Raw genomic sequence first — 48,234 nt, 5'->3', positions numbered from 1 at the left:
CCACGAGCACGTAGAGTGCTGTCAGGAGGGTGTCTAGTTCTTTGCTCACACATTGATCTTGGACACCCTCCTCTCACGTCCTGAACCGGGTCAGCTCACATGATCTTCACGGAATCAATCATCTAGGGGGTGTCGGGGCGGGACAGCAGCTCGCGCAACGTCGCCAGCAGCTCCCGGCGGTCCGACGCGCCCAGCTTCCCGCGGATCCGGGCCATGTGGTGCTCCACCGTCTTGCTCGAGATGAACAGCTTGCTGCCGGCCTGCTTGTACGTCAGGCCCTCGACCACCAGCCGCGCGACTTCCAGTTCGCGCTCGCTCAACGCCGCGAGCCCGGTGCCCGAGGACGTCGGTTCCGCCGCACCCGCCTCGCGGCGGACGCCCGTGCCCTGGAACTGGCGGGCCGCCTCCAGCAGCTGGACCATCGCCTTGCGGTCGGACGTGCGGATCGCCGCCTGGCCGGCCAGGCGCGACGCGTCCCAGCGCAGCCCGAGATCGTGCAGCTCCGCCGCGGCCGCCGAGATCTCATCCGGGGCGAACGTGCCGCTCAGGACCGCGAGCCAGCCGCGGGCCGCCGTGGCCAGTGCGCTCGGGTGGCGGCCGCAGTGGGCGTGGGACGTCAACGTCGCCAGGTGCGCCTTCGCCGCTTCCGCGTCCTCCAGCGTGATCGCCGCGTGGAGTTCGTGCCAGACCAGCGAAACCGTCCACAGTGGAGGTTCACCGAGGCGGGCCAGCAGGGTGTGGGCGCGTTCGAGCTGGCCGGCGAGCTTCGCGTGGGCGCCGGTGCGGGCCGCCGCGATCACCAGCTCGCCCAGCGGCAGCAGCGTGAACAGGTCCGTCTGCTGGCGCATCGACGCCTGGTAGGCGCGGTCCCACGACCGCTGCAGCCCGACCAGGTCGCTGGACCGCCGGGCCAGCCCGAGCTCCAACGTCGTGAAGAACATCTCGTCGCGGGCTTCCAGCGGCCGGCCGGCGACGGCGTCGCGGTGTCCCGCCGCCGTCGCGAGGTCGCCCGCGGTCATCGCCACCCAGCCCAGCAGCAGGCGGTGGCGCACCGCGAGGAGGTCGCCGCCGATCCGGCCGTCCAGGGCGCGAGTCAGCACGGACTCCGCCAGGGCCAGCTCGCCGGTGTGCACCGCGGCGAGCGCGGCCAGCGCCGCGGGGCTGTCGGGCAGCAACGTGCCGCCCAGCGCCGGTTCCAGCATCGCCGCCGCGCCGAGCAGGGTGGACAACGTCTCGGTCGCGCAGCCGGACACCGAGTCGGCGATGCCGCGGGCCATCCGCGTGGCCGCACCGGCGAACAACGTCGGCGCGACGCCGGGGGCGGGGGAGTCGAGCAGCCGGCGGGCGCTCTCGAGGTCGCCGGTGCCGACCAGGGCCATCACCGCGAAGGCGTCGGTGCCGCCCCGTCCCGCCGGGGAGCCGGGGCCGGTGCCGTGGCCCGCCGGGTTCGGATCGGCCGAGTGCCGGCCGTGGGTCTGCCCGCCGAGGGCGGCCCACTGGTACAGCTCCGCGCCGCGGGCCAGCTCTCCGCGATGGGCCAGCACGGTGGCCGCGATCTCCGCGCCCGCCACGCGGCTTTCGGCGTCCGGGGCGCCGAGCATGCCGTCGCCGAGGCGCAACGCCGTGTCCAGGTCGCCGGACAACGCCGCCGCGCGGGCCCAGCCCGCGGTGACCGACGCGGAACGGTCGCCCGCTTCGGCCGCGGCTTCGAAGAGCCTGGTCGCCAGGCGCGCGTCCGTCGGCAGGGCTTCGGCGGCCGCCGCGGCGAAGGCGGCCGCCGCGGAGGTGCCCGTGCTGCCCGTGCCGAGCAGCGAACGCGCCAGGTCGAGCACCGGGAGGCCGTTCGCCAGCTGCAGCTCGACGAGCCGCTGCACGGTGGTCAGCCGGCGCGCCGGCGGGCCGAAGTCGCGAATGGCGGCCGAGGCCAGCGGCAGCAGCGTGTCGTCCGGGGCGAGCAGGCCGGTCGCGCGGGCGCCGTCGACGATGCCCGGCAGCTGGTCCGGCGTGCGGTCCAGCAGCACGCACAGCAGGTCGAGGTTGCGGCCCGCGCCGGCTTCGGCCGCGATCAGGTAGCGCAGGACGTCGTCGTCGAGCTCGTCGAGCTCGGGCCGGAACTCCTCCAGCCGCCCGAGCAGCGCGCGCTCGGCCAGCCGGGGCACACCACCGCTCACCCGGTGCAGCTCGGCTGCCGCGGCCGGCTCGGCCGGGGTGCCCGTCAGCGCCTCGATCAGCCGCGCGACATCGTTGACGCCGAGCGGGGCGAGCTGCAGCAGCGTCCAGCCGGCCGCGACCGCGGCCGGGCGGTGCGCGACGACGATCGGGCCGTCGGCGCCCGCCAGCAGCTCTTCGAGCTGGTCGGCGTCGATCCGGTCGGCGTCGTCGACGAGCAGCGCGTCGGCGCCGGCGTCCCGGTAGGCGCGGGCGAGCGCGGCGAGCAGCACGCTCTTGCCGTAGCCGCCGGGGGCGACGACGGCGATCCGCAGCCGCGCGGCCGGGTCGGCGGCGACCTGGCGGAGCAGCTGCCGGGCCGCCGGGTGCACGGGGACGGGGTGGAGCGAGGCGGCCTGCGTGAGCAGAGTGTTCAACAGTGACCTTCACCGGAGGGGGCGCCGGGAGCGGCGCAGTGGCTCGGGGTGGACTGGCTCGGAGCCGGGGGCTGGTCGGGGCCGGCGGTGGCGTCGCGGGCGGTGATGGTGATCAGGACGGCCGAGACGGCCGCGGCGAGCACGAGGACCGCGGCAGCGAGGGGCCGCCGTCGCCGGAACAGGTCCATCGGGCCGGTGCGTTCGGGGAGCTCGAACGGCGTGATCTCGACCGGCGGCCGGGGTGGCCGCTCGCCGAGCTCACCGAGCGTGTCCATCTTGGGGAGCAGGGTGGTCTCGACGGCAGGGGGTTCCTGGGCGGTGCCCCGGCCCTCGGCGCGCAGCCCGGCGAGGGCGGCCGCGCCGAGCGCGGTGGTGGCCGGCGGAACCGGTCCCGCGAACATCGGGCACGGCGGCCGGGCGGGCAGCGCGTGCGGCGGGACGTCGCCGCAGAAGACCACGCCGGCGAGGCCCCGCGGGGACGTCGACGCGGAGCCGGCGAGCGCGAACAGCGTGCTCAACGCGGCCGCCGGGGACACGCCTTCGGCGCTCGCCCCGATCTGCCAGCCGTTCGCGCCGCTCGGGGTGGCCAGCGTGACGTTCACGCCGTCGGCACCGAACTCGCAGACCCCGGCGCCGGTCACCCCCGGGCCCGGGACGGGCAGGTGCGCGCCGAGCGCCGCGATCGAGCCGGGGACCAGCGTGACCGCGGTGAACCCGGCGTCGGCCAGCGCCCGCCGCAGCACGTCACGGCGGTAGCCGCCCCAGTCGCCGGGGTGCGTCATCACCAGGTGCTGTGGGGGCTCGCCGAACTGGTTCTCGGCGTGCTCGGCGATGCCTTCGACGAGCACGGTGGTCAGCGTCTCCGGCGGGAAGGACTCACCTTCGACGACCATCGGCACGTCGTCGCCGATGCGCCGGTGGAAACCGGTGAGCAGCCGGGAGGGGACCTGGGTACCCGCCTGCGCCGCCGCGTCGCCGGTGAGCAGGTACCCCTCGTCGTCCAGGAACAGCGCGGACGCCGCGGCCGGGGACCGTTCACCCAGCCACAGGGGTTCGGGAGCACCCCAGCCGGGGCCGTGGCGGTGGCTGATCGCGGCGTGGGTCCGCCCCTGGGCCACATCGATCCCGAGGACGTAGGGCAACGGCACTTCCTCCTCACCTCGCGGGGCCGAACGGGGGCGGCTAGTCCCCCTAGGGCTCGGGGCATCCTCACCCAAACGGGTTAGTCAGGCAAGGGTCTGGGGGGATTTAACCCAACTGCGAGCATCTCGGATGAGCCCCTAACTCCCTAACGATGACATATCGATCCCCTATCGGCTGAGCCGGATGCGACTCGGAGTGATCCCCGATGTGCGTGGGGGGACCGGCTCCCTAACTTGGCCATGGACACCGGTCCCAGCGGCCGATGCCGTCCCCCGAACCACCGGATCAGGAGAACCTCCATGGACTCCGTGCAGACGTTGCACGATTTCGCCCTCAACCTGCTCAACGACCCGACCGCCCTCGCGGCCTTTGGGACGGACCCGCAGCAGGCGCTCGCCCTCGCCGGCCTCGGCGACGTCAGTGCCGCCGACGTGCACGAGGTCATCCCGCTGGTGCTCGACTACGTCCCGGTCGACAGCCTCCCCGCCGTCGGCGGTCTCCCGGTGGTCGGCGACCTGACCTCCCTGGGCACCGACACCACGGGCATCCAGGGCGCGATCGACCAGCTCACCGCCCTGACCGCGGGCCTCGGCCTGCCGGCCACCTCGGTGCTGCCGGGTGTCGGCGACCTCGGTGTCGGCGGCGTCGGCGAGCTGCCCGTCGTCGGCGACCTCGGCCTGCCGACGAGTGCGGTCTTCGGCGGTCAGCAGCTGTCGAGCGTGACCGACGTCACCAACGCCGCGAACGTGACGGCCCTCGCGGGCAGTGTCACCAACTCCCTCGGCCTGGGCGGCGACCTCGCCCACGGCATCGACGCCGGTTCGCTCGGCCTGGGCAGTGCCGTCACCGGCGCCGTCGACGGCCACAACGGCGTCGGCCAGGTCGAGCAGGTCGTCACCGGCGTCACGGGCACCGTCGCGGCCCCGGTCCACGGCGGCGACCTGGCCGGTGCCGTCACCGGCGCCGTGAGCCCCGTCGGCGAAGTCACCAACCACATCGGCGACTTCACCGGCACGCTGAAGAACGTGGGCGACCTCGACGTCAAGCACGTCGGCGGCGACCTGACCAGCGCGGTGCAGAACAGCCTGGGCGACATCACCCACAACACCGTCACCACGGTGACCGGTGCCGTCGGCGGCGTCGACCACAACGCGGTCGGCGACATCGCGAGCAACAACGGTGTCGACGCGGTGCACGACGTGGTGTCGGGCGTCACCGACAACCTCAGCCACAACGCGCTGGGCAACATCCACGTCGGCGACCTCGGTCACAACGACATCCACCTGGGTCACTGATCCCCTCCGGTGCCCGTTCCGCGGTCAGGGTGCGACCGCGGAACGGGCACCCGGCTCGCGTCCATCACTCGTACGGGGGAGACTCCTTCGTCGTGACCGCCCCAGCTTGGCTCGAAGTGCTCAACGAGACCTTGGACGCGTGCCGCACCCACGGCCGCGCCGATCTCGCCGAGCTCCTGCGCAGACGTCGTGACGCCCCCGCCGAGCAGATCCGGCTGGGCGTCCTCGGCTTTCCCAAACAGGGCAAGGGCTACCTGCTCAACGCCGTCCTGAACGCGCCGGTGTGCGCGGTCGGCGACGCCGCCACCCCCGCCGTGCCGACCGAGATCGGGTACGCCGACGAACCCGCCGCCACCCTGGTCGGCCGGTCCCTCGAACGCATCCCCGTCGCGGTCGAACGGCTCACCGGCGAGCTCGGTGCCCGGCCCGCCGGCACGCTCAGCCGCGTCGAAGTCGGTGTGCCCCGCGAACTCCTCTCGGCCGGGCTCGTTCTGGTCGACACCCCGCCGGTCGGCGACCCGCGCTCGCCGCGCACCGCCGCCGCGCTCGACCTGCTCGCCGAAGCGGACGCGGTGATCCTCGTCTCCGACGCGACCGCGCCGCTGAGCCCCGCCGAGCTCGCGCTGGCCCGGCACGTGCGCACGTGGTGCCCGCACGTCGTGCTGGCGCTGACCAAGATCGACGCCTCCCCGGGCTGGCGCGCCGTCGCCGAACGCGACCGCGCGATGCTCGCCGAAGCGGGGATCGACGCGCTGGTGCTGCCGGTGTCCGCCGTCGTGCGCCAGGCCGCGGCGAAGGCGGGCGACGCCGACCTCAACGCCCGCTCGGGTTTCCCCGAGCTGCTGTCCTGGATCGCCGAGCAGGCCGCGCGGCCGCCGGAGCAGTCCCGCGCGCTGCTCGCCGCCGTGGGCGTGCGTGCCGCCGCCGCGGAACTCGTCGAATCCCTGCGCGACCGCGCCGACGCCGCGGGGCAGGACGCCGGGCTGGGTCAGGCGGCCCTGCTGCAGCGGGCGCAACGCCGGGCCGACGACCTGCGCCGGCAGAACACCCGCTGGCAGAACCTGCTGTCCGACGAGATCACCGACCTGCTGTCCGACGCCGAGTACGACCTGCGCGAGCGGACCCGCAAGATCGTGAACACCATCGACCAGACCTTCGACGACGGCGACCCGGCGAAGGTGTGGGACGAGTTCGCGCCGTGGCTGGACGGCGCGCTCGCCGAAGCCGTCGACACCAACTACACGTGGCTCGCCGACCGGGCCGAGTGGATCGCGCAGGCGACCGCGGCCTGCTTCGGTGCCCAGTACGAGGGCGCGCTGCCCGACCTGCGGCTCGACGGTCCGGGCATCGACGCCCTCGACGACGTCCGCCGCCCGAAGATCGACAAGTTCAAGGTCGGCCAGCAGGCCTTCACCGGCCTGCGCGGGTCGTACGGCGGCGTGCTGATGTTCGGCCTGGTGACCAGCCTCGCCGGGCTGCCGCTGATCAACCCGGTCTCGCTCGGCGCCGGTGCGGCGTTCGCCGCGAAGACGATCAAGGACGAGGGCGGGATGCGGCTGCAGCGCCGCCAGGCCGTCGCCAAGCAGGCCGCGCAACGGCACGTCGACGACGTCTTCCTGCGCTTCGGCAAGGAATGCCGTGACGCGATCCGCGTCGTGCAGCGACGCCTGCGCGACCACTTCACCGGCCTGGCCGAAGAGCTCGCGGACGAGCTGACGCACGAGCGCGAGACGATCCTGGCCGGCACGGCCGAGCGCGAGCGGCGGACCGTCCACATCAGACGCGAGATCGACCGGCTCGCCGGTCTGCACCAGCGCGCGGGCGAGCTCGGCACGATCGCCGGCCGGACGACGCGGCGGGAGCTTTCGGCGTGACCCAGGACGTCCGCGACCTGCTGGCCGCCGCGGCCGGGCTCTACCGCGACGACCCGCGCGCGTCGGCGCTGCTGCTCGACTGCCAGCACCGGCTGGAGCAACCGCTGCGCGTCGCGTTCGCCGGGGCGCCGTCGTCCGGGAAGACGACCCTGTCCGCCGCGCTGGGGGAGTGGCCGACGCGGGCGTTGCGTGACCTCTTGCTGCTCGACGACCCGGGCCCAGCCGACGACTTCCCCGACGCGACGGTCCGCCTGGTGCGCCACCTCGAGCCGGACGAGCTCACCGCGGCGCACCCGCCGGGCGGCTCGGCGTTCGCGCGGCAGAGCGCGGTCAACTCGGTGCTGGTGCTCTCGCGGGCCGACGAGGTCGGCGCGGGCCGGATCGACGCGCTGCTGACGGCGAAGCAGCTCGCGCGGCGGGCGTGGCGCGAAGACCCGCTGTGCACCGGGTTCCTGGGCGTGATCGCCGTCGCCGGGCAGCTGGCCTACGGCGGTCGTTCCCTGCGCGACGACGAGTTCGACCTCCTGGCCGCGTTCGCCGCGGTGCCGCGCGAGGAGCTGGAACGGCACGTGCTCTCGGTGGACTCGTTCACCGACCCGGCGTTCCCGGGCCCGATCCCGGTGGAGACGCGCCGGTCGCTGATCGTGCGGTTCGGCATGTTCGGCGTCCGGCTGGCGTTGACGCTGATCCGCACCGGCTGCGACGACCGCGTCAAGCTCTCGGCGGAGCTGGTCCGCCGCAGCGGTCTCGGCGAACTGCGCGACACGCTGGCCGGCTGTTTCGTCGCACGGGCCGAAGCGCTGAAGGCGCGCACGGCGGTGATCCGCTTGGAAGCACTGCTGGCGGCGCAACCCCGCGCGGGCGGCGACCGCCTGGTGTCGCGAGTGGAACGCTTCGCGGCGGCCGCCCACGACTTCCGCGAGCTGCGCTTGATCGCCGACATCCGCGGCGGCCGCACGGCGTTGTCCGGCGAGCCGGCCGAGGAAGCGGTGCGGTTGCTGGGAGCCCAGGGCACCGCCCCGGCCGACCGCCTCGGCCTGGACCCGGACGCGGACCCCGGCGAGATCTACGACTCGAGCCTGGACGCGCTGCGCCGCTGGCGCCACGAGGCCGAGCGCCCGGACCGCCCCCACGCGGAACGCACCGCGGCGCATGTGGTGGTCCGGTCGACCGAGGGGCTGCTGGCCCTGTTCGGCTGAGGTGGCAAGGAAAACACCGACCGGCGGAGCGGTTCGGCGGCCGTTGTCCGACCTTGACGGCCGCTCGGGCACGACGCACCATAGAGCGGTCTACGGTCCAGCGTCGGCCCGAAGGGAAACCCGCCATGCCCGATGACCACCGCCCCCGGGTCCGGCTGTTCGGCGAGCTTCTCGCGCACTGGGCGCGGGAACGCGCCACGGACACCGCGCTCATCTACGGCGACCGCGCGTGGACCTGGGCGGAGCTCGACGACCGCGTCCGGCGGCTGTCGGGTGCGCTGGCGGCGGCCGGGATCGGCCGCGGTGATCGCGTCGCGTTCGTCGACAAGAACCACCCCGCCTGCCTGGAGACGACCTTCGCGGCGGCCGGGATCGGCGCCGCGAACGCCGTGGTCAACTGGCGGCTCTCCGGCGACGAACTCGCCTACGTCCTCGCGGACGCCGGTGCCAAGGTGGTCTTCGTCGGCGCCGAACTCCTTTCTGTCGTCGAAGCGGTCCGGGACCGGTTGCCCGCCGTCGAGCGGGTGGTCGTCGTCGGCGGGGACGACGACCAGTACGAGCCGCTCCTGTCCGCGGAACCCGCTGCGCCGCGGGAACTCGACGAGCACGACGGCGTCCTGGTCATGTACACCAGCGGCACCACCGGCTTCCCCAAGGGCGCCGTGCTGACCCACCGCAGCATCCTCTCGCACGGCCTCGCCGCGGGCACCGCGTTCCCGATCGGGCCGGGCGACGTCAACCTCGTCGCGATGCCGCTGTTCCACGTCGGCGGCAGCTGCTACGCGGTTTCCGGTTTCCTGTACGGCGAACCGTCCTACCTGACGCGCGAGCCGGACGCGGCCTCGTTGTTCGCCGCGCTGGCGGCCGGGATCACGCACGCCTTCCTGGTGCCCGCCGTCGTCGCCGGGATCGCGCAGGCCGGCGACCAGGCGATGCAGGCGTTCGCGAAGCTGCGGTACCTCTGCTACGGCGCTTCGCCGATGCCTCTTCCGTTGCTGCGCAAGGCGTTGGCGGCCTGGCCCGACGTCAAGTTCGCGCAGGTCTACGGCATGACCGAGCTGTCCGGCGCGGTCACCGCGCTCGACCCCGAGGCGCACCGCGACGACTCCCGACCGGACCGGCTGGCCTCCGCGGGCACCGCACTGTCCGGAGTGGACATCCGGATTGTCGACCCGGTCACGCTCGAAGACGCCGACGCCGGCGAGGTCTGGATCCGCACCGACCAGCGGATGGCGGGCTACCTCGGCAAGCCCGAGGCGACGGCGGAGACCATTGTGGACGGCTGGGTGCGCACCGGCGACGTCGGCCGCCTCGACGACGGCGGGTTCCTGTTCCTCGAAGACCGCGTCAAGGACATGATCATCACCGGCGGCGAGAACGTGTACTCGCCGGAGGTCGAGCGGGTGGTCGCTGAGTTCCCTGGCGTCGCCGAGGTGGCCGTGATCGGCGTCCCGGACGACCGGTGGGGCGAGCAGGTCAAGGCCGTCGTCGCCGGCGACCAGCTCGACGCCGGCAAGCTCATGGAGTTCTGCCGTGAGCACCTGGCCCACTACAAGTGCCCGCGCAGCGTCGACGTCGTGGAAGCGTTGCCGCGCAACGCGACCGGCAAGATCCTGAAGCGCTCACTGCGCGAACCGTACTGGCGGGACCGGAGCCGGAACGTCTGATGCCGCCGGTCACGCGGCGGGCCTACTTCGAGGCCGCGCTGAAAGCGCTGGCGGAGCACGGGTTCACCGAGCTGAACGTCGGCCGGCTCTGCCGCGACCTCGGCGTCACGAGCGGGTCGTTCTACCACCACTTCGGCGGCTGGCCGGGGTTCGTGGAGCAGCTGCTGGACCACTGGGAGAAACGGCAGGTGCTGATCCTGCGCGAACGGGACTTCGGCACCGGCGGCCCGTCGGCGGACTTCGCCGCGTTGATGGACCTCACGCTCGGCCTGCACCACGAGGCCGAGGCGGCCATCCGGGCGTGGGGGATGAACGACGAGAGCGTGCGCGCGGCGCAGAAACGCGTCGACGAGGCCCGCGTCCGGACGGTCGGCAAGGCCGTCACGGGCATCGTCGGCGACCGCGAGCTGGCCCGGACGCTGACGTCGCTGGGCATGGCGATGCTCGTCGGGCACCAGCAGCTCGCGTCGGCGGGGGAGCACAGCGAGCTGGCGGAGCTGCTGGCCGAGTACACCCGGCTGGTGCACTCCCGCGGCTCGTGAGTGGTTAGGGCGGTTCTAACCGCCCTAACCACTCACGACAAGCCGGGTCAAGCGTTGCCGAGGATGCGGTTCACGGTGATTTCGAGGACCACCCGCTGCGGGTTGGGCTTCGGCTGCCGGTAGCGCGCGGCGTAGCGGTTTTCCGCGTCCCGCACCGATTCCGGGTCGTCGCGCAGCACCGCTCGTCCCTCCAATGTGGACCACTTCGGGCCGTCGAGCTGGCAGACGGCGACCGGGATCCCGCCGGCGCCCGCGGCCCGGATCAGCCGCGCCTTGACGGACGCGTCGAACGTGATCACGCGGGCGAGGCCGGCTTCGAAGTCGACGGTCACGCCGACCGCGACGACGTGCGGGGTGCCGTCCGGGCGGACGGTCGTCAGGGACGCCAGGCGCCGTTCGGTCCAGAAGGCGCGGAAGTCCGCGCCGCGGTCGATCTCCATGCCCCCACGCTAGTCCGTCCGGGCGGGCGAAGGGCCGTGAAACCACTCACGGTAATTGTAAGGAAAGTTTCTTAACAGTCTTGACCAGCTCTTGAACTTTCTGTCACTCTCGAACCGCTGTCGCCGCAGCCGAAACGATGTCCTTTACGGAGGAACGATGAAGAAGATCGTCCGGGCGGTGGTGGCCACGGCCGCGCTGGCCGCCGGGCTGTTGAGCGTGCCGACGACCGCGTCCGCGGCCGGCACCCCGTACGTGCCGGGAACCCTGCGGCCCTCGGTCTCGCAGGCCACGCAGGACCAGGTGCTCCAGAAGTACTACGACTTCTGGAAGAAGAACTTCTTGACGACCAAGTGCGGCAGCGGCACCTACGCCGTGCTGTCGAAGGACGCCGATCACTCGTTCGTGGCCGAGGGCGAGGGTTACGGCGTCACGATCTCGGCGATGATGGCCGACAAGGACCCGCAGGCCCGCGCGATCGTCGACGGGATCGTGAAGTTCGTCAAGGCCCACCCGTCGGTCAACAACAAGGACCTGCACGCGGCCGAGCAGGACGCGAACTGCAAGAGCGTCAACGGCAGCGACTCGGCCACCGACGGCGACCTCGAGATCGCGTACGGCCTGCTGATCGCGGACACGAAGTGGGGCAGCACGGGGTCGGTCGACTACAAGGCCGAGGCCGTCCGGATCATCAACGCGATCAAGAAGAGCGAGGTCAACAACAGCACCAAGTTCACGCTGCTGGGTGACTGGGGCAACGACGCGGAGTACAAGAACAGCTCGCGCTCGTCGGACTGGATGCCCGGGCACCTGCGGGCGTTCGCGAAGGCCACCGGCGACAGCTTCTGGGACTCCGTGCGCGCCCGTTCGGAGACCGCGGTGAGCCGGCTGCAGTCGCAGTACGCGCCGAACACCGGGCTGCTGCCGGACTTCGTGGTGAACACGAACTCGACGCCGAAGCCGGCGCCGGCGGACTTCCTCGAGGGTCCGTACGACGGCAAGTACAGCTGGAACGCCTGCCGCGACCCGTGGCGCCTCGGCGCGGACGCGATCTCGGCGTCCGGCAGCGCGGCGAAGGCCCAGGTCGCCAAGATGAACACGTGGATCAAGTCCGCGACGGGTGGCGACCCGTCGAAGATCCAGAGCGGTTATTCGCTGTCGGGCACGAAGACCGAGAGCGGCCAGCACCCGTGCTTCACCGCGCCGTTCGCCGTGGCGGCGATGACGGACCCGGGCAGCCAGGCGTGGCTGGACAAGCTGTGGACGTCGATCGCGGCGTTCGCCCCGGACTCGACGGACTACTACGGAACGGGCATCACGGTCCAGGTGCTGCTCATCCTGACCGGTAATTACGTGGCCGCTTAGTCGCGACGGCCGTCCCGCACCGGTATTTCGGGTGCGGGGCGGCCGGTTCGTGCGTGAGTACGTGTGCTTCTGGGGCAACCAGCCGCCGCGCGGCGGTGGGCCGGCTCCGGCTGCCTCAGCCAGTGCTGGCCGTCGCCGTTCGTCGTCGACGACGTGGGTCGGTTCCCGCCGCGAGATCGTCGTCGACGGCAACGTCGCGAAGTTCGCCCAGCACGCCGATCTCGGCCGCTACCTGGCCGGCACCGGGAACCCCCGCGGCTGGCGGGGGCTGAACCTGCTCGGCTTCGCCCTCGCCGACGTCCGGGCTCAGCTCGGTTCGCGCACGGGGAGCCCGGCCGCGCGGTAGATCGCGTCGATCACGCCCATCGTCCGCACCGCGTCTTCCGCCGACGTCTTCACCGGCGCGCCCTCCAGCACCGCCGCCGCGAAGGCGTCCAGCTGGTAGGCGTACGACGCCCGCCGCGGGAACCGCTCCGCGCGGCGGGCGCCGCCGGCCCGGACCGTCAGGCGGTGGTACACCTGCGGGGACGCGGGGTTGAGCACACTCAGCGACCCCAGCGAGCCGGTCACCTTCGCGCTGATCTTGAGGACCGAAAACGACCACATCGAGCAGGTGACCCGCCCGGTGTGACCCGACGGGTAGCGCAGCTCGGCCGTCATCGCGCGATCGATCCGCGGGTCGCGCAGCTTCGCCTGCGCCGACACGACTTCCGGGGTTTCGCCGCCGAAGATGCGGGCCATGTGGACGGCGTAGCAGCCCGCGTCCATCGTCGCGCCGCCCGCGAGGTCGTAGTCGTAGCGGATGTCGGAGAACTTGGGCAGCGGGAAGCACAACGCGGTCTCGACGCGCTGGAGTTCGCCCAGTTCGCCGGACGCGACGATCTCCTCCACCCGCAGGGCGAGGGGATGGTAGCGGTAGTGGAAGGCTTCCATCACGACGCGGTCGGACGCCGCGGCCAGGTCGGCGATCTCGCGGGCTTCGGCGGCGTTGGCCGTGAAGGGCTTCTCGCAGAGGACGTGCTTCCCGGCTGCTATCGCCGCCTTCGTCCACAAGCCGTGGAGACCGTTGGGCAGCGGGTTGTAGACGGCATCGACGTCCGGGTCGGCGACCAACGCTTCGTAGGACGAATGCACCCGGCCGATGCCGTGCTTGGCCGCAAACGCTTGCGCCCGGTCGGCCGAGCGCGCGGCGACCGCCACGACCTCGACGTCGGCACGGTCGGCGGCGGGCTTGACCAGGGCGATGGGTGCGATCCGGGCCGCACCCAGGATGCCGATCCGCAGGCTCATGGGCGCGAAGCTAGCACCGGCGGGTGTGGGGTCGCCCGGTCGCCTGGTCGCGCGCTCGCCCGCTTGATCGCCTGTCGGCTCGAACGGCCCTTAATGACAGCGAGTGGCCGACCCAGTCAGATTTCAACAGGCAGTTGACCTCTTCAACAACGAGTTGTACCGTTCCGGCCAGTCGAACAGTGGAGGTCCGCTAAGTCCCGTTCCCGTGCAGTCCAGGCGGTGTTGCTCGCGAGCCTGGCCGTCCTGGTGACCGCCTGCGGTGGTGGCCCCGACGGTGCCGGCGGGACGTCGCAGGCTCCCGGGGCGCCCGCGTCCGGCATCCCCGACACCGCCGCGATCGTCCAAGGTGTGCAGAAGGACGCCCAGCTCAACGCCGCGTTGCCGGCGAACGTCAAGCAGGCCGGGGTGCTGCATCTCGCTTCGAACCTGCAGTCCGCGCCCAACAACTTCTACGCCGCCGACGGCAAGACGCCGATCGGGTACGAGGTCGATCTCGCCAAGGCGATCGCCGCCAAGCTCGGCGTGACCGTGACGCACCAGGACATGGCCTTCGGCTCGCTCATCACCAGCCTCCAGTCCGGCCGCATCGACCTCACCATGGCCGGGATGAACGACACCAAGGCCCGCCAGGCCCAGATCGACTTCGTCGACTACTTCACCTCCGGCATCACGATCATGACCCGCAAGGGCAACCCGGACGGCATCACCGGGCCGGACGCCTTGTGCGGCAAGAACGTCGCCGTCGTGCAGGGGACCAGTCACCAGAAGTTCGCCGCGACGCAGAGCACGACGTGCACGTCGGCCGGGAAGCCCGCCGTCAACGTCACGGCGACCGACAGCGACAACCAGAACCAGAACCAGCTGCGTACCGGCCGCGTCGCGGCGATCCTCAACGACCTGCCCAGCGCCGTCTACATCTCGCGGACGGCGGGCGACGGCAAGTTCTTCGAGGTCGTCCCGGGTGAGCCGATCGAAGGCGGGCCCTACGGCATCGGCGTCAACAAGCAGAACAAGGCGCTGACGGACTCCGTGCAGAAGGCGCTGCAGGCGCTCGTCGCCGACGGCACCTACGGCAAGATCCTGCAGGCCTGGGGGGTCGACCAGGGTGCGATCAAGGAGGTCGCGATCAATGGCGGAAGCTGAGCCACTGCCGATCGTCCGGCTCCGGCACTGGGGCCGGTGGGTCGCCGCCGTCGTGATCCTCGCGCTGCTCGTGCTGCTGGGCGTCGCCCTGGGCAACGCGCAGATCGAGTGGAGCCAGGTCCCGGACTTCGTCTTCTTCAAGGTGATGGCGACCGGGCTGCTCAACACCGTCGTCCTCGCCGTGCTGTCGCAGGCCGTCGCGATCGTGCTGGGCATCGTCATCGCCCTGCTGCGCCGCAGCGCCAACCCGGTCGCCCGGTGGTTCGCCGCCGGCTACATCTGGATCTTCCGCGGCCTGCCGGTGCTGCTGCAGATCCTGCTCTGGTACAACCTGGCGCTCGTCTTCCCGGTCATCCACGTCCCCTTCCTGGTCGACGCGCAGACGAACGTGCTGATCAGCGCGTTCACCGCGGCGTTCCTCGGCCTGGCGCTCAACGAGAGCGCCTACATGGCCGAGATCGTGCGGGCCGGGCTGAACAGCGTCGACAGCGGACAGACGGAAGCGGCGAAGTCGATCGGTATGACGCCGGCCGCGACGCTGCGCCGGGTCGTGCTGCCGCAGGCGATGCGTGTGATCATCCCGCCGACCGGCAACGACTTCATCAACATGCTCAAGGGGACGTCGATGGCGTCGGTGATCGGCGTGACCGAGCTGATCCACGCGGCCAACAACATCTCGTCGAACAACCTGCTGGTCATGGAGACGCTGCTGGCCGCGGCCGTCTGGTACATGGTCGTGGTGACCGTCGCCGGGGTTGGCCAGCACTATCTGGAACGCGCGTTCGGCCAAGCCGATCGCGGGCCGCTTTCCCGCGCCGGCAAGGCGTTGCGCGGCGTGCCGCTGGTGAGGAGTGCCCGTGTCTGAGCCTTTGCTTCGCGCCGTCGGCGTCAAGAAGTCCTACGGCCACACCGAAGTCCTCGGCGGCATCGACCTGGAGGTCCACAAGGGACAGGTCGTCTGCCTGCTCGGTCCGTCCGGCGCCGGGAAGAGCACCTTCCTGCGCTGCATCAACCACCTGGAGACGATCGACGCCGGCCAGATCTGGGTCGACGGCGAGCCGATCGGCTACCGGCAACGCGGCGGCAAGCTGTACGAACTGCGCGAACGCGACGTCGCCCGCCAGCGCCGGGACATCGGCATGGTGTTCCAGCGGTTCAACCTGTTCGCGCACCGGACGGCGCTGGAGAACGTCGTCGAGGGCCCGATCCGGGTGCTGGGCCGCAAAGCGGACGAGGCGCGCAAGCAGGGCCTCGAGCTGCTCGACCGCGTCGGGCTCGCCCACCGCGGCGACGCCTACCCGGCGCAGCTGTCCGGCGGGCAGCAGCAGCGGGTCGCGATCGCGCGGTCGCTGGCGATGAAACCCAAGCTGATGCTGTTCGACGAGCCGACGTCGGCGCTGGACCCGGAGCTGGTCGGCGAGGTGCTCGAAGTGATGAGTACGTTGGCGGGGGAGGGGATGACGATGGTCGTCGTGACGCACGAGATGAGCTTCGCCGCGGAGGCCGCCGACGAGGTGGTGTTCCTGGCCGACGGCGCCGTCGTCGAGACCGGGCCGCCTGATCAAGTACTGAGCGCGCCGAAGCACGAACGCACCCGGCAGTTCCTGGCGAGGATCCTCGCGTGACGCGGATTTCGCCCCGGTACCTGCTCCAGTTCGACGAGCCCGCCGGCTACCTCGACTTCGCCCGGTTCGGCCCGCCGTCCCACGCGGTGCTCGACACGACGGCCGCGCTGCTCGACCAGGCCACCACGGCCGGTCCGTCCACTGTGGACGAGCTGATGCGGCAGGAGATCCGGGCCAAGGCCGCCGCCGCGCGGCTGTCCGGCTCGGACACCGACCACACGGTCCTGCTGCCGAACACGAGCCTCGGGCTGTTCCAGGCCGCGTTCCACAGCAGTGGCGAGGTCCTGGTGTCGGCCGCGGAGTTCCCGGCCAACACCTACCCGTGGGCCCGCGCCGAACAGGCCGGACGTCTCAAGCTGAGGCGTCTGACCGGCGGTTACGTGACGCCCGAGCGGACCGCGGAGGCGCTGACACCCGAGATCACCACCGTCAGCGTCAGCGCCGTCGACTTCCGCACCGGCTTCCGCGCCGACCTCGCCGCGCTGCGCGACGTCGTCGGCGACCGGCTGCTGATCGTCGACGGCATCCAGGGCTTCGGCGTCATCGAGGCGCCGTGGGAGGTCGCGGACGTCCTGGTCGTCGGCGGCCAGAAGTGGCTGCGCGCGGGCTGGGGCACCGGCTTCGCGGTGCTGTCGGACCGGGCGCTGGACCGGCTGGACCCGGTGCTGTCGGGCTGGACCGGCGCCCGTGACCCCGGCCTGTTCGACGACGAGATCCACCCGCCGGACACCAACGCTCAGGCCTGGTCGATCTCCAACCTCAGCCCGATCACGTCCGGCGCGTTCGCCGAGGCCCTGGAGCTGGTCGAAGACGCCGGCGTCGGCGCCATCGCCGCCCGCATCGCCGAGCGGATCGGGTCCTTCGAGGAGGTGCTGGCGTCCTGCGGCGCCGAGGTCGTCTCGGCGACCGAACGGCGGGCCGGGATCCTGGCGTTCACGCTGCCGGGTCACCCGGCCGAGCAGGTCGGCGCGGCGCTGGCCAACGCCGGGATCGCCGCGACCGTCCGGCCCGAGCACGTCCGGTTGTCGCCACACGCGTCCACGCCGGCGGCCGCGGCGGACCTGCTCCGCGAGGCGTTGGAGACGCTGACCAAGCCCCGGGAACCGTTGGCCATCCCGGCCGCGGGTGCGACGACGCACGAGGTGCTGACCGCGCTGGTGCCGGCGATCCCGGGGCTGGCGGCGATGCTCGGCCCGGGCAACGAGGTGCTGCTGCACGACCTGAGCCGGCTGCCGGACTCGATCGTCGCGATCGCGGGTGACCTGACCGGCCGCAACGTGGGCGGCCCGATGACCGACCTGCTGCTCGGCCTGGTCCGCCGCGGCACGACGCAGGACCTGACGAACTACCGCACCCACGGCCCGGACGGCCGCGCGATCCGGTCGTCGACGCTCTTCCTGCGGGACGCCGACGGTGTCGCGGTCGGCTGCCTGTGCGTCAACAGCGTCGACGCGGCCGCGTCGACGGGCGGCAACGGCGAGCCGGAGACTTTCCCACCGGATGTCGACAGCCTGCAACGGTTCCTGGTCGACCGGGCGATCGGCAAGGCCGGGATCCCGGTGGACCTGATGAAGAAGCGCCACAAGGCCGGGGTGGTGCGCGAACTCGACGAGGCGGGGTACTTCCTGATCAAGGACGCGGTCGACCACCTCGCGGGGCGGTTGGACGTGACGCGCTACACGATCTACAACTACCTCAACGAAATCCGCGCCTGAGCGGGGCGGGTGGCACCCGCCCCGCTCGAGGACCTACAGGTAGCTTTCGACGGCGTCCGCCGCCGCGGGAACACCGCCGTGGCCGCGGATCTCCGTCTTCAGCTCGGCCAGCCGTGCCGCCACTTCAGGCGACGACGACACCTCGTCCACCGCTTCTCGCAACGACGAAGCGGTCACCGAGGCAGCCGGCAGGTGCTTGCCGACACCCAGGGCCTCCAGCTGGGCCGCGTTGCCGAACTGGTCCGCGGCCTGCGGGATCGCGACCGTCGGGACGCCGAACCACAGTGACTCCGTCGCGCCGCCCATTCCGGCGTGCGTGATGAACGCCGACGCCGCCTCCAGCACGGCCAGTTGCGGCACGCTTTCGAAGACCTCCACCGAGGACGGCAGCGGTCCCAAAGCGTCCGGTGAGACGTGCTTGCCGATCGACATCACGACGTGCCACTCCGACGCGAACGCCTCGGTACACGCCCGGTAGACGTCGAGCTGGTCGTTGAACGCCGTGCCGAACGACACCAGCAGCACACGACGTCCCGAAGCCGGTGGTTTCCACGACCGATCCGCCAGCCGGGACGGGTCCAGGCACGGCCCGACGAACCGGACGTGGTCCCCGACGCGATCCGCGTGGGGCTGCATCGCCCGCGGGATGAGCGACAGGATCTGCGCCGGGTGCCCGAGCCACTCCCAAGCGTCCGCGAAGATCCCGTTCGCCCGCAGCCAGGAGGTGTACGTCGCGGCATAGTCCACACCGGACGGTGACGCCTTGATCGGGGCCAGCACCTCGGCCATGTCCTCGTCGTAGCCGTCCCAGGCCACCAGCGTCGGCGACAGCTGCACGGCCGGGACGCCGTACCGCCGCCCGAGCACCGGCGCGCCCAGCCCGCCGATGTCGTACAGCAGCAGGTCGGGCCGATCTTCGTCGAAAGTCGACGTCAACCGCGGGTGGATCGCGATCGCCTCGTCGAGGAAGACGCGCATCGCGTCGGCCGGGTCGTCCGGCCAGACCGCCGCCTCGCCGAGCGGGAAGCTCGTCGGGTGCTCGACCACGGACGCGCCGGTCGGCGACACCAGCCCGGCCAGCGGCGAGCCGACGACGTAGGACACGCGGTGCCCGCGTCGCACCAGCTCGTGGGTGACGCCGAGCGACGGGTAGACGTGGCTCGGCGCGGTGCAGCCGACCATGACGATGTGCTTGCGCAGCATGAGTCTCCTTCAAGAGGAAGAAGGGCAGACGGCGCGCAGGTGAGGGGACCGGCCCGGTACGCGGGCGGTCCTGCGGTCACGCCGTCTCAGACGCGGCGGAGGCGGATGAAGTAGATCATGACCGGCACCGTACGGGATGTCCGATTCGGCGCGCCACCCGATTTCCTCCTTTCGTAGGGCATTCGCCGACGGGCAACCGTTTGCGGTACCTGCGGCCGGGAGGCGGGTCTAGGGTTCACCCGCTTTCGTCGGAGCTGAAAAGGGAGAAAACAGTGAGACGTGCTGTAATCGCCGCGGTGGCCGCCGCCGCGCTGGCGTCCGCGCTCGTGGCCGCGCCGGCCGCGACCGCCGCGCCCGCGCCGGCCGCCGCGTCGATCGCCTGGGGGCCGTGTACCGACCCGACGCTGGTCACCGCCGGCGCCGAATGCGGATACCTGGCGGTCCCGCTCGACTACTCGAAGCCGAACGGCGAGCAGGTCCAGCTCGCCGTCAGCCGCGTCAAGCACAAGGTCGCCGACGCCCAGTACCAGGGCGTCATGCTGACCAACCCGGGCGGCCCCGGCGGCTCCGGCCTGCTGCTGGCCACCCGCGGCCCGAGGGTGCCGAACCACGCGGGCGACGCCTACGACTGGATCGGTTTCGACCCGCGCGGGGTCGGCGCGAGCAAGCCCGCGCTGTCGTGCGACCCGAACTACATGACCTACGACCGGCCGGAGTACGTGCCGGTGACGCCGCAGCTCGAGCGCACCTGGCTGGCCAAGGCCAAGGGTTACGCCGACGCGTGCGCCAAGAACAACTCGCGCGCGCTGCTGCAGAACATGAAGACGACCGACACGGTCAAGGACATGGACTCCATCCGCAAGGCGCTGGGCCGGAAGCAGCTGAACTTCTACGGCTACTCCTACGGCACCTACCTCGGCCAGGTCTACGGCACGCTGTTCCCGCAGAACGTCCGCCGGATGATCCTCGACTCGACCGTCGACCCGCGCGGCGTCTGGTACGGCGACAACCTGAACCAGGACGTCGCGTTCGACGTCAACATCCGGATCTGGTTCGGCTGGCTCGCCCAGCACGACGACGTCTACCACCTCGGCAAGACGCAGCCGGCCGTGCAGCACCTGGTCAACGAGCAGCTGCTGAAGCTGGCGCTGCACCCCGCGGGCGGGGTCATCGGTTCGGACGAGCTGATCGACGTCATCCAGCAGGCGTCCTACTACCAGCTGCGCTGGACGCTGCTCGGCGACGCGCTGTCGAAGTTCGTCAACAACGGTGACGTGGCGACGATGAAGTCGCTGTTCGAGGCGTTCGGCGGCCTCGGCGACGACAACGGCTACGCGGTCTACCTCGCCGTCCAGTGCTCCGACGTCCAGTGGCCCACGAGCTGGAACCAGTGGAAGGCCGACAACTGGAAGACGTTCGCCAAGGCGCCGTACTTCACCTGGCAGAACGCCTGGTACAACGCGCCGTGCCTGAACTGGCCGGTGAAGCCGGGCACGCCGACGAAGGTCGACGGCCACGGCGTGCAGAGCGTGCTGATGATCGACGAGACGCTGGACGCGGCGACGCCGTTCCCGGGCAGTCTCGAGGTCCGCAGCCGCTTCCCGGGCGCGTCGCTGATCTCGGAGCCGGGCGGCACGAGCCACGCGATCACCCCGCGCGGCAACGCGTGCGTCGACAACAAGATCGCCGACTACCTGGCGACGGGCGCGCTCCCGGCCCGCAAGCCGGGCCGTACGGCCGACGTCGAGTGCGCGCCGCTGCCCCAGCCGACGCCCCCGGCGCCGGCTCCGGCCGCATCGGCCAAGGCTGACACTCAGGGTCTGGTTTCGGGCCGGTTCGCCGGCTGACCTGCGGTAACCGCTGAAAGCGGGGTGTCGGGCCCAGTGCCCGGCACCCCGCTTTTGTCTGTGGTCACCTCAAGCGCCCCAATGTGGCGTTGGGTGGATCTGACGCACCCAATGTGGCGTTCGGTGCGTCCAGCGCACCCAACGCCACATTGGGGCGTTCGGGACTCTCCCGCACCGGGGGCTTTGAAGTTGAGCGGACTTTGTGTTACAAAGTCCATGCGACTTTGCGATTCAAAGTTCACGAAGGGGGACCCATGGACACCGGACCGGCGTTCGCGCTCCACGGCCTGACCAAGCGGTTCGGGGCGGTCACGGCCGTCGCCGATGTGTCGGTCGAGGTGGCGCGCGGGGAGGTCGTCGCGCTGCTCGGGCCGAACGGCGCGGGCAAGTCGACCACCGTCGACATGCTGCTGGGGCTGACCAAGCCGGACGCGGGGGAGGTCGTCGTCGGGGGCGGGAGCCCGCGCGAGGCCGTCGACCGGGGGCTGGTCGGTGCGATGATGCAGAACGGCGCGCTGCTGCCGGACGTCACCGTCGGCGAGATCGTCGCGCTGGTCGTCTCGACGCACGCCAAGCCGCTGCCGGCGGCCGAGGTGATCGCCCGGGCCGGCCTCCAGAACCTCGTGAAACGCCGCTGCGGCAAGCTTTCCGGCGGCGAGCGGCAACGCGTGCGGTTCGCGCTCGCCCTGGCGGGCGACCCGCGGCTGCTCGTGCTCGACGAGCCCACCGCCGCGATGGACGTCGACGGGCGGCGGTCCTTCTGGGCGTCCATCCGCGCCTTCGCCGACGCCGGCCGCACCGTGGTGTTCGCGACGCACTACCTGGCCGAGGCCGAGGACTACGCCGACCGCGTCGTGCTGATGCGCCACGGCAAGGTCGTCGCCGACGGCCCGGTCGCCGAGGTCCGGGCCGCGGTGTCCGGGCGCGTGCTGAAGGCCGTCGTGCCCGGCGCCGGCGAGAGCGACCTGGCCGCGCTGCCGGGCGTCACGAGCGTGCAGATCCGCGCCGGCCGCGCCGAGCTGGCCTGCGCCGACTCCGACGCCGCGATCCGCGGCCTGCTCGCCGCGCACCCGCTCGCCGCCGACATCGAAATCACCGCGCTCGGCCTGGAAGAGGCGTTCCTCGCCCTGACCGCCGACGAGACCGAAGGAGCCGTCGCGTGAACACGACGTACCTGAGCCTGGAGATCAAGCGGATCGTCCGCAGCCCGCAGTTCACGATCTTCACCATCGGCATGCCGGTGGCCATGTTCCTGCTGTTCGGCTCGATCTTCGGCAAGCTCGTCGCGCCGAACGGCCTCCCGGCGGACGTCCAGACCATGATCAACCTCGCCGCGTACGGCGCGAGCGGCGGCGCCCTGTTCACCGGCACGAGAGTGGCGCAGGAACGCACCGACGGCTGGCAGCGGCAACTGCGCCTGACGCCGATGCGCGGCCCCGGCTACCTGGTCGTCAAGGTCATCTCGGCCATGGCCGTGGCCCTGCCGGTGCTCGTGGTGGTGTTCGCCGCGGGCCTGGCGATGGGGGTGCAGATGAGCGCCGCGCAGTGGGGCCTGGTCCTGGTGTCGCTGTGGCTCGGCACGCTCCCGTTCGCCGTGCTCGGCCTGGCCATCGGCCTGTTCGGCAAGGGTGACACGGTCGGCGCGGTCACCGGCGCGCTGATGATGCCGCTGGGCATGCTCGGGGGCCTGTGGATCCCGCTCTACGTCCTCCCGGACTGGATGGCCACGCTCGCCCACTTCTTCCCGACGTTCTGGCTCGGCCGGGTCGGGCTGGAACCGCTCGCCCACGCGGGCGGGATGGGCCTGGCGGCGCTGGTGCTGGCGGGCTGGCTGATCGTCCCGGCCCTCGTGGTGGTGCGCCGGTTCCGGCTGGACACGGCGCGGCTGTGAATGCGTGTTAACTTCCGTGCAGTACTGCGGGGTCTGCACGGGAGGGTGAGACAGGTGGACGACGAGCCGATGTCGGCCGAAGAGTCGCTGAACCTGATCGCCCAGCAGAACCGGCAGATGCGCCGGGAACTGGGCGGGGGCCCCGCGCGGATGCTCGCGGCGTGGGCCCTCGCCTGGATCGTCGGCTGGGGCTTCGCCTACTACGCGACGCGGACCGGGAACGTGCCCGGCTGGATCGCCGGAGTGGTCGTCGCGGTGCTGTTCTTCGCCGCGATCGGCTACACCACCTACGTCAGCGCCCGGAGCGGGCGGGGCATCCGCGGGCCGTCCCGCACGACCGGCGCGATGTACGGCTACAGCTGGGCGCTCTCGTCGATCGGGCTGAGCGTGGTCGACATCCGGATCACGCAGTTCGGTTCGCTGTCCTCCGATCAGGTGTCGTTGTTGTGGTCGGGCACCTGGCTGCTGCTGACGGGCGTCATGTACCTCGCGGGCGGGATGCTGTGGCAGGACAAGCTGATGTACGGGCTCGGCGCGTGGATGATCGTCTCGTCGGCGCTGAGCGTGCTGGTCGGGTTCCCGGCGAACTTCCTCGTGCTCGCCGTCTGCGGCGGCGGTGGGTTCCTGCTCGGCGCGATCGTGTACTTCGTGCGTGAGAAGTCCGGTCGCCGATGAGCGATCCGTTGCCCCAGCTCGACCCCGTCATCCACGCCCAGGCGCGGCTGCGGGTCACGGTCGCGCTGGCCGGGCTGCACTCGAGCGACCAGATCACCTTCCCGCGGCTGCAGCAGCTGCTCGACATGACGGCCGGCAACCTCTCGACGCACCTGCGCAAGCTCGAGGACGCCGAGTACGTCGAGATCACGAAGGCCTACGAACACCGCACGCCCGTCACGCTCGTCCGGCTGACCTCGGCCGGCCGGGCGGCGTTCGAGAGCTACACGAAGGCCCTGCACCAGCTGCTGGACGCGACCGGCGGGGACTGACGTGGCCCGCTGGGTGATCCACCTCGACCTGGACGCCTTCTACGCCTCGGCCGAGCAGCTCACCCGGCCGACGCTGGCCGGGCGTCCCGTCCTCGTCGGCGGCGCCGGGCCACGCGGCGTCGTCGCGGGCGCGAGCTACGAGTCCCGCGCGTTCGGCATCCACTCGGCGATGCCGATGGCGCAGGCGCGGCGGCTGCTGCCGGCCAACGGCGTGATCGTGCCGCCGCGGTTCCGCGTGTACGAGCGGCTCAGCCAGGAGGTCTTCGCCGTCGTCACGTCGGTGGCGCCGGTACTGGAGAAGATCTCCCTGGACGAGGCGTTCGCCGAGCCGCCGTCGCTCGTGGGTGCGTCGCTCGAAGCGGTGACGGAGTTCTGCGCGTCGCTGCGGGAGCGGATCCGTTCCGAGACGGGCCTGGTGGCGTCGATCGGCGCGGGCAACGGGAAGCAGATCGCGAAGATCGCCTCCGACGAGGCCAAGCCGGACGGGCTGCTGGTCGTGCCGCAGGGCACCGAACGCGAGTTCCTGGCGCCGCTGCCGGTGCGCGCGTTGTGGGGGATCGGCCCGGTCGCCGAGGGCAAGCTGCGGTTCATCGGCGTCCAGACGCTGGGGCAGCTGGCGGCACTGTCCGAAAAGGACGCCGTCGGCACGCTGGGCGGCGTGGTCGGGCGCGACCTGCGCCTGCTGGCCACCGGCTTCGACGACCGCCCGGTCGCCGACCGCGGCGAGACCAAGCAGGTCAGCGCCGAGACGACGTTCGACATCGACATCAAGGACCTGGCGACGTTGCGCGAGCAGGTGCGGCGGATCGCGGTGGGCGCGCACCAGCGGCTGGTGAAGGCCGAGCGCGTGGCCCGCACGGTGGTGATCAAGCTGCGGCACACCGACATGCACACGGTGACCCGCTCCGAGACGATCTCCGCCCCGACGGACGACCTGGCGGAGCTGGCCGCGACGGCGGAACGGCTCCTGCTGGACCCCGCGGAGTTCGGCGGCATCCGGCTGGCGGGCGTCGCGTACAGCAGCCTTTCGGTACCCCACCAGGACGCGCTGTTCACCCTGGCCGTCCCGGAAACTCCTGCTTCCACGGTGGTTTCCGCCGCCCCGGCCGCCCCGGCCCCACCCCCTTCGACGTGGCGCCAGGGCGACGACGTGATGCACGAGGAGCACGGCACGGGCTGGGTCCAGGGGGCGGGCCACGGCCGCGTGACGGTCCGCTTCGAGCACCGCACGTCGGGCCCCGGCTCCGCCCGCACGTTCCCCCAAGACGACCCGGCCCTGCGCCGCGGCGAGCCCGGCGACTGCCTGCGTTAAAGCCGTGAATGGCACATTGAGGGACTCTAAGTCCCTCAATGTGCCATTTACGGCACTGAGACCTACTCGGCCGAGCAGCCCTGGAGTTTGGCGACCTCCTGGCCGGCCAGGAGGAACGCGCCGACGCCGTAGGCCGCGGTGTCCGTGGCCTTCGCGGTCGCCGGGCGGTCGCCGACGCCCTGGACGTAACCCACCAGGCCGCTGGGCTGCAACGCCTTCGTCGACAGCGCGGTCCACGCCTTGTCGACGACCGGTCGGTACTTCGCGGCGGGGAGGATGCCCGCGTCGACGCCCCAGCCGATGCCGTACGCGAAGAACGCCGTGCCGCTGCTCTCCGGGCCGCCGTGGTCGAACGGGTTCAGCAGGTCCGAGTTCCAGAAGCCGTCACGCCGCTGCAGCAGGGACAGCGAAAACGCCATCTTCTTGTACACCCGCAGGTATTCCGCGCGGTGCGGGTCGGTGGCGGGCAGGGCCTGCAGCACCTTCGCCAGCGCCGCCAGGGCCCAGCCGTTGCCGCGCGACCAGAACACACCCGAGCCGGTGAAGCGCGCGTCGCGGTACCACAGACCGGTCAGCTCGTTGAACAGCTTGTGCTCCGACGACTTGAACAGCTTGTCCATCGCGTCCACATAGGACGAATCGTGGTCGATGACGCTCATCCGCGCGAACGACGGCATCGCCATGTTCAGCGCGTCGACGTAGTTCCAGTAGTCCTTGTGACCCGCGTTCACGCTGGCGACCTCGTCCTCGATCCGGGTGCGGATCGAGTCGAGCGAGATCTCCGGGTGGAAGTACGTGTAGAGGTCCAGGTAGGCCTCGCCGGCCGCCTGGTCGTCCGGGAAGAACGGCCGCTTCGGGTCCTGTGGCAGCTGGTAGTTCGCGGCCTCGGCCCAGGGGAGCGTCTTGTGGTTGGACTGGCCGGTGGTCCGGACCAGCGCCAGGTTGCCGACGTGGAACGTCGCGTTCTGCCAGTCGATCGCGTCGAGGTTCGTGCCGTTGGCCACCCAGTAGTTGCCGGCGGAGACCATCTGGTCCGCGACGGCGCAGTCCGCGGCGGCCGCGGTGGCGACCGGAGCGGACAGCAGCCCGCCGGTCAGCGTCACGGCCGCGAGCACGCCGAAGCCGCGAATTCCCGGGAAACGCATGGGAGCGTCCTCCTCAGCAGGTCGTGGCGGCGGGTGGGTCGCAGCGAGTGTTCAGGCTTCCCGCTGGACGTGTCAAGGTGCCGGTGAGCGGTACGGCGCAACGGTTTCCAGCAGCCGACGCGACGCGGCTTCGGCCCCGTCGGCGTTCTTCGCCAGCACCAGCGTGAGCACGCGGGAGTGCGCGACGAGCTCCAGCGGCTCGCCGTGCGCCCGCAGCGCCGCGACGACGGGCACCTGTAGCTGCGCGATGAGCGCGTTGCCGGAAGCGCGGATCAAGGCTGCGTGGAACTCCGAGTCGGCCTCCTGGAACGCCGTGGTGTCCCGTCGCTCGACGGCGTCCGCCATGAGTTCGTAGGCCGCGGCCATCGCCGAGAGCTCGCCCGGGCGCCGGTGGTGCGCGGCCAGCCGGGCCGCCTGTGGCTCGATGGTCAGCCGCAGCTCCAGCAGCTCGTGCAGGTGCTTGCGGCCGTCGGGCCCGTTGACGCGCCACGCGATGACGTCGGGGTCGATCGCGTCCCACGCCTCCGGTGGCAGCGTCCACGTGCCGACGCGCGGCCGCGCGGTCACCATGCCCTTCGACTCCAGCACGCGCAGCGCTTCGCGGACCACCGTCCGGGATGCGGAGAAGCGGCGTCCGAGTTCCTCGGGGACGAGCGGCTGCCCGTCCCCGAGGACGCCTTCGACGATGAGCCTGCCCAGCTCGTCCACTATCCGAGCGTGGAGGTTCACCGCTACTCGGGCAGGCCGACGCGGCGCTCTCCGCTGCGCAGCTGCTGCAGCACGACCGCGATCACCAGCAGGGCGCCGTGCGCGACGTTCTGCCAGAACGGGTTGATGCCGAGCCCGGACATGCCGTTGTCGAGCACGCCCAGGATGATCACCGCGAGCACGGTGGAGATGATCGATCCGCGCCCGCCCTTGAGCATCGTGCCGCCGAGCGCGGCGCCGGTGACGGCCTGCAGCTCCAGGCCCTCGGACCCGGACACCGGCTGGCCCGAGCCGGTGCGCGCGGTGATCAGGACGCCCGCGACCGCCGCGACCACGCCGGCCAGCGCGTAGACGCCGATGATGTACCGGTTGATGTTGATGCCGGCCAGTCGCGCGGCGGTGTCGTTGCCGCCGATCGCGTAGACGTTGCGGCCGATGTCGGTGTACTTCAGCAGGAAGTGCAGCGCCGCCGCGACGATCAGGAACACCCACACCAGCGACGGCAGGCCGAGGATGGCGCCCTTGGCCAGGAAGATGAACAGGTCGTCGCCGCCGGTGTAACCCTGCGACTTGCCGTCGGAGATGACCTGCGCGATGCCCTTGTAGGTGGCCAGCATGGCCAGCGTCGCGACCACCGGGTTGACCCGGCCGAAGATGATGATCATGCCGTTGACCAGGCCGCAGACGATGCCGACGCCGACCGCGGCGAGGATGCCGACCTCGGCGTTGCCGGACGAGGTGAACACCATCGCCGAGACGACCGAGGCGAGCCCCGCCATCGAGCCGACCGAGATGTCCAGCGCGCCCAGGATGATCACCAGCGTCTGCACCAGGGCGAGCAGCCCCATGATGGTGATCGCGCTGCCGATCAGCAGCAGGTTGTTGGTGCGCAGGAAGTTGTCGTTCAGGATGCTCAGCAGCACGATCAACGCGACGAGCGTGATGATCAGGCTCGAGTTCTGCACGCCGATGCCGGTGAGCACCCGGCGGACCGGGGAGGGCTGCTGCGGCGCTCCGGGTTCTTGGGCGGCCTTCTCCTGGGTGGGGGTGCTCATGCGCCGATCTCCTGCTGCTCTTCTACTGCCGGTTCGGTTTCGGGGATGGCGAGGGTCAGCACGGCTTCCTCGGTCGCGTCGGCACTGGCGATCTCGCCCGCCAGCCGTCCGGCGCGCATCACGAGGATGCGGTCGGCCAGCGTCAGCACCTCGGGCAGGTCGGACGAGATGACCAGCAGCGCGATGCCTTCCGCGGCGAGGCCGTCGATGATCCGGTAGATCTCGGCCTTGGCGCCGACGTCGACGCCGCGGGTCGGCTCGTCGAGGATCAGCAGCTTCGGCCGCCGCGCGAGCCACCGCGCCAGGACGGCCTTCTGCTGGTTGCCGCCGGACAGTTTCCGCACTTCCTGCTCCATCGACGGCGTCCGCACGCGAAGCTCGCGGATGTACTCCTCGACGAGCGCGCGTTCCTTCGCGCGCTTCACCACGCGGAAGCGGCGAAGGCGGTCGAGCACGGAGATGGAGATGTTGTCGCGCACGGACCGCTGCATGAGCAGCGCGTCCGTCTTGCGTTCTTCGGGCGCGAAGCCGATGCCCGCTTTGACGGCGTCGCCGGGGTTGCGGGCGCGCAGCCGCTTCCCGGCGAGCTCGATGGTCCCCGAGCGGATCGGCAGGTCGGCGACGATCGCGCGCGCCAGCTCTGAGCGTCCCGCGCCGACCAGCCCGGCCAGGCAGACGACCTCGCCCGCGCGGACCTGCAGCGAGATACCGGTGACGTCGTCGGTGGTCACGTCGTCGAGCTTCAGCACGACTTCGCCGGTGTCCTGCGTGACACGGCGTTCGAGCGCGGACAGGTCGCGGCCGATCATCATCCGGACCAGGCTGGCTTCGTCGGTCTCCGCGGCCTGCTGGACGCCGACGAGCTTCCCGTCGCGCAGCACCGCGACGCGGTCCGCGAGCCGGAAGATCTCCTTCAGCCGGTGCGAGACGTAGACGACGGCGACGCCGTTGTCGCGCAGCCGCCCGATCAGCCGGAACAGCGCGTCCACCTCGTGTTCGGACAGCGACGACGTCGGCTCGTCGAAGGCGATCACCTTCGGCGGGGTGTCCGCGGTGAGCACACGCAGGATCTCGACGATCTGCCGCTGGGCGGCCGAGAGCGCGACGCCGAGCGTCGCCGGGTTGAGCACGCCTTCGAAGCCGTACTCGGCGAGCGCGTCCTGCGTCGCCTTCAGCAGCGTGCGGCGGTTGAAGACCCGCGCCTTGGCGGGGAGCTCGCCGACGAAGACGTTCTCCGCCACCGAAACGTGCGGGATGATCTCGGGTTCCTGGTAGATCACGCGCACCCCGGCGGCCATCGCGGCGCGCGGGGTGTCGAAGGTGACCTCGGTGCCGTCGAGCAGCAGACGGCCGTCGTCGGGGCCCTGGTCGCCGGAGAGCACACGCAGGAGCGTCGACTTGCCGGCGCCGTTCTCGCCCATCAGCGCGAGCACCTCGCCGGAGCGGAACTCCAGCGAGACGTCGTCGAGGGCGGTGACCCCGGAGAAACGCTTGCCGATGCCCTCGACGGCGAGCGCGGGAGCAGAGCTGGACATGATCGCCTTCCGTACGGCGGTCGTGAGTGCGTAACAGTGTTAGAACACTGTTACGCACTCACGAGGGGGTCGGTCAGGTGCAGTTGACGCCGGCCTGCTTGTAGTTGTCCTTGTTGACGATCGTGGTCTTCGCGATCGTCTCCGCGGGCAGCTCCTTGCCGTTCTTCACCTTGTCCACCAGCACCTGGATCGCCGAGCGGCCGACCTCGGCGCCGGAGATGTAGAGCGCGGACTTGTTGCCGGTGTCCTTGCCGGCCGCCCAGTCCTTGCAGGTGAGGTACGCGCCGAGGCCGACGCCGATGATGTTGTTCGCCTGCACGCCGGAGTTGGCCAGCGCCGTCACGACACCGGTCTCGTTCTCGTCGTTGCAGCCCCAGACGACCCAGTGCTTGACGCCCGGGTTCGAGCCGATCACCGCGCCGGAGCGGTTCTGCGCGTCGACCGGCGAGTTGTCCGTGCCGACGTCGATCACCGGGATGCTCGGGTCACCGGCCTTCGCGAACGCGGACTTGGCGGCGTTGACGCGGTCGGTGCAGACGCTGAGGTCCTGCTTGTAGGCGCTGATGATCTTGGTGTCGGCGGCGGTCCAGCCGGCGGCCTTGAACAGCTTCCCGGCCTCGGTGCCGACCGAGTCGCCCATCTGGCTGCCGTTGAAGCCGACGAACGGGGCCTTCGCGCCGGAGCCGTCCTTGATGACGTCGTCGGAGGCGATGATCGGGATGCCCGCGCTCTTCGCCTTGTCGATCACCTGCGGGCCGATGGCCTGGTCGGGGACGACGATGGCGACGCCGTTGGCGCCCTGCGCGACCGCGGCGTCGAGTTCGGTGATCGCCTTGTTGGCGTCCTGGCCGAGGTTGACGACCTTGAGCTCGACGCCGAGCTCCTTCGCCTTCTCCTGCGCCCCCTGCGCCTGCTCGACGAAGTACTGCTGGTCGCCCTGTTTCTGCAGGTAGTACAGCGTGATCTTGCCGTTGGCGGGCGCCTGCTGCGACGCCGGTGCTTCCGTCTTGCCGGAGGAGCAGGCGGCCAACATGGCACCGGCAATCAAACAACAACCAACAACGCCCCAGGTCCGTGACCTGTGCGGGTATGTGGACATCGAGTGCTCCCATGGGGGCCGGGGGTGAGTGTTGCGGGCGCGTGAACGCCGTGTGACTCGTATTACAAGACACTCGTTCGGGTGACGTCAAGACGCTCCGGCCTGGCAGTTAGCGGAGCGAGATCTACTCTGTGTGACCGCCGCGTCGTGCGGGCCCGGCCATTAATCGTATTAATTACCGCTCGACCTGCGCGTTGTCCGGTGGCTGTCCGGTGTGAGTGTTGTGATCGGTGTTGTCGACTGTTGCGCTGGTTGACTGAGGACGTTGCCCCGGGGATGTCGGATTCGCCCGACTGGGAGGATGGCCGGACCACGTCACAAGGGGGATCGATGACGAGCTACCGCTTCGCCGCGCTCGCCGGGACCGCCGTCCTGCTGGCCGCCTGCAGCAGCCCGCCGCAGCAGCGGGGCCCGGCGCCGACGCCGTTCCCGGAGTCGTCTTCGGAGCAGCCGTCGTCGGCGCCCGATGGCTCCTTCAGCGTCGTCGCGACCGGCGACGTCCTGATCCACCCGGCGCTGTCGGACCAGGCCGAGGCCGACGGGCACGGCAAGTTCGACTACCGGCCGCTGCTGGCCGGGATCAAGCCGCTGATCTCCGGTGCCGACCTCGGCATCTGCCACCTCGAGACGCCGCTGGCGCCGGAGGGCGGGCCCTACAGCGGGTACCCGTCGTTCAGCGCGCCGCCGGAGATCGCGGCCGCGATCAAGGACACCGGGTACGACACCTGCTCGACGGCGTCCAACCACACGATCGACCAGGGCGCCGGCGGCGTCGAGCGGACCCTGGACGCGCTCGACGCGAACGGCGTCAAGCACACCGGCTCGGCCCGCTCGGCGGCCGAGGCGGCGAAACCGCTGATCATGGACGTCCACGGCGTCAAGGTCGCGCAGGTGTCGTACGCCTTCGGCTTCAACGGGATCAAGGTGCCGGCCGGGAAGCCGTGGCTGGCCAACCAGATCGACGTCGACGACGTCTTGGCGGCGGCGAAGAAGGCGCGCGAGGCGGGCGCGCAGGTCGTGATCGCGAGCCTGCACTGGGGCGTCGAGTACCAGCACGACCCGACGGCCGAGCAGCGCAGCCAGGCCAAGAAGCTGCTGGGGTCGGCCGACATCGACCTGATCGTCGGCCACCACGCGCACGTGGTGCAGCCGTTCGAGAAGGTGGGGGACAAGTGGGTGGCCTACGGCCTCGGCAACAGCGTCGCCCGCCACTCCGACCCGCGCGGGGACACGGAAGAGGGCGCGGCGGCCCGGTTCCGCTTCGTCCGCGACGGCGACCGCTGGAAGGTCGACAAGGCCGAGTACGTCCCGACCCTGATCAAGCTGGACGCGCCCATCCGTCTGATCGACTTGTCGACATCCCCGGCGTCAACTCAGGTAACAAAGGCCCTGTCCGACACGGACAAGAACATCCTGGCACTGGGAGCGGACAAAGACGGCCTCACCCGCCCCGGCAAGCCGTGATGGAAGGGTCGACGCGCGTGATTGAGGAGTCGACACGCGTGATTGGAGGGTCGACACGGGCCGTGGCGTCGTGTCGACCCTCCAATCACGTGAGTTGGCGTTCTGATCACGCGTGTCGACCCTGCGGACACGGGGTCAATGGGTGCGGGTGGTGATCAGGCGGGCCAGAGTGGCGAGTTCGGCGCCGGCGCGTGGGACCGGGTTCACCGCGGCCAGGTCACGGAGGCCCTTGGCCAGCAACGCCTCGGCCTGGGCCTGGCTCCACTGGCGGCCGCCGGCCTCGTCGACGAGCGTGGCCGCGCGGGCCAGCGCGGCCACGTCGAGCGGGTCCGTTCCCGCGTAGAGCTCGGCCAGCTCGGCGCCCGCCGGCGTGCCGGAGCACAGCGCCGTCACGACCGGCAGCGACTTCTTGCGGTTCTGCAGGTCCGAGTACACCGGCTTGCCGGTGACGTCGGGGTCGCCCCAGATGCCGAGCAGGTCGTCGATGTGCTGGAACGCCAGCCCGATCGACCGGCCGAACGCGCCCAGCCGCTCGGCGTCCTCGGGCTTCCCCTGCCCCGCCAACGCGCCGAGCGTGCACGCCGCGCCCAGCAGCGCCGCCGTCTTGCCCTCCGCCATCCGGATGCACTCGCCCGGGGTGACGTCGTCGCGTTGCTCGAAGCCGAGGTCCGCGGCCTGGCCGTCGAGCAGGTCGAGCACCCCGGCCGACAGCAGCCGGGTGCTCGCGACGCCGCTCGGCGCGAGCAGCTCGAACGCCAGCGACAGCAACGCGTCCCCGGCGAGCACCGCCGGCCCGGTGCCGAACACCGTCCACGCCGTGGGCCGGTGCCGCCGGGTCGTGTCGCCGTCCATGACGTCGTCGTGCAGCAGCGAGAAGTTGTGCACGAGCTCGACCGCGACGGCGGCGGGGACGGCGTCCGCCGCGTCCCCGCCCACCGCCTCCGCGCACAGCAGCACCAGCGCCGGGCGCAGCGCCTTGCCACCGTCGCCCCGCGTCGGCTCGCCGTTCGCGTCGCACCACCCGAAGTGGTAACCCGCGATCCGCCGCATCGACTCCGGCAGCCGTTCGGCCGCCGTCCGCGTCGCCGCGTCGACCAGGCTCTTGCTCCAGGTCAGGACGTCGGAGAGCGGACGGGCCGCGGTGCGCGTGTCCAAGGTGGTCATCAGCGCCCGACCTCGACGTCGCCGAGCACGCCGAGCGCGTCCGGCACCAGCACGGCCGCCGAGTGGTAGGCGCTGACCAGGTACGACGTCACCGCGCGCTCGTTGATACCCAGGAACCGCACGTTGAGGCCCGGCTGGTACTCGTCCGGCAGCGACGCCGGCCGCAGCCCGATCACGCCGGCGTCGTCCTCGCCGGTGCGCATCGCGATGATCGACGTCGTACCCGCGTCGGTGACCGGGATCTTGTCGCTCGGCAGGATCGGCACGCCGCGCCACGCGCTCACGCGCCGGCCGTCGAGGACCGTCGTCGCCGGGTAGAGCCCGCGCGCGGTGCACTCGCGCCCGAGTGCCGCGATCGCGCGCGGGTGCGCCAGGAAGAACCGGGTCTTGCGGCGGCGGGTGAGCAGCTCGTCCATGTCGTCCGGCGTGGGCGGGCCGCTGCGGGTGGTGATCCGCTGCTTGAGGTCCGCGCTGTGCAGCAGCCCGAACTCCGTGCTGTTGATCAGCTCGTGCTCCTGCCGCTCCCGCAACGCTTCCACGGTGAGCCGCAGCTGCTGCTCCAGCTGGTTCATCGGCTGGTTGTAGAGGTCGGTGACCCGGTTGCTGACGCGCAGGATCGTCTGCGCGACGGCGAGGTCGTACTCCCGCGGCGACGGGTCGTAGTCGACGTAGGTGCCGGCGAGGATCGGCTCGCCGTCGTGGCCGGCGGACAGGTCGATGCTCGCCTCGCCGCGGGCGTTCTGGGGTTTCCGTTCCCGGCCGGCCATCTCGGCGACGTGCGCGCGCAGCGACTCCGAGCGGCCGTTGAGCCGGGCGTACGCCGACGCCGGGAGGATCAGCGCGATCACCCGGGTCTTCGCGCGGGCGGTGAACTTCCACGTCGCGTCGTCGCGGGCGAGCAGGTCGGCGCCGAAGTGGTCGCCGTCGGAGGCGGTGCCCAGCAGCGTCTCGTCGCCGTACTCGCCGCGGCCGTGCTGGGTCACCTTGCCGTGCGCGATCAGCACCAGCGTGTCGAGCGGGTCGCCGGCGGTGGTGATCGTCGCGCCCGGTTCGTACTCGCGTTGCTCGAAGGCGTCGGCCAGTGCCGACAGGGCCTGCTCGTCGCCGAACCCGTGCAGCAGCTCGAGCTCGGTCAGCTCGGCGGGCACCACCTGGACGCGGGCGCCGGTGTTGAAGAAGCTGAGCTTGCCGTCGCCGATCGTGTAGGTCAGCCGCCGGTTGACCCGGTAGCTGCCCGCCGGGACCTCGACCCAGGGCAGCTGCGAGAGCAGCCACCGCGGGGTGATGCCGCGCATCTGCGGGAGCGACTTGGTGGTGGTGCTGAGCGTGCGGGCCGCTCGAGTGCCGAGCGACAGCTGCGGCGGCGCCGGATCTTCGGTGACTGTCAAGGTTTCACGCGCCGATCGGGTTCTGGGGCTTCAGGAGGACGGACGCCCGCGGGCTTCGGCACGATCCGGGCGGCGGCCGTGCCCAGCCCCGTCGGCCCGAAGGCCGACGGGGGCAGGCCATACCCCGCCTTACGGGGGTCCGGGGGCAGCGCCACCGGCGCGGGGTGTGGGGGTTCGACCCCCACGGTGCGCAGTCGCGGGGGCTCCGCGTCCGGCTTCCGGGGTGGCGTGGCGGGTTCGGGCATCAGCCCTCCCGGCCGATCTCGGCGCTCTCCAGGACGGCGAGCGCGTCCGGCACGAGCACCGCGGCGGAGTAGTAGGCGCTGACCAGGTAGGAGATGATCGCCTGCTCCGAGACGCCCATGAAGCGGACGTTCAGGCCCGGCTGGTACTCGTCGGGCAGCCCGGTCTGGTGCAGCCCGACGACACCCTGGGACTGCTCGCCGGTGCGCATCAGCAGGATCGAGCTGGTCCGGGTCTCGGTGACGGGGATCTTGTTGCACGGCAGGATCGGGATCCCGCGCCACGCCGGCACCTGGTGCCCGCCCATGTCGACGGCGTCCGGGTAGATTCCGGCCTTGCTGCACTCGCGGCCGAACGCGGCGATCGTCTTCGGGTGGGCCAGGAAGAACCCGGGGTCCTTCCACACCAGCGAAAGCAGGTCGTCGAGGTCGTCCGGCGTCGGCGGCCCGGTGCGGGTCGGGACGCGCTGGGCGAAGTCGGCGTTGTGCAGCAGCCCGAAGTCGGTGTTGTTGATCAGCTCGTGTTCCTGGCGCTCCCGCAACGCCTCCACGGTGAGCCGCAGCTGCTGCTCGATCTGGTTCATCGGCTGGTTGTAGAGGTCCGCGACGCGGGAGTGCACCCGCAGCACGGTCTGGGCGACGCTCAGCTCGTACTCGCGCGGCGAGCTGTCGTAGTCGACGAACGTGCCCGGCAGCGCCGGTTCGCCGTCGTGGCCGGCGGAGAGCGTGATCTCCGCTTCACCGTGGTCGTTGCGGGCCGACGCGCCACCGGCGACGAAGGCGTCCAGGTGGGTCTGCAGGGTCTCCGAACGGTCCCGCACGTCCTGGAACGCCTGGCGCGGCAGGCTCAGCACGGTGCACCGGGTGACGGCCTTCGCCGTGAACTCCCAGATCCCGTCGCCGCTGATCAGCACGTTCTCGCCGAAGTAGTCGCCGTCGGCCATCGTGCCGAGCACCGTCTGGTCGCCGTAGGCGCCGGTGCCGACCTTGGTGATCTTGCCGTGCGCGATGAGGAAGACGTGGTCGGCCTGGCTGCCGAACTCGACCAGCGCGTCACCCGGCTCGTACTCGTGCTGACCGAAGCGGCTCGCCAGCTCGTTGAGGACCTCTTCGTCGTCGTACCCGCGCAGCGGCGCGAGCTCGCCGAGCTCCGGCGGGATCACGCGGACCTCGGCGCCGGTCGTGGTGAACGTGACCCGCCCGTCGCCCACGGAGTAGCTCAGCCGGCGGTTGACGCGGTAGGCGCCGCCGGAGACCTCGACCCACGGCAGCAGCTTCAGCAGCCACCGCGACGAGATGCCCTGCATCTGCGGGACGGACTTCGTCGTCGTCGCCAGGGTCCGGGCCGCGGCCCGGCCGAGGCTCAGAGGTGCCTGTTCCGCGGTCGCGGAGTCCACCGGGTCGGTGACAGTCACAGCGAGAACCACCATTCGTTCGGAGTCGGTGCGCGCCCGCCCTGCGGCGCGCGGAGTTGCGACCTGCGATTTTCGATAATGTGCGGTTGCCGGCGCCGCGAAATCAACATAGCAACCGGGCGGAGCCACACAATGACACGATCGGGTCACCGGGATATTCACCAGGCCTCCGTCCGCCCATTCCGGACACCTGCCGGCGGAGTGTCGGCCACAGTTGGTCACGACAGGTGCTCACGCGTCACTCGGTCGGGAAAGTTCCCTGCTCGTAAGGGGAATTCGGAGTAGCGCGACGCGGTGGCGAGACGGACCCCGGTGCCGGTCGACTGGGCCGAACCGGCGATAATCGGAGCGCGGGTGCGGCCACTCGGATGATTCCCACAATACCAAGTTGTCCGCCCGGAAATTGCTGACTAACTTGAGCGGGTCCGGTCGCGGAATTCACCGGGCGGCGCGTCCCGCGTTCGGCGGGTGAAAGGACTCGGATGAACATCTTCCTGGCCGGCACTCTGTGGGTGGTCGGCGCGGCGCTCGTCGGCGCCGTGATCGGGTACCTGGTCCGGCGGTTCGGCTGGGACGAGGGGCGGGCCGACAACAACGACGCGGCCGGCCAGGTGTTCACCATCGTCGGCGGGCTGCACGCGGTGCTGATGGCGTTCGTGCTCATCTCGCTCTACGACTCGGTGGGCGGCGCGACCCAGGACGCGCAGACCGAGGCCGACAGCCTCGTGGCGGCCACCTGGGCGGCCGACGCGCTCCCGCCCGACACCGCGGACCGCGTGCGCCAGCTCGCCACCGCCTACTCGCAGACGGTCGAGCAGCAGGAGTGGCCGCGCCTGGCCGACGGCGGCGCGATCCCGGCCACCGGCTGGACGCAGCTGGACCAGATGCGCCAGGCCGTCGCGGCCGCGAACGTCGACGGCGACTGGCAGATCGACCGCAAGACCGAGGCCAGCAACCAGCTCTGGTCGGTGTACCAGTCCCGCACCCAGCGGCTGAACAACGCCGGCGGCGGCGGGGTCGGCGCGGTCGTCTGGTTCGCGCTCGTCCTCGGCAGCATCATCACGGCGATCCTGCTGCCCAACCTCTTCGGCGGCACCCGGCTCGCCGCGCACATCATCATCGTCTCCACGCTGGCCGGCACGATCACGTTGCTGTTGTTCGCGATCTACCAGCTGCAGAACCCGTTCAGCGGCGGCGCGAGCATCCCGCCGGACGCGTTCAAGTCGGCGCTGGAAAGGCTGGCTTGACCGGCGGGAGGGCCCGCTGGGCGGCGATGCTCGGCATCGCCGCGGTGGTTTCGGCACTGCTCGCGGCGACGGGGTGGCTCGCTCCTTCGTCGCCGAAGCGCCCGGCGGCCCCGGCCCCGAACGGCTGCACGATCCTGCGGGCCGAGAACGAACGCAGCGGCGCGCCGACGACGTTGCGGCTGCTCTCGCTGCCCGACGGCCTCACGAAACGCCTGACCGAGGTCGGGTACTGGATCAACGCGATGGGCTACGCGCCCGCGCAGGACGTGGTGTACGGCGTCGCCGACGGCACCCGCGCCGGCCGCTACCACGACGGCGCGCACGCCGTGCGCATCAGCCGGACCGGCGCGGTCACCGACCTCGGCGTGGTCGGCAAGGCGGGCACGCCGCACCCGGTGTGGAGCCAGGTCACCGGCGCCACCGCCGGGGTCGTGGCCGGGAACCGCTGGTACGTCCGGCAGAACAGCGATCTGTACACAGTGGACGTCGACCCGGCGAGCGCCGACTACGTGCGCGTCGTGCACCGGACGTCGCTGCGGCCGGTGTCGCTGGCCGACGGCGTCGACGACTTCGCCTACGACCCGGCGGACGGGCTGCTGTACGGCGTCTCGACGTCGTCGCGCGGCGACAGTTCGGTGGTGACGCTCGACCCGTCGTCGGGCAAGGTCGCGGTGGTGTCCGGCTTGCGGCTGCCCAGTGGCGGTGCGTACGGCTCGGTCGTCCTCGGCCCGGGCGCGATCTACGCGACGGCCAACCACGAGGGCCGCCGGAGCGTGACGTACCGCCTGCCCCGCGACGGTTCGGGCCCGGCGGTCGAGATCTCGACCGGCCCGGTGCTGGCCAGTGGCGACGCGGCCGGCTGCTACGCCGAGGCGGCGGTGCCCCCGCCGCCGCCGACCGAGCCGCCGCCGAACACGCCGCCGCCCACCGAGCCGCCGCCCAACACCCCGCCCTCGAACACGCCCCCGCCCAACAGCCCGCCGCCCGACTCGCCGCCGCCGAACCCGCCCACGCCCACTCCCACACCGAAGCCGAAACCGAAACCGACGACCCCGGCGCCCGAGCCGCCGCCCCCGTCGCAGCCGCCGCCGGTGGAGGAACCGGTCGCCGTGGTGGCGCCGACGCCGACGCCGTCACCGCGGGAAGAGCCCACGACGGCGCCGCCGACCCCGGCGCCGCCGACGAAGAAACCGCACGCCGTCCCGACGAAGAAGGCCGAACCCGTGGCGCAGGACACCGCCGTGCGGACGAAGGAGCAGCGCCGCTGGGGCCTCACGACGCTGATCCTGGTGCTGGGCGCCGGAGCGGTCGCCGCGGCCCGCCGCCACCGCTAACGCTGGGCCCGGGGTCGTGAGTGTTCAGGGCGGTTAGAACCGCCCTAAACACTCACGACCAGCCGCGGCAGACCACTCACCGGCACCGTTAACGCCACGGCCTCTTCGAAGACGGGCGTTGTCCACTTCGGCCACTCAGACTCCTCCTCCGGCGCAGTCACGCGCCGGAGGAGGAGAAAACCGATGAAGCGGGTAAGAATCGCCCTGGTGGCCACGGTCCTGGCGCTGCCGCTGGCCGCCGCGGGGCCGGCCTCGGCGCACGAGCACGGGCCGCGGGCGAAGGACGACCACTACCGCGTCCGCGCGGGGCAGACCCTGCACGACGACGTGCTCGGCAACGACCGCGGCGCCACCGCCGTCGTGCGGCACACCGCGGCCGCGCACGGCAGCGTCACGATCGGCGCCGACGGCGCGTTCCACTACACCCCGGCGCCCGGCTTCCACGGCCGTGATTCCTTCACCTACACCGTTTCCGACGCGGTGAAGCTCTACCCGACCGCGTTGAAGCCGCTCGCCACCATCGGCGGCGTCCAGCTCAAGGGCGGCGCGTACGGCTCCGCGCTGACTCCGGTCCCCGGGGAGCGTGACGAGTTCTACGGCCTCACCGACCGCGGCCCGAACGTCGACGCGCCCGACGGCGGCAAGATCGAGCCGTTGCCCGCGTTCACCCCGGCCATCGGGAAGTTCCGGCTCCACGACGGGAAAGCCGTGCTGGAGAGGACGATCCCGCTGCGCGCCGCGGACGGCACGCCGTACAACGGCCAGGTCAGCCCCCAGGCCGACACTGGCGAGAAGATCGTCGACCTGAACGGGAACGTCCTGCCGAAGTCGGCGGACGGCTACGACTCGGAAGGCCTGGTCGCCCAGCGCGACGGCACGTTCTGGGTGTCCGACGAGTACGGCCCGTTCATCACGCACTTCGGCCGCGATGGCCGGGCGCTCGAGCGGCTCTCGCCGTTCGACGGCTCGCTGCCGGCCGAGCTGAAGTACCGGGTGCCGAACAAGGGCATGGAAGGCCTCGCGCTGACCCCCGACGGCCGGACGCTCGTCGGCGTCATGCAGTCCGCGCTGCAGCAGCCGGACCTGACGAAGAAGCCGGGCAACGTCACCACGCTGCGGATCGTCACCGTCGACCTGCGCACCCGCGCCACGCACGAGTACCTCTACCTGCTCGACGACCCGGACACGACGGGCACCGCGGTCAGCGAGATCACGGCGTTGTCGGCGACCCGTTTCCTGGTGGACGAACGGGACGGCAAGCTCGAACCGGGCGCGTACAAGAAGCTCTTCGAGATCGACCTGGCCGGCGCCACCGACGTCGGGCCGCGGGCGGCGGGCTACGACGCCGTCAAGGGTGGCGTGCTGGTCGGCGGCAAGAGCATCGACGCCTACGTCGGCAAGGACACCACCGCCGCCGCGACCAAGGACCTCGCCGCGGCGGGGATCACGCCGGTGAGCAAGAAGCTGAGCCTGGACCTCGGCGCGCTGGTGACCGGCCTCGACCCGGCCGGCGGCTTCTTCGGGCACGACAAGGTCGAGGGCGTCGCCACCACCGACGGCGGCCGGACCCTGGTGATCAGCAACGACAACGATTTCGGCATCGACGGCGTGACGAACGCGGCCCCGCCGTACGCGCTGCACCCGAAGACGCTGCCGGACGGCCGTCAGGACGACGGCGAGTACCTCGCGGTCGACACCACCCGGCTCCCGGCGGTCACCAGCACGGCGACGGTCACCATCGACGTCCGGTAGAAATCAGTACTTGAACTGGTCGACGTTGTCGGCGGTGATGAGCAGCGGATCGCCCAGCAGGACGGTCTTCGACGGGGCGTCGTACTTCACCGCCGGCAACTCCAGGCTCACCTTGTTGACCGGGCTCAGCGGCTTGCCGTCGGCGACCTGCTTCGCCGTCCACGCGGTCAGCCAGCCCAGCGACTCGACGTTCCACAGCACCGACTGCGAGCACGAGCCGTCGAGCAGGTACGGCTTGATCGACTGCGGCGTGCCGACGCCGACGGTGAACACCTGGCCGATCTTCTGCTGTTCCTTCACGGCTTTCGCGACGCCCGGTGCGGACGTCGTGCACTCGCCGACCAGGCCGGTCAGGTCGGGGTAGCGGGTCATCAGCTGCTTGGCCAACGCCGTCGCGGTGTCCTCGTCCTCCCCGGCGTAGACGGTCTCGACGACCTGGGCCTTGGGGTAGTGCGCGGCCGTGTACTCCTTCTGGACCGAGATCCAGCTGTTGAGGTTCGCCGCGGCCGGGCCGCACGAGACGATCGCGTACTTGCCGGCGCCGCCGGTCTTCGCCATCAGCGCGTCGGTGACCGCGGTGCCGATGCCCTCGGCGCTGGACTGGTTGACGAACACCTCGCGCTGCGTGCCCGGCGCGTCGGTGTCCGAGGTGAGCACGTGGATGCCCTTCGCCCGGGCCTCGGCGATCACCGGCGCGAGCGCGGCGGGGTCGTTCGGCGCGACGACGATGACGTCGACCTTCCGCGCGATCAGCGTGCGCAGGATCGTCACCTGCGCGGCCGGGTCGACCGACGCCGGGGCGGTCATCGTCCACTCGGCACCCAGCTGCTTCGCGGCCTCCATGCCGCCGCTGTTCATCGCCTCGAAGTACGGGATCTTGGCGATCTTGGGCACGAACACGATCCGCGTCGGTGCCGGCGGCGGCGTGCTGCCGAGCTGTTCCGAGCAGCCGCCGAGCGCGAACGCCACGCTCAGCAGCAGCGTCGCGATCAGCCGGGACGTCCTCGTCGGCCCTCGCATCCCCACCCATTCCTCACTGCTTCGGCGACGGTCTGCGCGCGGTGGAGACCCACGGCGAACGTAGGGCCCCGGGTAACTGTGGTCAACGGGATGTGCGCAAAGGGTTACGAAAGTGAGTTCTACCTGGAGGCTTTCCGCCGGGAGAACGCCTGGTCGGCGGTGTTCGCTACGCTGAGCGACGCTGGATGGCACTCTGGGTAGCACGGCGACGAGCCGGACGTCGCTGTGCGTGCTCGCCCGCGGTGTGGCCGGCGGGACAAGCACGTCGATACCCCTTGGGGGTATAGTCGCGGGCATGAGCGAACAGCACGCGGCTTCGTGGGCGACGGCGGTTCAGGCGACGGTGCACTGCCTGACCGGCTGTGCCATCGGTGAGGTGCTCGGCATGGTGCTGGGCACGGCGTTCGGCCTGCACAACGCGGCGACGGTGGTCCTGTCGATCGTGCTGGCCTTCGTCTTCGGCTACGGCCTGACGATGCGCGGGGTGCTCAAGTCGGGCCTGGACCTGGCGGCGGCGTTCAAGGTCGCGCTGGCCGCGGACACGGTGTCGATCGCGGTCATGGAGGTCATCGACAACACGGTGGTCGTGGCGATCCCGGGGGCGATGGACGCGGGCCTGGCCAGCGTGCTCTTCTGGCTGTCGCTGGTGATCTCGCTCGCGGTCGCGTTCGTCGTGACGGTGCCGGTGAACAAGTGGATGATCGGCCGCGGGCTCGGGCACGCGAAGGTGCACGCCCACCACCAGCACTGACGGCCTCCTCGGGGAGGTGGCGGCCTCCCCTGGTGGCTACCGGCTCGACAGGTCGACGGCGCGGTCCACCTTGGCGCGGTCGAGCACCCGCAGGATGCCTTCGAGCAGGTAGTAGTCGGCGTACGGCAGCGAGATCTCGATGCCGTCCTCGGCCGGGCGGTTGCGGGTGCAGCGCGCGACCGTCGCCTCGGCCCGCGTCGACTTCGTCGTCAGGCACGTCTTCGACGTCGCGTCGAGGATCCGCAGCGCGCTGTCCCGGTACTGCGGCCGGTGCGTCTGCTCGGCCAGGTCGAGCAGCCCGCACGCCATGACCACGCCGGCGGAGGCGTCCTTGATGTCGTTCGGCGCCTGCGGGGCCAGGTAGTCCCACACCGGCACGTTGTCGGGCGTGAGCCGCGACAGCGCGTAGTCCGCCAGGCGCCGGGCCGTCGTCAGAAACTCCTTGTCGCCGGTGCGCCGGTAGATCGTGGTGAACCCGTAGATCCCCCACGCCTGCCCGCGCGACCAGCACGACGTCGGGCTGTAGCCCTGCACGGTGTTCTGCCCGATCGGCGCCCCGGTGACGGGGTCGAAGTCGAACACGTGCGGCGTCGAGCCGTCCGGGCGCACGAAGTTGCGCTGCGCCGTCTTCGCGTGCGCGATCGCGACGTCGAGGTACTGCGAATCCTGAGTCTGCTTGCTCGCGAAAGCCAGCAGGTCGAGGTTCATCATCGTGTCCATGATGACGCGGCCCGCGTCCTTCGGGTCGTCGAGCGCGCCCCAGGCGCGGATGAACTTCCCGGCCGGGTTGAAGCGCTTGATCAGCGACGCCGCGGCCTGCACCGCGCCGGCCCGCCACTTCTCGTCGCCGGTGAGCCGCCACGCGGTGACCCACGACGGGTAGAAGAGGAAGCCGAGATCGTGCGTTCCGGTGTCGAACTGCCGCGGCGCGAGTTTGTCCGCGGCCGCCAGCGCGAGCGTCTTGAATTGTTCGTCGCCGCTGTGCAGGTACGCCAGCCACAACTGACCGGGCCAGAATCCGCCGACCCAGTCGCCATTCTGCGAATAAGCCCATTTCTCGAACTTCGTGCCGGTCGGAAACGCGGTGACCCCGGGGGCCACGGCGCGGAGCTTGGCCACCGCGTAGTCGGCCGCTTGGCGGAGCGTCCGGGTGACGGTTGCCTGGTCGACGGCAGTGGGTGTACTCGCCGACGCGGTGGTGGAGGTGCTGGCGCTCACCGCCACCGCGGCACCGGCCGCGGTGGTCAGCAGGGTTCTCCGGGTAACGCTCACAGGTGCCCGCCATTCCGTGTGGGGAAATGCTCCAGGTGCCGGAAGTTTTACACAACGGACATGTGCTTGTACACCCGGCGGATAGTCGTTCACGGTTGTGAATTGATGTCCCGGAGAGCGGAATACACACTGCGCGAAATGGGCGAAGGCCCGGCGCGAAGGCGCGTTGGGCGGGGTTCACCGCCCGGAGACGCCACACACCGCCCGGAATGGCCAACTCGCCGCCCGGAGTGGCCAACACGCTGCCCGGAGTGGCCAACACGCTGCCCGGAGTGGCCAACACGCTGCCCGGAGTGGCCAACACGCTGCCCGGAGTGGCCAACACGCCCGGAATATCGGCGTGTTGGCCGCTCCGGGCGCTGTGTTGGCGGTTCCGGTCGGTGAGTTGGCCGTTGCCGGGCGGGTCCGGGTCGCGACTGTGCCGGGTCTTGGGGTCCGGCCGGGCGCGGAAATGGGCGAAGGCCCGGCGGGGGATGCCGGGCCTTCGCTGTTATCGCGGGGGTGAGGGCAGTCAACCACGCGACGATCAAGGCTCACTCGAGCCGCGGCCGCTCAGCAGAGCGGGGCGACCGGGCTGTCGGAGCCGGTCTGCAGGTACGTGTCCGACACGTAGTGGCCGGCGCCGATGCGGTCCCAGATGTTGCTCGTGCCGAACTTGCCGGTGACCGTGTCGCCCGTGGTGTAGCACTCGATCGTCACCTTGGCGTAGTTCGCCGCGAGGCCCTTGACCGCCGCCGACGTGCTGGCGCTCGCCCTTACGTTCAGCGGGTCGCCCGCGGTGCCGACCACGCCCGTCGGGCCGGAGCCGGTCCACAGGTACGTCACGTTCACGTAGCCGTTGTCGGACATGCCGAGACCGTCCCAGAACACGCCGTCGGCGAGGTCGATGCCCGCCGGGTTCTGGACCGTGCGGCCGGAGTCGTCCTTCTTGCCGTTGTAGCCGTCGAGGTACGCGGCCTGCGCTTCGGGCTTGCCCTGCGGCAGGTCCTTGAACTCCGAGCGGACCGACGCCGGGTTCCAGTAGTCGTCACGCTCGTTCCACGGGCCGACCTCCCACACCGGCGCGTACTCGCACTTGCTGCCGTCGGTGCGGCAGACGCGCGCGGTGTAGTTGCCGGTTCCCTTGGGGGACACGGACTTCCCCGACGGGAACGAGACGAAGTGGTCGTGACTGACGATCTTGTGGCCGTTGGCGGTGGTGCCGCCGACGAGACCCTCGCGGGTGCCGTAGACCTTGTAGGTCAACGCGGTCGTCGCGGCCAGCGCGTTGACCTGCGGGACGGAGTCCGCGCTGAGCGCGACGCTCCGGACGGCGGGGCGGACGCCGTCGGTGGTGCTGTGCAGGCTGATCCGCACCTGCACGGAACCGACGCTCGCCCGCAGCGCCGTGCCCGCGGGCGTCCACTCCGTCCAGTCGTTCACGCCGGTGCGGCCGCGGACGTCGACCTCGACGCTCGTGCCGGCCGGGACGTCGGCGCCGACCGCCGCGGTGACGCGGTCGGCCGGGCCGCTCAGCGCGTGCTCCGGCAGGAGCAGGCGGCCTTCGCTGCCCGCGAAGACCCGCGCGGTTCTGTGCCACGCCGGGTCGGCCAGCGTGAGCGTTCCGCCCGCGCCGGTGACGTTGACGTCATCGCCGTCCACAGTGGACAGGTCGGCGGTCCAGCCGCTCGCCGCCGCGGCCGCCGCCTGTGCGGGGGCTCCGGCCAGCGCCGTCACCGCCCCCGCGGCCAGAACCGCCGCGGTCACTCGGCCGGTCTTCCTGATCCGGATCATCCCCGGTCTCCCTTCGCCCTCGTTCACTCGAACGTGGCAAAGCCTGGCGGGGGCCCATACATGATCCGTACAAAGTCACTCGCAGGCGAATCGGCCGGCGTCTAATGCCCTGAAGGTGCCCCTCACGGCTTGGAACGCCCTGAAGGTGCCCCTCACGGCAGGCGGCGAGCGGATCAGGCGGAGACGGTGTGCGGGGGTTCGGCGGGCTGCGCCGGGTCCTGCGGCCGCGTCGACAGCTCGTGCCACAGCGCCAGCGCGCGCTCCGAGTACTCCCGGGACCGGTCCGGCTGCGCCAGGGCCTGGTGCAGCTCGCCGAGCAGCTGGGACACCTCCGCCTCCGAGCGGCGGTCGCCGTTGCGGCGGTGCACCGACAGGGAGTTCACCAGCAGCAGCTGCGCGTGCGCGAAGTCGCCGCTGTGCAGGCACAGTTCGCCGAGGTTCTGGTTCGCGTAGCCGACGCAGTGGTCGTCGCCGAGCTCGGTGAAGATCGCGATCGCCCGGTCGACGTGCTCACGGGCCGCGGCCAGGTTGCCCTGGTGCTGGTACAGCAGGCCGAGCCGCTTGAACGCGTGGGCCTCGCGGTGCCGGTCGCCGATCGCGGCCGACAGCTCGAGCGCGTCGGTGAACCAGCGCTTCGCCGCCGCGTAGCAGCCGCGCGACATCCAGACCGCGCCCGCGCTGATCCGGGCGACGGCCTCGCCGTGCCGGTCGTCCGCCTCGGCGAACACCTTCAGGGCCTCGTGACAGTGGTCGAGCGCGTGGTCACCCTCGCCCTCGATGCGCAGGATCGTGGCCAGCCCGGTCAGCGCGATGCCGACGCCCTGGGCGTCGCCGACCCGCTCGAACAGCGCCTTCGACTCCTCGAACGCCACCCGCGACCGGGCGTATTCGTCCTGGTAGAGCAGGTACTGGCCGAGGTTGCGCTGCACGATCGCCTCGGCGCGCAGCGAGCCGGTGCGCCGGGCCGAGGCGAGCGCGATGGTGTGCGTGCTGTGCCAGTCGTCCTGGTGGCCGCGCAGGTCGAAGTACGGCGTCAACGCGGACGCGAGCTGCCAGGCCAGGTCGTCGAAACCGTGCTCGGCGGCCAGTGAGACCGCCGCGACGCTGGTGTGCCGCTCGGCCGTGAACCACGCCGCGGTCTCGGGCGGCAGCACGTCGGCGGGCAGCTGCGGCCGGGGCAGCTCGTCGTCGCGGTACCTGCCGAAGAAGTGGATCGGCATGAGCCGCGCGGCTTCGAGCGCGAGCGCCAGGTAGCCCTCCAGCACCCGCCGCAGCCCCGCGCGCGTCTTCGCGGGGTCACTTTGCTCGGCCAGTTCCACGGCGTACACGCGCAGCAGGTCGTGCAGCCGGTAGCGCGGCTGCCCGGCGGAGTCGGACCCGACCAGCTCGACGAGGTGGCCGTCGACGAGCACGTCGAGCACGTCGTCGGCCTCGCGGCGGCCCAGCACCGCGGCGACCGCCCAGGCCGGGAACTGCACCGGCCCGAGCAGCCCGAGCCCGCGGAACGCCGTCGCCGCCGACATCGGCAGCAGGTCGTAGGACAGCGTCACGCTCGCGCGGACGGCGAGGTCGCCGACGCGCAGCTCGTCGAGGCGCCGGTGCTCGTCGCGCAGCCGGTCGACCAGCAGCCGCAGCGTCCAGCCCGGCCGGTGGGTGAGCTTCGCGCCGGCCACCCGGATCGCCAGCGGCAGGTGCCCGCACAGGCGCAGGATCGCCGCGGCGCTGTCGGTCTCGGCGGCCACGCGCTCGGCGCCGACGATGCCCTCCAGCAACCGCGCGCCGTCGGCCTCGGGCAGCAGGTCGACGTCCACCGGCTTCGCCCCGGCGAGCCCGGGCAGCCGCAGCCGGCTGGTCACCAGCACCGCGCACGCGCCGGCGCCGGGCAGCAGCGGCCGCACCTGCGCGGCGCTGCCGGCGTCGTCGAGCACGACGCACATCCGCCGTCCGGCCAGCCGGGACCGCAGCAGCGCGGCCCGCTCGGCCAGCTCGCGCGGGAGGCCGGCGTCCGGGATGCCCAGCGCGTGCAGCAGTTCCGCGAGCACGCCCATCGGCGCGCGCGGCGACGACGACGTGCCGGCCAGGTCGACGTGCAGCTGCCCGTCGGGGAAGTCGTCGCGGACGGTGTGCGCGACACGGATGGCGACCGCGGACTTGCCGACGCCGGGCGCGCCCGACAGCACGATCACCGCGGGCGCTCCCGAGCCGGCCCGCTCCCGCATCAGCGCGACGATCTCGCGCATGACGTCGTCGCGGCCGGTGAAGTCCGGCAGGTCGAGCGGCAGCTGGCAGATCGGGGAGAGGTCGGCGAGGCGCGTGGCAGGCACGCTCTCGGACACCACCAGCGTCGCCCGCAGCTCCCGCAGCCGGGCGCCCGGTTCGGCTCCGAGCTCCTCGCGCAGCACCCGCCGGGCCGAGTCGAACGCGTCGATCGCGTCGGCGGTCCGGCCCGCGGCGCGCAGCGCGACGATCAGCTGCGCCCACAGCTCTTCCCGCAGCGGGTGTTCGGTGACCAGGCCGCGCAGCTCGGCGACGGCCTCGCCGCCGCGGCCGAGGTCGATCCGCGCGCGCAGCCGCTGTTCCTGCACCGAAAGCCGCAGCTCGGCGAGCCGGGCGACGGTCGCGCCCCAGCTGTGGTCGTGGGGGAGCCCTTCGAGAACTTCGCCGCGCCACAGGCCTTCGGCGCGGTCGAGCACCTTGAGAGCGCTTTCGGAGTCACCGCGGTCGAGCGCTTCCCGCGCGTCGCCCGCCGC

At 71.5% G+C, this 48,234-nt stretch carries 39 protein-coding genes (1 of these 39 only partly in view); 22 read left to right on the top strand and 17 right to left on the bottom strand.

Going from position 1 to position 48,234, the window contains the following annotated elements:
• Nucleotides 1-122: 122 nt before the first annotated feature.
• Both ACLJQZ_RS20185 and ACLJQZ_RS20180 read right to left on the bottom strand, forming a co-directional pair.
• A complete protein-coding gene (locus ACLJQZ_RS20185; RefSeq protein ID WP_410621503.1) occupies nt 123-2,585 on the bottom strand; it encodes a LuxR C-terminal-related transcriptional regulator in 2,463 nt (820 codons plus the stop codon).
• On the bottom strand, nt 2,582-3,727 hold the full coding sequence (locus tag ACLJQZ_RS20180) for a molecular chaperone DnaK (RefSeq protein ID WP_410621522.1): 1,146 nt from the start codon (nt 3,725-3,727) through the stop codon (nt 2,582-2,584). Before ACLJQZ_RS20180 ends, ACLJQZ_RS20185 begins: the two co-directional genes overlap by 4 nt.
• A 300-nt stretch (nt 3,728-4,027) precedes the next feature.
• Here ACLJQZ_RS20180 and ACLJQZ_RS20175 point away from each other — a divergent pair, with 300 nt between their 5' ends.
• The 5 genes from ACLJQZ_RS20175 (at nt 4,028) to ACLJQZ_RS20155 (ending at nt 10,305) form a co-directional block, all read left to right on the top strand.
• Entirely contained in the window at nt 4,028-5,023 is a 996-nt protein-coding gene (locus tag ACLJQZ_RS20175) for an IniB N-terminal domain-containing protein (RefSeq protein ID WP_247061581.1), read from the top strand.
• 92 nt (nt 5,024-5,115) lie between these two features.
• Nucleotides 5,116-6,897, top strand: coding sequence for an isoniazid inducible protein IniA (locus ACLJQZ_RS20170; protein WP_410621502.1), 1,782 nt, complete (start codon nt 5,116-5,118; stop codon nt 6,895-6,897).
• On the top strand, nt 6,894-8,096 hold the full coding sequence (locus tag ACLJQZ_RS20165) for a GTPase (RefSeq protein ID WP_410621501.1): 1,203 nt from the start codon (nt 6,894-6,896) through the stop codon (nt 8,094-8,096). Before ACLJQZ_RS20170 ends, ACLJQZ_RS20165 begins: the two co-directional genes overlap by 4 nt.
• A gap of 125 nt (nt 8,097-8,221) precedes the next feature.
• Nucleotides 8,222-9,763, top strand: a complete 1,542-nt coding sequence (locus tag ACLJQZ_RS20160) for a long-chain-fatty-acid--CoA ligase (protein ID WP_410621500.1) — start codon at nt 8,222-8,224, stop codon at nt 9,761-9,763.
• The gene (locus ACLJQZ_RS20155) at nt 9,763-10,305 is read left to right on the top strand and encodes a TetR/AcrR family transcriptional regulator (protein ID WP_410621498.1); all 543 of its coding nucleotides are present in this window, start codon (nt 9,763-9,765) and stop codon (nt 10,303-10,305) included. The genes ACLJQZ_RS20160 and ACLJQZ_RS20155 overlap by 1 nt, the downstream gene beginning before the upstream one ends.
• Before the next feature lie 47 nt (nt 10,306-10,352).
• Here ACLJQZ_RS20155 and ACLJQZ_RS20150 read toward each other — a convergent pair whose 3' ends face one another.
• Nucleotides 10,353-10,745, bottom strand: coding sequence for a TIGR03618 family F420-dependent PPOX class oxidoreductase (locus tag ACLJQZ_RS20150; RefSeq protein WP_410621497.1), 393 nt, complete (start codon nt 10,743-10,745; stop codon nt 10,353-10,355).
• Nucleotides 10,746-10,902: 157 nt separating this feature from the next.
• On the opposite strand from ACLJQZ_RS20150, the gene ACLJQZ_RS20145 reads away from it, so the two are divergent.
• Nucleotides 10,903-12,108: a glycosyl hydrolase family 8 gene (locus ACLJQZ_RS20145; RefSeq protein WP_410621496.1), complete on the top strand. Its 1,206-nt coding sequence runs from the start codon at nt 10,903-10,905 to the stop codon at nt 12,106-12,108.
• A gap of 49 nt (nt 12,109-12,157) precedes the next feature.
• Nucleotides 12,158-12,454, top strand: coding sequence for a hypothetical protein (locus ACLJQZ_RS20140; RefSeq protein WP_410621495.1), 297 nt, complete (start codon nt 12,158-12,160; stop codon nt 12,452-12,454).
• On the opposite strand, the gene ACLJQZ_RS20135 is transcribed toward ACLJQZ_RS20140, so the two are convergent.
• A complete protein-coding gene (locus tag ACLJQZ_RS20135; protein WP_410621494.1) occupies nt 12,415-13,398 on the bottom strand; it encodes a Gfo/Idh/MocA family protein in 984 nt (327 codons plus the stop codon). The genes ACLJQZ_RS20140 and ACLJQZ_RS20135 overlap by 40 nt on opposite strands.
• 219 nt (nt 13,399-13,617) lie before the next feature.
• Here ACLJQZ_RS20135 and ACLJQZ_RS20130 point away from each other — a divergent pair, with 219 nt between their 5' ends.
• From ACLJQZ_RS20130 to ACLJQZ_RS20115, 4 genes are read left to right on the top strand one after another with little or no spacing between them, the layout of a single operon-like run.
• On the top strand, nt 13,618-14,541 hold the full coding sequence (locus tag ACLJQZ_RS20130; protein ID WP_410621493.1) for an ABC transporter substrate-binding protein: 924 nt from the start codon (nt 13,618-13,620) through the stop codon (nt 14,539-14,541).
• The gene (locus tag ACLJQZ_RS20125; RefSeq protein WP_410621492.1) at nt 14,528-15,406 is read left to right on the top strand and encodes an amino acid ABC transporter permease; all 879 of its coding nucleotides are present in this window, start codon (nt 14,528-14,530) and stop codon (nt 15,404-15,406) included. The genes ACLJQZ_RS20130 and ACLJQZ_RS20125 overlap by 14 nt, the downstream gene beginning before the upstream one ends.
• Nucleotides 15,399-16,166, top strand: coding sequence for an amino acid ABC transporter ATP-binding protein (locus ACLJQZ_RS20120; RefSeq protein WP_410621491.1), 768 nt, complete (start codon nt 15,399-15,401; stop codon nt 16,164-16,166). Before ACLJQZ_RS20125 ends, ACLJQZ_RS20120 begins: the two co-directional genes overlap by 8 nt.
• Nucleotides 16,163-17,881 carry an aminotransferase class V-fold PLP-dependent enzyme gene (locus ACLJQZ_RS20115; protein ID WP_410621490.1) on the top strand — a complete coding sequence of 573 codons (1,719 nt, stop codon included), beginning with the start codon at nt 16,163-16,165 and terminating at the stop codon, nt 17,879-17,881. Before ACLJQZ_RS20120 ends, ACLJQZ_RS20115 begins: the two co-directional genes overlap by 4 nt.
• 33 nt (nt 17,882-17,914) lie before the next feature.
• On the opposite strand, the gene ACLJQZ_RS20110 is transcribed toward ACLJQZ_RS20115, so the two are convergent.
• Nucleotides 17,915-19,084, bottom strand: coding sequence for a macrolide family glycosyltransferase (locus ACLJQZ_RS20110; RefSeq protein WP_410621489.1), 1,170 nt, complete (start codon nt 19,082-19,084; stop codon nt 17,915-17,917).
• Between the two features lie 272 nt (nt 19,085-19,356).
• Here ACLJQZ_RS20110 and ACLJQZ_RS20105 point away from each other — a divergent pair, with 272 nt between their 5' ends.
• From ACLJQZ_RS20105 to ACLJQZ_RS20080, 6 genes are all read left to right on the top strand, one after another.
• Nucleotides 19,357-20,931 carry an alpha/beta hydrolase gene (locus tag ACLJQZ_RS20105; RefSeq protein ID WP_410621488.1) on the top strand — a complete coding sequence of 525 codons (1,575 nt, stop codon included), beginning with the start codon at nt 19,357-19,359 and terminating at the stop codon, nt 20,929-20,931.
• 254 nt (nt 20,932-21,185) lie between these two features.
• The gene (locus ACLJQZ_RS20100; RefSeq protein WP_326946722.1) at nt 21,186-22,094 is read left to right on the top strand and encodes an ABC transporter ATP-binding protein; all 909 of its coding nucleotides are present in this window, start codon (nt 21,186-21,188) and stop codon (nt 22,092-22,094) included.
• Nucleotides 22,091-22,822: an ABC transporter permease gene (locus ACLJQZ_RS20095; protein WP_326946723.1), complete on the top strand. Its 732-nt coding sequence runs from the start codon at nt 22,091-22,093 to the stop codon at nt 22,820-22,822. Before ACLJQZ_RS20100 ends, ACLJQZ_RS20095 begins: the two co-directional genes overlap by 4 nt.
• 54 nt (nt 22,823-22,876) lie before the next feature.
• Nucleotides 22,877-23,497, top strand: a complete 621-nt coding sequence (locus ACLJQZ_RS20090) for a hypothetical protein (protein WP_410621487.1) — start codon at nt 22,877-22,879, stop codon at nt 23,495-23,497.
• Entirely contained in the window at nt 23,494-23,808 is a 315-nt protein-coding gene (locus ACLJQZ_RS20085) for a winged helix-turn-helix domain-containing protein (protein ID WP_410621486.1), read from the top strand. The genes ACLJQZ_RS20090 and ACLJQZ_RS20085 overlap by 4 nt, the downstream gene beginning before the upstream one ends.
• A 1-nt stretch (nt 23,809) precedes the next feature.
• The gene (locus ACLJQZ_RS20080) at nt 23,810-25,120 is read left to right on the top strand and encodes a DNA polymerase IV (protein WP_410621485.1); all 1,311 of its coding nucleotides are present in this window, start codon (nt 23,810-23,812) and stop codon (nt 25,118-25,120) included.
• A 62-nt stretch (nt 25,121-25,182) separates the two neighbouring features.
• On the opposite strand, the gene ACLJQZ_RS20075 is transcribed toward ACLJQZ_RS20080, so the two are convergent.
• From ACLJQZ_RS20075 to ACLJQZ_RS20055, 5 genes are all read right to left on the bottom strand, one after another.
• Nucleotides 25,183-26,265, bottom strand: a complete 1,083-nt coding sequence (locus tag ACLJQZ_RS20075) for a glycoside hydrolase family 88 protein (protein ID WP_410621484.1) — start codon at nt 26,263-26,265, stop codon at nt 25,183-25,185.
• Nucleotides 26,266-26,337: 72 nt separating this feature from the next.
• Entirely contained in the window at nt 26,338-26,994 is a 657-nt protein-coding gene (locus ACLJQZ_RS20070) for a FadR/GntR family transcriptional regulator (protein ID WP_410621483.1), read from the bottom strand.
• Between the two features lie 2 nt (nt 26,995-26,996).
• A complete protein-coding gene (locus ACLJQZ_RS20065; RefSeq protein ID WP_410621482.1) occupies nt 26,997-28,028 on the bottom strand; it encodes an ABC transporter permease in 1,032 nt (343 codons plus the stop codon).
• Nucleotides 28,025-29,563: a sugar ABC transporter ATP-binding protein gene (locus ACLJQZ_RS20060; protein ID WP_247061613.1), complete on the bottom strand. Its 1,539-nt coding sequence runs from the start codon at nt 29,561-29,563 to the stop codon at nt 28,025-28,027. The genes ACLJQZ_RS20065 and ACLJQZ_RS20060 overlap by 4 nt, the downstream gene beginning before the upstream one ends.
• A 73-nt stretch (nt 29,564-29,636) precedes the next feature.
• Nucleotides 29,637-30,611, bottom strand: a complete 975-nt coding sequence (locus ACLJQZ_RS20055; RefSeq protein WP_326946729.1) for a substrate-binding domain-containing protein — start codon at nt 30,609-30,611, stop codon at nt 29,637-29,639.
• A 381-nt stretch (nt 30,612-30,992) separates the two neighbouring features.
• On the opposite strand from ACLJQZ_RS20055, the gene ACLJQZ_RS20050 reads away from it, so the two are divergent.
• Nucleotides 30,993-32,126, top strand: coding sequence for a CapA family protein (locus ACLJQZ_RS20050; RefSeq protein ID WP_410621481.1), 1,134 nt, complete (start codon nt 30,993-30,995; stop codon nt 32,124-32,126).
• A 135-nt stretch (nt 32,127-32,261) separates the two neighbouring features.
• On the opposite strand, the gene ACLJQZ_RS20045 is transcribed toward ACLJQZ_RS20050, so the two are convergent.
• The 3 genes from ACLJQZ_RS20045 to ACLJQZ_RS20035 form a co-directional block, all read right to left on the bottom strand.
• A complete protein-coding gene (locus tag ACLJQZ_RS20045) occupies nt 32,262-33,290 on the bottom strand; it encodes a family 2 encapsulin nanocompartment cargo protein polyprenyl transferase (protein WP_410621480.1) in 1,029 nt (342 codons plus the stop codon).
• Nucleotides 33,290-34,678 (bottom strand): family 2B encapsulin nanocompartment shell protein, encoded by a 1,389-nt coding sequence (locus ACLJQZ_RS20040; protein WP_410621479.1) that lies wholly within the window; start codon nt 34,676-34,678, stop codon nt 33,290-33,292. The genes ACLJQZ_RS20045 and ACLJQZ_RS20040 overlap by 1 nt, the downstream gene beginning before the upstream one ends.
• 244 nt (nt 34,679-34,922) lie before the next feature.
• Nucleotides 34,923-36,335 (bottom strand): family 2B encapsulin nanocompartment shell protein, encoded by a 1,413-nt coding sequence (locus tag ACLJQZ_RS20035; protein ID WP_410621478.1) that lies wholly within the window; start codon nt 36,333-36,335, stop codon nt 34,923-34,925.
• Between the two features lie 482 nt (nt 36,336-36,817).
• Between ACLJQZ_RS20035 and ACLJQZ_RS20030 the strand changes: the two genes are divergently transcribed.
• From ACLJQZ_RS20030 to ACLJQZ_RS20020, 3 genes are all read left to right on the top strand, one after another.
• Complete coding sequence (locus ACLJQZ_RS20030; RefSeq protein ID WP_326946734.1) at nt 36,818-37,582, top strand: hypothetical protein; 765 nt, start codon at nt 36,818-36,820, stop codon at nt 37,580-37,582.
• Nucleotides 37,579-38,916, top strand: a complete 1,338-nt coding sequence (locus tag ACLJQZ_RS20025; RefSeq protein ID WP_410621477.1) for a DUF6923 family protein — start codon at nt 37,579-37,581, stop codon at nt 38,914-38,916. Before ACLJQZ_RS20030 ends, ACLJQZ_RS20025 begins: the two co-directional genes overlap by 4 nt.
• Nucleotides 38,917-39,099: 183 nt before the next feature.
• Nucleotides 39,100-40,668 (top strand): esterase-like activity of phytase family protein, encoded by a 1,569-nt coding sequence (locus tag ACLJQZ_RS20020; RefSeq protein ID WP_410621476.1) that lies wholly within the window; start codon nt 39,100-39,102, stop codon nt 40,666-40,668.
• Between the two features lie 3 nt (nt 40,669-40,671).
• Here the strand turns inward: ACLJQZ_RS20020 and ACLJQZ_RS20015 are convergent, their stop codons facing one another.
• Entirely contained in the window at nt 40,672-41,688 is a 1,017-nt protein-coding gene (locus ACLJQZ_RS20015) for an autoinducer 2 ABC transporter substrate-binding protein (RefSeq protein WP_410621475.1), read from the bottom strand.
• A gap of 295 nt (nt 41,689-41,983) precedes the next feature.
• On the opposite strand from ACLJQZ_RS20015, the gene ACLJQZ_RS20010 reads away from it, so the two are divergent.
• A complete protein-coding gene (locus ACLJQZ_RS20010; protein WP_410621474.1) occupies nt 41,984-42,439 on the top strand; it encodes a DUF4396 domain-containing protein in 456 nt (151 codons plus the stop codon).
• Between the two features lie 36 nt (nt 42,440-42,475).
• Here ACLJQZ_RS20010 and ACLJQZ_RS20005 read toward each other — a convergent pair whose 3' ends face one another.
• From ACLJQZ_RS20005 to ACLJQZ_RS19995, 3 genes are all read right to left on the bottom strand, one after another.
• Nucleotides 42,476-43,711 (bottom strand): glucuronyl hydrolase, encoded by a 1,236-nt coding sequence (locus tag ACLJQZ_RS20005; RefSeq protein WP_410621473.1) that lies wholly within the window; start codon nt 43,709-43,711, stop codon nt 42,476-42,478.
• 552 nt (nt 43,712-44,263) lie between these two features.
• Entirely contained in the window at nt 44,264-45,484 is a 1,221-nt protein-coding gene (locus ACLJQZ_RS20000; protein ID WP_410621472.1) for a hypothetical protein, read from the bottom strand.
• Nucleotides 45,485-45,657: 173 nt separating this feature from the next.
• Nucleotides 45,658-48,234 carry the 3' portion of an AfsR/SARP family transcriptional regulator gene (locus tag ACLJQZ_RS19995; protein ID WP_410621471.1) on the bottom strand. Its footprint extends 357 nt past the window's final position, so only the last 2,577 of its 2,934 coding nucleotides appear in the window; its start codon lies off the right edge, out of view — the gene reads right to left on this strand; it ends in the stop codon at nt 45,658-45,660.

This window comes from Amycolatopsis sp. cmx-8-4 (assembly GCF_046548675.1).
In the GTDB taxonomy this organism is placed as follows: Bacteria; Actinomycetota; Actinomycetes; order Mycobacteriales; family Pseudonocardiaceae; genus Amycolatopsis.
The sequence above is the reverse complement of the archived record's forward strand: the minus strand, read 5'-3'. Positions and strand labels throughout refer to the sequence as shown.

Bases quoted from the DNA above. Each gene is read 5' to 3' on its own strand.
- ACLJQZ_RS20150 (WP_410621497.1), bottom strand. From the start codon at position 10,745: ATGGAGATCGACCGCGGCGCGGACTTCCGCGCCTTCTGGACCGAACGG.
- ACLJQZ_RS20145 (WP_410621496.1), top strand. From the start codon at position 10,903: ATGAAGAAGATCGTCCGGGCGGTGGTGGCCACGGCCGCGCTGGCCGCC.
- ACLJQZ_RS20030 (WP_326946734.1), top strand. From the start codon at position 36,818: ATGAACATCTTCCTGGCCGGCACTCTGTGGGTGGTCGGCGCGGCGCTC.
- ACLJQZ_RS20135 (WP_410621494.1), bottom strand. From the start codon at position 13,398: ATGAGCCTGCGGATCGGCATCCTGGGTGCGGCCCGGATCGCACCCATC.
- ACLJQZ_RS20050 (WP_410621481.1), top strand. From the start codon at position 30,993: ATGACGAGCTACCGCTTCGCCGCGCTCGCCGGGACCGCCGTCCTGCTG.
- ACLJQZ_RS20100 (WP_326946722.1), top strand. From the start codon at position 21,186: ATGGACACCGGACCGGCGTTCGCGCTCCACGGCCTGACCAAGCGGTTC.
- ACLJQZ_RS20065 (WP_410621482.1), bottom strand. From the start codon at position 28,028: ATGAGCACCCCCACCCAGGAGAAGGCCGCCCAAGAACCCGGAGCGCCG.
- ACLJQZ_RS20075 (WP_410621484.1), bottom strand. From the start codon at position 26,265: ATGCGTTTCCCGGGAATTCGCGGCTTCGGCGTGCTCGCGGCCGTGACG.
- ACLJQZ_RS20045 (WP_410621480.1), bottom strand. From the start codon at position 33,290: ATGACCACCTTGGACACGCGCACCGCGGCCCGTCCGCTCTCCGACGTC.
- ACLJQZ_RS20060 (WP_247061613.1), bottom strand. From the start codon at position 29,563: ATGTCCAGCTCTGCTCCCGCGCTCGCCGTCGAGGGCATCGGCAAGCGT.
- ACLJQZ_RS20155 (WP_410621498.1), top strand. From the start codon at position 9,763: ATGCCGCCGGTCACGCGGCGGGCCTACTTCGAGGCCGCGCTGAAAGCG.
- ACLJQZ_RS20175 (WP_247061581.1), top strand. From the start codon at position 4,028: ATGGACTCCGTGCAGACGTTGCACGATTTCGCCCTCAACCTGCTCAAC.
- ACLJQZ_RS20015 (WP_410621475.1), bottom strand. From the start codon at position 41,688: ATGCGAGGGCCGACGAGGACGTCCCGGCTGATCGCGACGCTGCTGCTG.
- ACLJQZ_RS20010 (WP_410621474.1), top strand. From the start codon at position 41,984: ATGAGCGAACAGCACGCGGCTTCGTGGGCGACGGCGGTTCAGGCGACG.
- ACLJQZ_RS20110 (WP_410621489.1), bottom strand. From the start codon at position 19,084: ATGCTGCGCAAGCACATCGTCATGGTCGGCTGCACCGCGCCGAGCCAC.
- ACLJQZ_RS20000 (WP_410621472.1), bottom strand. From the start codon at position 45,484: ATGATCCGGATCAGGAAGACCGGCCGAGTGACCGCGGCGGTTCTGGCC.
- ACLJQZ_RS20125 (WP_410621492.1), top strand. From the start codon at position 14,528: ATGGCGGAAGCTGAGCCACTGCCGATCGTCCGGCTCCGGCACTGGGGC.
- ACLJQZ_RS20160 (WP_410621500.1), top strand. From the start codon at position 8,222: ATGCCCGATGACCACCGCCCCCGGGTCCGGCTGTTCGGCGAGCTTCTC.
- ACLJQZ_RS20020 (WP_410621476.1), top strand. From the start codon at position 39,100: ATGAAGCGGGTAAGAATCGCCCTGGTGGCCACGGTCCTGGCGCTGCCG.
- ACLJQZ_RS20085 (WP_410621486.1), top strand. From the start codon at position 23,494: ATGAGCGATCCGTTGCCCCAGCTCGACCCCGTCATCCACGCCCAGGCG.